Below are 48,562 nucleotides of genomic sequence, written 5' to 3' on the forward strand. Positions count from 1 at the left end.
TTTTCCATTCCGCGGGTGATCCTCACCGTGATGGCGGCGGCGGAAAAGCTGGACGCCACGCTGGAGGAAGCCGCGCGCGCGCTGGGCGCCGCGCCTTGGCAGATCCAGCGCGACGTGGTGCTGCCGGCGCTGGCCCCGGCGCTGCTGGCCGCCGGCGCGATGTGCTTCGCCACCTCGATGGGCGCCTTCGGCACCGCCTTCACGCTGGCTACCGACATCAACGTGATGCCGATGGCGATCTACAGCGAGTTCACCCTCAACGCCAATCTGGCGACCGCCGCCGCCTTGAGCGTGGTGCTGGGCGCGGCCACCTGGGCGGCGCTGGCGCTGGCGCACGCCTTCGGCGGCGACGGCGCGGCGGCCGCGGCCTGATCGGGGGCATCCATCATGAAAAAACTGCTGATTTCGCTGCAGGCAGGCGTCACCGTGCTGATGAGCCTGTTCCTGTTGGTGCCCATCGCCATGTCCATCGTCGCCGGCGTCACCGACAACTATTTCCGGGGCTGGCGCGGCGGACTCACCCTGCGCTGGGTGGCGCAGGTGTGGGAGCTGTACCGGGACGCCATCTTCCTGTCGCTGGGCATCGCGCTGGCCACCCTGGCCATCGTGCTGGCGATAGGGGTGCCGGCCGGCTACGCGCTCACCCGTTCGCCCAGGCGCCTGGCCAGGCTACTGGAGAGCTTGCTGGTGTTGCCGGTGGCGGTGCCGGGGCTGGCTTCGGCGCTGGCCCTGCTGGTGGTGTACGGCGGCTTCACGGCCTTTCGCAACAGCTGGCTGTTCATCGTGGCGGGCCACGTGGTGTTCACGCTGCCCTTCATGGTGCGTGCGGTGGCCGCCATCTGCCTGAGCCAGAACCTGAAGACGCTGGAGGAGGGGGCTGCCAGCCTGGGCGCCACCTTCCGCCAGCGCTTCCTCACCGTGGTGCTGCCCAATATCCGCCCCGGCGTCATCGCCGGCGCGCTCACAGTGGTGACGCTGTCCATAGGCGAATTCAACCTCACCTGGATGCTGCACACCCCCGCCACCAAAACGCTGCCGGTGGGGCTCGCCGACGCCTACGCCTCGATGCGGCTGGAGGTGGGCAGCGCCTATACCCTGATCTTCTTCATCATGATCGTGCCGCTCTTGGTGCTGATGCAGCGCTGCGGCGCGGACGCAAGGAAATCCGCATGAAACTGGATTCGCTGGAAATCACGCTGGAAAACTGCGCCAAGAGCTATGCCAAGGGCCAGCGGGCGCTGGAGCCGGTCAACCTCAAGATCGCCGCCGGCGAAACGCTGGTGCTGCTGGGGCCTTCCGGCTGCGGCAAGACCACCACGCTGCGGCTGATCGCCGGGCTGGAGCAGCCCGACGCCGGCGGTCGCGTACTGTTTGGCGCCGACGACGTCACCTGGCTGCCGATAGAATCGCGCCAGGTGGGCATGGTGTTCCAGAGCTACGCGCTGTTCCCCAATATGAGCGTGCGCGAGAACATAGGCTACGGCCTGCGCATCCGCAAGACCGCCAAGGACGCGGTCAAGCGCCGGGTGGACGAATTGCTGGAGCTGACCCGGCTGGGCGAGTTCGCCGACCGCGCCATCGGCCAATTGTCCGGCGGCCAGCGCCAGCGGGTGGCCCTGGCCCGCGCGCTGGCGCCGCAGCCGCGGGCGCTGCTGCTGGACGAGCCGCTGACCGCGCTGGATGCCCAGCTGCGCGAATCGCTGCGCGGCGAGATGGACGGCCTGCTGCGCGGCCTGGGCGTCACCACCGTCTATGTGACGCACGACCAGGCCGAGGCGATGGCGCTGGGCGACCGCATCGTGGTGATGAGCGCCGGCCGTATCGAGCAGACAGGCACGCCGCGGGAAATCTACTACCAGCCGGCCAATGCCGCGGTGGCCGGCTTCATCGGCACCATGAACCGGCTGGACGGCAGTTGGCGCGAGGGCGCGCTGCATTGCGCCGGCGGCCGTCTGCCGGCGGCGGCGGGCGCGGCGCCGGCGAGCGAGCTGTGGTTCCGCCCGGAGGACGCGCGAGTGGTGGCGGCGGACGAGGCCGGGCTGCGCGGCGTGGTGGCGCAGGCGGTGTTCCTGGGCGAGCGCACCCGGCTAACCGTCACCGGCGTGTGCTCCAGCCCGCTGCTGATAGACGTGGCCGGCCGCCGCGCGCCGCGCGCAGGAGACGCCGTAGGCATCCGGCTGCTTCCTGAAGCGTGGCACGCCAATCCCGCGGTCCGGCAGGAGGCGCAATGATTCTGTGCCAGATTTCCGATTTGCACATCAAGCGCGATCGCAAGTTCGCCTATGGCAAGGTGGACACCGCCGGCGCGCTGCAGCGCTGCGTCGAACGCATCAACGCGCTGGAGCCCAGGCCGGATTGGGTGGTGGCCACCGGCGACCTGGTGGACAGCGGCGCGCTGGAAGAATACCAGGCGCTGCGCCCGCTGCTGGACCGGCTGGCCATGCCCTATGCGCTGCTGGCAGGCAACCACGACCGCCGCGACACCTTGCGCCAGGTATTCGCCGATCATGATTACCTGCATGGCCACACCGAGTTCATCCAGTACGCGCTGGACGTGGGCGAGGTGAGGCTGATCGCGCTGGACACGCTGCAGCCGGGCAGCAGCGGCGGCATGCTGTGCCGGGCGCGGCTGGATTGGCTGGACGCGCTGCTGGCCGCCAGCGCCGGCCGGCCGGTGGTGCTGGCGATGCACCATCCGCCGTTCCAGACCGGCATCGCCCACATGGACGCGATAGGCCTGGACCCTGACGCCGCGGCCGAGCTGGCGCGCCGGGTGGCGGCCTGGCCCAATGTCGAGCGGATCGTGTGCGGCCACTTGCACCGGCCCATCCAGGCGCGTTTCGCCGGCACGCTGGCTTGCACCAGCCCGGCGCCGGCCCACCAGGTGGCGCTGGACCTGCGCGCCGACGGCCCGTCCGCTTATGTGCTGGAACCGGGCGGCTTCATGCTGCATCTGTGGCGGCCGGGCCAGGGCCTGGTTTCGCACCAGTCCTGTATCGATCTGGCGCAAGGGCCATACCCGTTTTTCGACGCAAGCGGAAGTTTACTCGATTGAATCAACGGCCGGGGCCGGCGGATGTCGTCCTGGCGGTTCAGTTCGGCTCAGGAGAAGGCATTGGCCCTGTTTAGCGCGGCGTTCAGGTCTGAATGATTCAAAACCTGATAGGCCAGGCCTATGGCGATCAGATCAATCAGGTATTCCCGGTTGAAAATGGGCGAGCCTTCCCATTCCGAGTTTTTCTCCCCCAGAATGATCGGCCGGGTAATGATGACCGAGTCGCCTTGAATGCGATCCACGGCGAAGTCGTCGTCTTCTATTTTTCTGACAAGGTTTCTAAGTTCCATTGCTTGCACCTCAAGCCTGTAGAAGCGCTGAATTTCCCATGGTGTTGTTCTTGTTGAGATGGTTTGAAAAAGGGTTGTTCCATGCGGGCTAATTTAAGATGAATAGGCCATGAATTTGGAAACATGCAGGAAGATACCGTATTCGACCGGAGAGAATAAGTACAGAATTCTGTAGTAAATTTAATGAGGTGGGAATAAAAGATAGCCATCGAAGATGGCTATCGTTTCAATCATGTCGATATGCTTTATCGCTTAATTCATGCCTGCGTCTGTCTGATGGTGAAATGTTTGATTGAGCATCACTGCGCAGTAGCCAGAATTGGCCGCAGCGCTTTGTTTTTTTCCAGATGCAAACCATACAGGAATATCACCACGAAGCTTGCCAGCGGCAGTGTGTACGCATAAGCAATATTATGCCGGTCGGCGATATATCCCATCAGATAGGGATAAACTGCTCCGCCGCTGACCGCCATGGTCAAAATGGAGCCGGCCTGCTTGGTTTTGGCGCCGGCATCCTTGATAGCCAGGGAAAATATCGTCGGATACATGATGGACATGAAGAAGAACAGCCCCATCAGTGCGATGATGGAGATCTTGCCAGCGGAAAAGATAACGATAATCGACAGGACAATATTGGCGAGCGCATAGCCGGCCAGCAAGCGCTGCGACGGCAGGTGGGCGATGGCGTAGGTGCCGACGAACCGACCTGCCATGAACAGCATCATGGCGACGGAAAGCAGCCACGCGCCATCCTTGGTGGACAATCCGGTGTGATTTTCAGTGGCGTAGTTGATGAAGAACGCGCCGATGCCGACCTGTGCCGCCACATAAAAAAATTGCGCAAGCACCCCGCCTACGAACCTGCCGTTTCCCAGAAGGGACGCTGTTTTTTCCGACTCGTTCTCTGCAGATTTTACCGCCTCGGGCATTTCGGTCCGGGCGATGAAGGCGGCAAGCAGGACGACGAAGACCGAAATCCATATATAGACTTGCATGACCGTATCGTGCTGCGATTGCGCGCTGGCATGGCCGCCTATCCTGAAGAATAGCGCGCCGCCGATCAGCGGGCCGACTATGGTGCCGAGTCCGCAAAACGATTGGGCTAGGTTCAATCTTTTTTCAGACTGATGCTGACTACCCAGCTGGGTGATGTAAGGATTGGCGGTCGCTTCGAGAAAACCTAGTCCGCATGCCAGAATGAACAGCGCGGAAATGAAATAGTTGAAGCTGCCTTCTCTTAGCGAGGGGATGAACAGCAGCGCGCCGGCTGCGAACAAACTCAATCCTGCGATCAATCCCTTTTTATAGCCATACCGGTTGTTGAAAACCGCCGCGGGAAGCGCGATGACGAAGTAGGCGGAGAAATAGGATAGCTGCAGTAGCCCGGACTGCGCTTTATTGATGTTCATCGACTCCTGAAAGTGCTTGTTCAAAACATCAAGCAATCCGTAAGACATGCCCCAGAGGAAAAATGTGCAGGTGACCAGGAAGATGGTTTTTTGAGAATCAGTTCTTGACTTGATGAGCGGCTCATGGGTTGCAATCCGTATGGGTTTAGATTTTGAACAGGCTGGACTTGGCGGTAAAGTCGCTGGATGCCCATGCGGATTCAAATTTTTCCAGGCTGTCATCGATATCGGCGTTGGAAGAGAAAAGACTATTGTATGTTTCAGATGGCAGGGTGATCGCGCCTATGCCAAGCTGCGCGCAGCGGACGCATTGCTCCACCGATTTGATGGCGGCGGCCATGATGGTGGTTGTGTAGTTGTATTTATCCAGTATCTCTTGCGATTCCCGCAGAATAGAGAAGGCATTGCCGGTTGATTGCTCAATCCGGTTTACATATGGCGCGGCGTAGCTGGCGCCTACCATGCCTGCCAGCATGATTTGCCTGGATTCAAAGATGGTTGTCGCCAGCGTGGCGATGCCTTCCTTTTCCAGTATCGATATGGTTTTGAAGCCATCATGTATCGCCGGTATCTTGATGACCATCCGGGGACTGATGCTTGCCAGATTGCGCGCCTGGACCAGCATTCCCGGCAGTTCGCAGCTGGTGACCTGGGCTGCCACCAAGCCATCTTGGATTTCCAGCAGCGTTGAGATGACATGTTCGATGTTCATGTCGGCGGAGGCGAGTATCGCCGGATTGGTGGTCACGCCTGCCAAAATGCCGAGTTCTTGCGCATTTTTGATGACGTCAAAGTCTATCGTATCTAGCCAGATTTTCATTTTTCAACCCCTGTCTGCTATTAAAAATGGATATATGTTTTTTGAGCTGAGCTTGCCCATTACAAATCCAAGTTGACACAATGTGCGGCAATTCAGCCTATCCTTGATGTTCTTGATGTGCTTGTTCACGGCGTCGCTGGAAATCCCCAGGTTACTTGAGGCCTCCGAACAAGAGCTGCCGCCGGTCAGCTCCTTCATTAGTTCCACCTCTTTTTTAGTCAGGTAGGCATTATTGTATTCTTCGCCCAGATAGATTCTGGAAACATCACGCCGATTGATCAGTTTGTAAAAGTCAGCGCCGACAATTTCATTATTGACTTCACCTTCCTGAGTGAGAGTCAGGCTTTTCTTGAAGTCCGGTACGTAGATTCTATTTTTGCCCGCATCGTTTATCATGTCCTGCATTTTATATTTGAACAGAGAGATAAACTGATGCAGCAGGGCCATTTTCCCCATGATGTGATTATTGTCTACGCTATTGTCGTTGATGGAGCCAAAGTGGAAGAAGTCGGTGTATTCCATGTGTTTTTCGATCATGGTGATGCCGTTGTCGATTCCAAATTGGCTGGCGGCTGAATATATGGGTTCGCGATTGAGCCAGTTCCAGAATACATGGCCATCCGAGAAGCTGAGTGGGTTGTTCTCGAAGATGGCATGTTGATACATTTCGTTTCGCCAATAGTGTTTTATCCAGTCCGCGGAATTGGTTAAGACCACTCTGGAATTGTCTTTGTAGTGCCGGTCAAACGTGAAGTAATTTATCTTTAAGCTTTTTAGTGGCTTGGTAAATTCAATAATGTGATTGGTGGAGGTGAATGAGGGGTTGGTGGCATAGAAAATATCGCTTTGAAAATTTATGTTTTCCATAAGAATCCCGTTTGGCCTATGGGTGGGGGGCTGTTTCTTTGGATTGACGAATTTCTCTGCTTCCGGGGCTGAGTCATTGGCGAAGCAGCAAAGAGCGTTCGATTCTGTTCCGATATGCGCATCTCGCAATTATTGTTCCAATGAGTACAGTCTTTATTTAAAGTTTATTTGAATTTATCCTGCTGGGATTTGTTTAAGTTTCAGCGGTGGGATATTAACATTAAAATGATTTTCGCATGAATGAGGTGTTTGCCGCCGGAGAGCGGCAGGCGCAAGGCCGGGGAGTGGGCGAGTTGTCAGCGGTTGCCGCCGGAGGAGGGGAATCAGGCTGGAGACTGTTGTGGCTGGCTATGGCTGGGACCGCGCGGACGCGGCCCCGCGACATGGCTCAGGCGCTGGCGCTCACCACATTGCCGGTGGACGAGGAGCCGCCCGGCACCGTGTTTTCCAACGCTTGCAGGAAGCCGCGCAGCGTGGCGTTGCCGCTGCTGGAGCCCCCCAGCGCCGGCACCAGGCTCTGAAAGCTCTGCTGCAGCGCCGCCATCAGGTTCTGCATGAAGGCGGCCAGCGCCTGTTGCGGATCCTGGCTGGACGAAGTGGATAAGGCGGAATCGTCCGCGCTGTCCGACGACGAGGCGGTGGACGCGGACGACGAGGACGTATCGGAAGACGAGCCGACGCCGATCTGTTCCAGCGGCTGGCCGATCGCGCTCATCAGGCCGCCGCCGGGCGGCGGACCAGGGGGAGGCGGAGGCATGCCGACGCCGTCGGCGCTGCCCGACAGGCTGGTGCTATTGAGCTGGCTGAGCTGGGAGATCCAGCTGTTCGAGTTGGAAACGCTGCTGATGGATATATTGTGCTCCTCATGCATTGGAACGAATGGCCGGTCCGGGTGGCCGGCGCTCCTGCGCGGCGCCCGCGTTGAGGCGGGCGGAAATCGCTGACCGCTTCTGAGCAAGAAATCGGCCTGAAGCGGCATGGATTGAGGTTAATTTCGGTAAATTCTGGTAAATCTGCGTTAAGAAAAGGTTGAAAATGGCGTTGTCGGCGCGGCGGCGGCCGGCGGCAAATTCTGCTTGGGCTTGTCGGCTGTTAAGCCGCGTTAAGACCCTTGTAAGGCAATGGCTTGGCGCGCTGCGGCAAGCTTTGCCGCCAGCCGGTGCCTGCGCCAGCGACAGTTCGAACAGCTTGTCCTCCTGCGCCTCGGTCAGTTTGACGCCACACCGCGGACGGCAGCCGGGTGGAGATTGCCGCGGGCTTGGACAGCGGCTTGCTGCGCGTCACCGTCGCCGACCGCGGCCCCGGCGTGTTCGACTGCGACCTCGCCGCCATTTTCGATCCCTTCTTCCGCAGCGGCTCGCGCCCGGCCTCCGCCGGCTACGGCCTGGTGCTGGCCATCGCCCGCCGCGTCGTCCAGGCCCATGGCGGCAGCGTGGTGGCGGCCAACCGCGCCGGCGGCGGGCTGGCGGTCGCCATCGAGCTGCCCGTTGCCCGCTAGTTCTGGGTTGTCGTCATGCGGCCAGCGCCGCCGGCGGGAATGCCACGCAGACGCAGAGGCCGGCGCATGCGGCTGGATCGGCCCAGTCCAGGCGGACGTCGGCGCCGATCCGGTCGGCGATCGCCTTGATGATGGAAAGCCCCAGGCTGGAGCCCAGCTGATCGGTGCCCAGCGCGCGGTAGAACGGGTCGAAGACGCGGTCTCTTTCCTCTGGCGGGATGCCGGGGCCGGAGTCGACGATGCGCAGCATGGCCCCGCCGCCGGACAGCACCACTTCCAGATCCACCCGGCCGCCGTGCGGGGTGTAGCGGATGGCGTTGTCGACCAGATTTTTCACCATGGCGAGCAAGTCCAGCTCGCTGGGGGCGATTTGCGCGTCTTGCTCCCCTTCCACGCCGATGTCGATGCGCTTGGCCTCCGCCAGCGGCAACAGGTCTTCCAGCACCTGCCGGTACACCTGTTGGGCGGACACCGGAGCGTGCGCCAGCTTGGGTGCCGCCTGAACGCGCGCCAGCGCAAGCAATTGGTCCAGTAGAACGCGGCCGCGCTCGATGCCGCGTCGCAGCGCCTCCAGCCTTTGCCACGCCGGGAGCGGCATGTCGGTTTGCGCCATCCGCTCGGCCTGCAGCGACAGCGCCGTCAGCGGCGAGCGCAGCTCGTGGGCGGCATCGGCGACAAAGCGGCGCTGGTTTTCCACCATTTGCGCCACTCGCTCCAGCAGACGGTTGATCGCCACCACGAAGGGGCGGATTTCGGCCGGAAGCTCGGCGGTCTCTACCGGGTGCAGCTCCAGCTCGCCGCGGCGGTCTATCTCGCCGGAGAGAACGGCGATGGGTTGAAAAATCTTGCGCACCAGGCGGGAAACCGCCAACAGCAGCATGGGAACCAGCACCAGAAAGGGCATCACCGTGCGCAGCGCGCTGTCGCGCGCGATCTGGTCGCGCAGGCCGGTTTCCTGAGCGACGGCGATCCGCTCCTTGCCCACCGTGGTCTTGAGCAGCACCCGGAACGACTCGCCGTTGATCTGCAGGGTGTGCAGCCCATCGGGCAGAGAGGTCGGCAGCGGCAGCAGCGTGCCGGCGTCGCTGTCGGCCTTGGCCTTGCCGCTATCGGACAGATATTGGATGACGACGCGCGACTCCTCGTTGCAGTTCTCCAGCCGGCGATTCGCCTGGTGCGCCAGCGGGATGTGCTGCTGGTTGAACAGCGCCGCCACCTGGCGCAACACATCGTCCTGCAGCGCGTTTGCCTCGTTGTAGGCGGCGGTGAAGGAAAACGCGCCGGCGGCCAGCGCAAGCAGCAGGATCAGGGTGGCGAGGGAGAGCGACAGCCTGAACTGCACCGACTCCCTCAACTGTTTTTGGATACTGTCCATCCCACTCCCCTGATGTTCTTGATGACGGCGTTGCCCAGCTTGCGGCGTAGCGAGTGGATCAGAAACTCGACGGCGTTGCTTTCCACCTCTTCGCCCCAGCCGTAGATGCGGGCTTCCAGCTCGCTGCGCGACAGGATGGCGCCGGGCCGGAGCAGCAGGGCCTGCAGCAGGGAGAATTCCCGGTTGGAGAGCTGGATCGGTCCGCCGACGACGACGGTGGCTTCGCGGGTGGCGGGGTCCAGCGACACTGTGCCGTTGCCGAGCCGGGAGGACGCGCTTCCCGCCTTGCGCCGCAGCACCGCGCGCATGCGCGCCAGCAGTTCGGCCATGGCGAAGGGCTTGAGCAGGTAGTCGTCGGCGCCGCCGTCCAGGCCGCGCAGCCTGTCGTCCAGGCTGTCGCGGGCGCTGATGATCAGCAGCGGCACCGGGTTGGCGCGGGCGCGGATGCCGGCCAGCACTTCCAGGCCGTCTTTACCCGGCAGGCCGAGGTCCAGCAGCACCAGATCATAGCCGTGGGATTCCAGCGCGGCCTGCGCGCGCGGTCCGGTCCGCACCCAGTCCGCCGCGTAGCTGGCGTCCTTGAGCGCGGCGTGGATAGCTTCCCCTATCATCGGATCGTCTTCTACCAGCAATACGCGCATAGTCCCTCGGAGATTCGCAAGCGCCTGCCGCTGTTTTTAGCTGGCTCCGCCGCCTGTTGGCAAGTTTGCCGGCAATTTCGGAGCCGCCATCAGGCCACGCCGCGTCTGCCGCGTTTTGCGGCGAGTTGAGGCCGAGAGCGGGGCGCAAGGCTTCAGGCCGCCGTCGCATCTCCAAGAAAAGCGCACACATGGCAAAACCGGGGCTGGATAAAGAGCAAGCGGCCGGCGCAAGGTTGAAACTTGCGCCGGCCATATCGAGCAAGGCCGGGCTAGCGGACGCCGCGCCGCGCCTCCTCCGCGGCCAGCTTGCGTTGCGCCTGGCGGTCGCCGTTGTTGGCTTCCTTGGCCGTTTGCGCGGCGGTTTCCGTCGCCTCCTGCAAGGCTCTGGCCGCGCCGCTGATGGTGACTTTGTCCTGGACCGCGCCTGGCGGGGCATTCTGCAACTGGACCTTGGCGGGGTCGGCGGCCGGCGCTGGCGTGGCGGCCTCGGCTGTTGCGGTTTGAGATGGCGGGACCGGGGCCTGCGTGGCAATAGGTGTGATCGACATGATGGTGTCTCCCGAAGGAATCGCGCAAAGCGCGGGATGTTGGGCGGCTGCAAATTCCACCTGGTCCGCGCCGACATCGGCAGATCGCGCAAGTTTCGGCGCGGGCCATGGTCCCAAGTTAGCAGGGCAGACTTAGCTGAAGCTTAGCGGCGCCCCCACGTTGTGGATGCGATGCGGGTTGCGGCGGTGCATAAACACCCCCGCGCAGCCTGCCGCGCAAGGAAGAGACTACGCGGCAAGGCTAGGAACCCTTCGAGATGCGGCGCTGCCGGCAACTGGCGCAATAAAGCCGCGTTGCGGCCATGCTATGCTGTGGCGTTTGCGGCGGCGTAGCCGCAGCCCGCGGCCGTGCCCGCGCAGTTGGCACTCGTGTTCTGGATACACCGCATGAGCAAGAGCATCATTTCCGATATGGACGGCGTGATCTATCGGGGCAAGCAGTTGATCCCCGGCGCGCGCGAATTCATCAACCGCCTGGTGGAAAACCGCACGCCCTTCCTGTTTCTCACCAATAATGCGGAGCAGACCCCGCTGGATCTGCGGCTGAAACTGGAAGGCTTGGGCATCAGCGGCCTCACCGAAGACAATTTCATTACCAGTGCCATGGCGACGGCGATGTTCCTGAAGAGCCAGACCCGCAAAGAGATGCCTACCGCCTACGTGGTGGGCGGGGCGGGGCTGATCAACGAGCTGTACAAGGTGGGCTTTTCCATATCCGAATCCCATCCCGACTACGTGGTGGTGGCCAAATCGCAAACCTTCAGCTTCGAGCAGATCAAGAAGGCGGTGCGCTTCATCGATCAGGGCGCCAAGTTCATCGGCACCAATCCGGACATGATCGACCCGATAGAGGGCGGCGGCTACGAGCCGGCGGCCGGCACCCTGCTGGCCGCCATCGAGGCCGCCACCGGCAAGAAGCCTTACATCGTCGGCAAGCCCAACTCGCTGATGATGATGCTGGCCACCCGCAAGCTGGGGGTGCATCCGGAAGAGGCGGTGATGATAGGCGACCGCATGGACACCGACATCGTCGGCGGCCTGGAGGCCGGCATGAGCACCGCGCTGGTGTTGTCCGGCGTGTCCACCCGCGCCTCGATGGAGCAATTCCCCTATCAGCCGGACTATGTGTTCGACAGCGTGGCGGATATCGATCCCGAAGCCTTGTAAGCTAAATAGGAGGCCGGGAGGGGCAGTGGCCTGTCGGCTCTCCGCTTCTGCGCCTCTCCCCTCCAGGCAATCGGCCTTTACGGCGCTTTCACATTCAGCGGTTCGCTCTCGGCGTATTTGGCCATGACCTGGAAAATATCGGGCAAGACCTCGAAGAACGCGTTGACTAGCCGGGGGGCGAAATGCTTTCCCGCGTCGGCGCGGATGTGCTCCAGCGCGCGCGCGGTTTCCCAGGCCGGCTTGTAGGGGCGCCTGGTGGTGAGCGCGTCGAAGACGTCGGCGATGGCCACGATGCGCGCCCAGCGCGAGATATCCTCGTCCCGCAGGCGCCTGGGGTAGCCGGAGCCGTCCCACTTTTCGTGATGGGAGTAGGCAATGGTGTGCGCCGCGCGCAGCAGCTCGTTTTGCTGATCTCCTATGATCACCGCGCCGATGTAGGGGTGTTTGCGGATCACCTGCCATTCCCGCTCGTCCAGCGGGCCGGGCTTGAGCAGGATATGGTCGGGAATGCCGATCTTGCCGACATCGTGCATCGGCGCCGCCTGCAGCAGCAGTTCCGCTTCGTCGGTCGACAGCCCGGCGCCCAAGGCCATCAGATGGCTGTAGTGGCTCATGCGCAGCACATGCAGGCCGGTTTCGTTGTCGCGGTATTCTGCCGCCCGTCCCAGACGGCGGATGATTTCCAGCCGGGTTTCGTTCAACTCCAGCGTGCGTTCCTGCACCAGGCTTTCCAGATGCCGCTTCTGATCCTGCAGTGCGAGGTGGGTCTTGACGCGCGCCAGCACCACCGGCGGGCTGACCGGCTTGGCGATGTAGTCGACCGCTCCCAGTTCGAAACCCAGGGTTTCGTCCTGGATTTCATCCTTGGCGGTCACGAAGATCACTGGAATCCTGGCGGTTCGGGGGGCGGCCTTCAGTTGGCGGCAAACGGTGAAGCCGTCCATGTCAGGCATCATCACGTCCAGCAGGATCAGGTCCGGCGGGGCTTGCGCCGCGGCGATGCGCAAGGCTTTCTCGCCATTGCGGGCGACTTTGACCTGATACTCGGCGTCGAGAATGCCCACCAGGATATCTATGTTTTCCCGAATGTCGTCGACGACCAGGATGGCCGCTTTGCTGCTTGTCATTTCAATGCCCAGCCCTGAGTAAATGCTTTGCGCGGCATGGTTCCTGCCATGCCGCCTGCTCAATCCGGCGCCAGCGCCACGCCCACCTCCCGGCAGGCCATCTGCAAGGATTGCAACGCGGCCTCAAACTCGTAGTCCAGCACGGCCTTGTGCAGCGCGCTCCAGGCCTCGGAAGGCGGCGGCGAGCCGATTTTCGGCTGCAGGGCTTCCAGGCAGGCAATGGCCTGGCTGTCGTCGGCGGCCAGCAGGCGCGCCAGCTGTTGCAGCTCCGGCGCCAGCGCTGGCCAATCGGCTTCTGCGCCGGGCGCCGGGTCTTGCGGGGCAGCTTGCAGAAAATGCCTCAAACTGCCAAGCAGGGCTTCCAACAAGGCGAAGGCCCGGTGTTGAGTTTGCGGATCGGGTTGCCGGTTTTGCTTTGCGCTGGTTTCCAGGCCGGCCGCCGCATTCGCCAATGCCTCGTTGCCTATGCTGGCCGACAGGCTTTTCAGCGTGTGGGCCAGGCGCCCGGCCAAGGCGTAGTCTTGCGCCGAGAACGCGGTCTTGAGGTCGTGAGCCGCCGTGGCGTTGCTGTCCAGATACCGGCCAAGCACTTTGAGGTATAGCGAAAGATTCTCGCCGGTGCGCCGCAGTCCCAGTTCGGCGTCCAGGTTCTCTATATCGGGCAACCGCGCGGTTGAAGGCTCGCTTGGCGGCAACCGCATGCCGGCGATGGCGGAGGGGGAGGCCTCCACTCCCGCCAGCCAGCGCAACAACAGGCGGTACAGCTCATCCACATCCACCGGCTTGGCGATGTGATCGTTCATGCCGGCGGCCAGGCAGCGCTCGCGGTCGCCGCTCATGGCGTTGGCGGTCATGGCGATGATGGGGAGCGCGGCGAATGCCGGCTGCGCGCGAATCCGGCGCGTGGCCTCCAGGCCATCCATCACCGGCATTTGCAGGTCCATCAATATCAGCTCCACCGGGGGGCCGGACGCCAACTGTTGCAGCGCCTCCTGGCCATGATTGGCTATCTCCACCATGATGCCCGCCTGGGAGAGGAGAGCGGTGGCCACTTCCTGATTGATCTCGTTGTCCTCGACCAATAACACGCGTCGCCCGGTCAGCCGGCGCAGGTCCGATGGGGCGGCTTTCTCCACGCTCGTCCGCTGCACCCTGGATTTGCCGAACACCTCCAGGATCACGTCGCACAGCGTCGAGGCGTTGACCGGCTTGTGCAGAAAGTGGCGCACGCCTACCGCCTGGGCAAGACGGGTTTCCTCTTCGCGGGCAAAGGCAGACAGCATGATCACCGCCGGCATCGGATTGGCGCGGCGTTGCAGTTGCCGCATGACTTCCAGGCCATTCATGTCCGGCATTTTCCAATCGAGCAGGATCAGGTCGAAGGCCTCGCGCTCCAGCATTGCCAGCGCCTGCGCGCCGGATTCGGCGGCGCGGGCCTGGTAGGTGAAGGTGGACAGGATATGTTGCAGAATTTCCCGCGCGCTGGGGTTGTCGTCCACCACCAGCACGTTGAGTCCGCTCAGGTCCTGCACCAGCTCGCGCAACTCCGCCGCGCGCTGTTCCGGCCAGGAGAAGCGGGCGGTGAAGCTGAAAGCGGCGCCGGCGCCGGGGGAACTGGCAACGCTGATTTCTCCATCCATCAATTCTACCAGCCGCTTGCTGATGGCCAGGCCAAGGCCGGTGCCGCCGTATTGGCGGGTGATGGAGCTGTCGGCCTGGCTGAACGCCTGGAACAGCTTGGCGCATTGCTCTGGGCTCAGGCCTATGCCGCTGTCCCGCACCTCAAACCGCAGCAGGCAGCCTTGCGCCGATTCCGACACCTGTGTGGCCGCGATCACCACGGTGCCGTTACGGGTGAACTTGACGGCGTTGCCGATCAGATTGATCAGCACCTGTCCCAGCCGCAGCGGATCGCCGCGCAAATGCATAGGGATATCGGCGCCGATGTCGAACAGCAGCTCGACGCCGTTCTCTTCCGCCTTGAGTTCGAACAGGTCGGACATCGATTCGATCACCCGATCCAGGTAGAAATCCACCTGTTCGATCTGCAGCTTGCCGGCTTCTATTTTCGAGAAATCGAGGATGTCGTCGATGATGCGCAGCAATGCCTTGGCGGAGTTGTGTATCTTTTCCAGGTAATTGCTTTGCCGCGGCGTCAGTTCGGTCTGCAGCAGCAGTTGGCTCAGGCCTATCACCGCGTTCATCGGGGTGCGGACCTCGTGGCTCATATTGGCGAGGAAGTCCGACTTTGCCTTGCTGGCTTCCTCGGCGGCGGTCTTGGCGGTGCGCAGCGCGGCTTCGGTGTCCTTGAGGTCGGTAATGTCCAGAAAGGACACGACGATTTCCTTGAGCGTTCCATCCGCGGCGCGGACCGCCATGCTGTCGGCCGATCCCCAGCAATGCGAGCCGCGCGCGGTCCGCAAGCGGATTTCGCGGCTTTTTTCGGGGTTGCCGCCGGCAAGGTGCAGGGCCAGCAGTTCTGCTATGGCGGCCTGATCCTGCGCCGCCACCCACTGCTGGATGTCGCTGCCTACCAACTGCTCGGCGCTGCGGCCCAGATAGCCGCACAGCCGGTCATTGACCATCACGATGCGGCCGATGGCGGTGAGGCTGCAAAAACCGACCCCGGAGTTGTGGAATACCGCGCGGAAATAGTGCTCGCGCTCCGCCAGGCTTTCGGCTTGCTGCCGGGTTGCAGCTCGTTGAGCGCGCTCCGCTCGGCTTCGGTCAGCGCCGCCGGCGTTTCCAGCTCCAGGCACGCTATGGTTTCGCCATCGCTGATCATGGGCAGGGTGTAGCGATGCAACTGGCCGTCGTCGGCCTGGCCGGATGCCTCGCAGAGGCTCGCCACCCGCAGCAGCTGCGCGGCGCCGTCATCGCGGAAGTCGAAATGCAACTTGCGCGCGGCCAGCATCTCCGCCACGGTATGCAGCAGGCACAAGCCCATCTCCTCGATGCTCCTGGCCTGCTGCATGGCGAGGTTCAGGGTGATCCGCCGCTGGGAACGGGTCAGGATCGCGGCCAGGGACAAGGTCACCTGGTTGAAGGCGGCGGCGATGTCTTGCAGCTCGTCGCGGGTGGATAGCTCCACCCGGCCGTCCAGCTCGCCGCTGGCGATGCGTCCGGCCATGGCGGAGAAGTCGGAAATGTTGGATATCATCGCGTAGTACGCGCTGCAGAACAGATAGGCTAGCAGCAGCAGGATCAATAGCGCGCCGGCCAGCGTCAGCCACAGCTGCTGGCGGCTATGCCGTATCCGCTGCTCGAGTATGTTTCTCGCCGTAGGCAGGATGATGCTGAACAACTGCTGGTAGCCGACATCGATCAGGCGGGTGGTGCGGTCGAAGAAATGTTCCGGCGTGGTGGCGAAGCGGCGGTCCAGCACATCGCGGAGCAAGGCGTCGTGCAATACCCGTATGCCGGCGTTGGTCTGATCGAGGGCGTTTTGCATCTCCGCGGCGATGGCGGGATTGAAACGGGCCGCGGTGGCGATATTGTTCTGCAGGTGGCGGCGGGCTTCCGCCACCACGGCCAAGCGGGCTTGTATTTCTCCTGTCTGTTGCGGAGTCAGGCTGCGCGCAGATAGCGCGCCGGTTCCCATGCCGCGCAACTGGGCAAGCTGTTCCAGCAGATCGGGGTATTTGTTTACCGCCGTTTCCAGCAGATAGTAGCTATCCACCACCGGGTCCAGCGTCATCGCATATTCATCGGCCAAGGTCACGCTGTAGCGCTGCAGCTGGTCGATCAGGCGGCTGTGCCGGTTGAAGTCCTCCGCGGGGGGCAGGCGTCCGCATTGCGGCTTCAAATCGCGCCAGGCGTCCTGCAGCCGCTGCCACGGCGCCGGATTGTCGCCGCTGTTCCGCAATTGCCGGTTGACGGCCGCCAGCGCCATGTCGACCTGGAGTGCGCTCTGCCGCAGGCGTTGCCTCAGCGCGATGCTGCCGCCGTTGCTGCCGCCGTTGCTGCCGGCGCACAGGCCGCGATGCAACTGGATTTGCTGCAGCGCCCGCTGCGCCGAGGCGAACAGCTCGGTTCCGGCGATCTCCCGCTGCTCGATGGTGATCTGGCGGTTCAGGATCGCGTAGATGCCGAACAGCGCCGCAGCCACCGCCAGCGCGGCAACCAGGCCGATCAGGGCAAATTTCTGCGGGTAGCGCAAGCGGTTCATTAGCCTGACGGCAGGCACAAACAGTCTGTTCATGGCGAAAACCCTGTTGCCGAGGTTGTCACGTATCAATTTGGGACGCCGGACCGGCGCGGCTCTTGGCGGGCGGATGGCTGGCGGGATGCCGGAAAGGCGGAACGGTCAGGCCAGCGATAGTTTCATCTTGGATGGGGGGCGGCGCAGATGCAAAGCGCGATGGCCGGATTGGCCTCCTGGGGCTTGCCGGGATGCAAGGTTGTTGAAAAGCCATCCTTTCAGGGGCAGGCTTTTTTCAGTTGCCTGCGGGGGCGATCATGGCGTCGCCGTGCCCGTCAGCACGCGCACTCGCAGCCAGCGCATCAAACGTCGTCTTGCACGAAGGGTTATGGCGCAGGCCCTCATGTATGGCGATCCAGGTATCAAGCTGGAGAGCGAATTGATCCGGCAGAACCCGGATGAGCGGTCTGGCCGCGCGCCTTGCGATGGGCGCCTGACAAATGCCAATGCCGGCGCCGAAACGGATCAGGGCGAGTTGCGCCAGGTCGCTATCGGTTCGGATCGCGAAGCGCTCGCGGTCGAATCCCCGTACGGATTTGGCCGCGCCGCGAATGAATGGGGTGGCGTGATCGAAACCGATCAGCGCATGTTCGGCGAGTTGGCCGGTGCTGTCTGGCGTGCCGCGCTTGTCGAGGTACTCGGGCGTCGCATGCAAACCGAGTTCAATCCGGCCGATATGCCGCGCGATGAGTTGCTCTTGCTCCGGACGCGCCATGCGCACCGCAATATCGGCTTCGCGCCGCAGCAAGTCTTGCATCCGATTGCTCAGCGCCAGCTCGACCTTTAGTCCCGGGTGCTGATCGCGCAAGGCTGCAATGATCGGCGGCAGCACCTCCACGCCAATGACCTCGCTGGCGGTCACGCGCACGACGCCGGTGATGCCGTCTCCCTGCTTGGCTGCAGTCCGCGCCAGCGTCGCCGCGACGCTTTCCATCTCCTCCGCGTGCAGGCGTAACGCATGTGCGGCATCGGTTGGCATCAGCCCTGTTCGGGTGCGCGTAAACAACACCAGTCCCAGCCCTATCCGCCGACAAAAAAAGGCCGGATACGGGTTGAGCTGGAATGCCGCCTGCGGTCGCTCGCCAAGCAGGGCGGCCGGGCGCTGATTGTGCGGGCGGGGGATTTCTTCGGTCCACAGGCCGGGAACAACTGGTTTGCCCAGGGCTTGATCAAGCCGCGCCAAGCCGTGGACAGGATCCGTTACCCAGGGAGAAAGTCCATAGACCATCAATGGTCCTACATCCCCGATGTGGCGCGGGGGATGGTTGCGCTGATTGAAACACGGGACGCATCGCAGCCTTTTGAGACCTTTCACATGGCAGGACATTGGGATCGCGACGGTCGGCAGATGGTGCTGGCGATATGCCGCGTTGCGGCGCGGCATGGCGGCGCGGCGCCTGAAGTTTCGGCTTTCCCGTGGTGGTTGCTGAAATTAGCCTCCCCTTTCAACACCACGTTCAAGGAACTGCAGGAGATGCGCTATCTGTGGCGGCAGCCCATCCGGATGGAAAGCGCCAAATTGAGGGCGCGTCTTGGCCATGAGCCGCTGCCCCCCTGGGACGAGGCGGTTGAGGCCACCTTGCTCGGACAGCCCTGCTGTGGCGCCTAACGTCTCTTCCTTGCCGCGAGAATGGCAGGCGGCCAGCCCTTATGCCGGCGACTGACGCCGGGCAAAATATCCATGGCGAAAAAAAACCGGCGATCGCCGGTTTTTTTAATCGCTGCCGGTTTACTGGGGCAGGATGTTCGAGGCCTGTTTGCCTTTGGGGCCTGACACCACGTCAAAGCTCACCCGCTGGCCTTCCTTCAGCGACTTGAAGCCGCTGGAGTTGATTGCGGAGAAGTGAGCGAACAAGTCTTCGCCGCCTTCATCCGGAGTGATGAAGCCAAACCCTTTTGCGTCGTTGAACCACTTAACGGTACCGGTTGCCATTGCGTATCCATCCTATCCATGTAACGGGCGAGTGCCCAGCGAGCATCATATTCGGCGTTGGTGCGGAGCTCAAACCTTCTAGGCCCGGAATTCACTGATCGTTAGGACAGCGATTACGTTTTAGCAGCGCGAAGCGTCGCCAGTCATGCCTTTTGGAACGGTCTTTCCCATTTGTGCAAGCGGCTTAAAATCCAGTCAGATCATGGGTTTAAATCAGATGCGGCAGGAAAGTATTCCCGGTGTCGCATTTTGTGGATTAAGCGCAAGCGCCTTGGGCGCATCTGGTGAAAACGGAATCAGATGCTATCCCTATGTGCATATCAATAATATGACAATCCATGTTAAGAGCAATGGTCGAGCGCCGTTATGGTGTTTATACGTAGAAGCCGGCGCCAGATGAAAACCTCCGCTTATAGTTCGCAATTTCCGGGGATTCCAATGCGCTCCGCCGGCCGAAACTTATCGCGGGAGTGCCTTGATGAAAAACTGCAAATCCCGCAAGACCAGATCCATGGCGTTTGCCGTGGCTTGCGACTTGGGATGCGGCCTAATCCTTGCTGTTTGGTCAAAACGGTTATTTGATGGGCGAATGAAAAATGGCCGCTTGCCGACCGTAATCATTCCCGTGCGGCAAAGCGCATGGCGCCGTACTTTAATTTGACATTGTCATATGCGCGCAATCGAACAGACGATTTGATTGGGCGCCTATTAAGTTTGCCCATGATCGGATGGACTCCTGCGGGTAGCCATCTATTCGCGCAGACCTGCAAGGCCTGATCAGAGCAAGGAGCAATTCATGCGCAGATACCATATTGAATGCGTGCGCAACGCGGCCGGGTATTTTGTCGGCTGGTCGGTCCAAACTGGCCAGCCATCGCCGTTATGCCGGATTTATCCCCTTTACGAGATGGCGGAAACCGAGGCGTTGAGGATGGAGACTGAAACCAGTCAGCAAGAGGCTCGCACGGAGAGGCGTTCTAACGCCGCCGACCAGCCGTCCCTTTCCCTATAAGCAGGAGGTGCCGCCATGCGGGACACCACGTTTTTAGGCGCATCCACTGCCGATGCGGAAGCTGCCCGGCTTGACGCCGACCTGTCGCCGCAGCAACTGGCTCTGCTGCATCAGCAACTGCTCCAGGCGCGCGATGCGTTGTTGCGTTCGCGGCAGGAAACGGAAAACCATCTGCGGGAGTTCCTCGGAGATTCGGATGGCAGCGCCAGCGACCGCGTCCAGCACGAGGAAGGGTATTTGCTGAATTTAACCGTGCGTCGCCGGGAAGAATGGCAGTTGCAGCGGCTGAACGAGGCATTGCAACGCATCCGCAACGGCTGTTACGGCAGATGCGAGGAAACCGGCGAGCCTATCGGCATGGAGCGCCTATTGGCCTGTCCCACCGCAACGCTGTCCCGCGCCGCGCAGGAACAGCAGGAAAACCGGCAAAGGCAGTTGGGCGGTTAAATTCCTCCTGGCTGAGGGGCAGCAAGCGCCGATGCCTTGCCCGCGGTCCGCCGCATGAGCAAGCTCTTTGCTTCCATCCATGGCTATCGAGAACGATGAGGCGGTTGGTTGAGCGGCCGATCAGGCCTGCAAGCCGACATCGCTTTGGCTATCTCCTTTGCGGCGGCGGCAGGTCATATCCAAGGCGTCCGGGTCCGGCGGCGGCCGCGAGAACAAGGTCAGCGCGCACATGATGTTGTGTGCGCCAGCGTACAGATGGGTGGCGGCAAAAGCGCCGATGCTGGGAAACAGGGATACCGTCTACCCCGGGCCACAGGAAAGGAACGCGGCATGAACGCCATTACCTTATTCATCGTCACCATCATCATCGCGCTGGGCATACTGGCCAATTTAGCCGGTTATCTGGCGCTGGCCATCGTCTGCTGGTGCCTTGCGGCCATCGTGTACCAAGCCTTGCGCATGGCCAACACCTGGCAAAAATGCGTGGTGCTGCGCGCAGGCAAGCTGCGCGGCGTGCGCGGGCCGGGGCTGTTCCTGATCATCCCGGTGATAGACAGCGTGGTGGCGACCATCGATGAGAGAATCCAGACCACCGCCTTCAATGCCGAGCAGGCGCTGACGCGCGATACCGTGCCGGTGAATGTCGACGCCATCATCTTCTGGCACGTGCATGACGCGCAGAAGGCGGCGTTGGCCATCACCGATTACCGCCAGGCGATAGACCGGGTGGCGCAGACCTCGCTGCGCGAAATGATAGGCTCGTCGATGCTGGGCGTGCTGTTGAGCGATCGCCAGAGCACCGACCAGGCGCTGTGCCAGAAGATAGGCGCCAAAACCGCCGAATGGGGCATCACGGTGCGTTCGGTGGAAATCCGCGATGTCGCCATCCCGGAAGCGCTGCAGGATTCGATGTCGCGCCAGGCGCAGGCCGAGCGGGAAAAGCAGGCCCGCATCATTCTGGGTTCGGCCGAGGCCGAGATCGCCCACAAGTTCGTCGAAGCCGCCAATGTCTATGCCAGGCATCCGGCGGCGCTGCAGCTCCGGGCGATGAACATCATCTATGAAACCACCAAGGAGCGAGGCACCACCATCCTGATTCCCAGCTCCATGGTGGACAGCATGAATCCGCTGGCCGCCGTTGCGGCCAGAAGCCGGTCGGCCAACCGGTCGCAGCCGGCGGCAAAGGCCAACCACGCCCAAGGCGCGGCGGCGCCCACGCAGATATGAGGCGGCGGCGCGCGGCAGGCCGTGATCGGCTGCGTCTGCCGGCGGGCAAGCGTTGCCAGTCGCCGCATGATGCGGCGAAGGAGGAATGTCCATGCTACAAGGCCTGCTGAATCTGCCATGGTGGGGAAACGCGCTGGCGGCGCTTGGATTGACCCACATCACCATCGCCGCCGTCACCATCTTCCTGCACCGGCATCAAGCCCACAGGTCATTGCAGCTGCATCCGCTGGCCAGCCACTTCTTCCGTTTCTGGCTATGGCTGACCACCGGCATGGTGACCCGGGAGTGGACCGCGATCCATCGCAAGCACCATGCGACAACCGATACTGCGGCCGATCCGCACAGTCCGCGCCGCTTTGGCGTCTGGACGGTGCTGTTGGAGGGAGCCGAGCTGTACCGGCGGGAAAGCCGTAACGCCCTCACGCTCGGCAAATATGGCGCAGGCACGCCGGATGACTGGCTGGAGCGCCGCGTGTACGCGCGCCACTCGCAGCTGGGCGTCGGCCTGATGCTGCTGGCCGATCTGCTGCTGTTCGGCCCGATCGGGCTGAGCATATGGGCAGTGCAGATGTTGTGGATTCCGGTGTTTGCCGCCGGGGTGGTGAATGGTGCCGGGCATTATTGGGGCTATCGCCGCTTCGCCACCGATGACTATTCGAGAAACATCGTTCCCTGGGGCGTGCTGATAGGAGGAGAAGAGCTGCACAATAATCACCACGCCTATGCCGCATCGGCCAAATTGTCCATCCAGTGGTGGGAATTTGATATCGGCTGGATGTATATCCGCCTGTTGGAAGGCTGCCGCCTGGCCTCGGTGCGCAAGGCGGCGCCCGCATCGCTGGCAAGCGCTGCCATTCCAGAGGCGATGCGGTCGCACTGGAGGCCGCGATGATTACCGTTAATTGGGCGGTTTCGCTTGGGCCGGCCTCATTTGCGAGAAGAGATAACGATGGTGAATGAATAATGATCGTCCTGCGGCAGGGAATGCGGATTGCGCCGTAAGGATGATTTCGTCATTGAGGGGTGAAACCTGTCCATGAAGCGCGGCATGTCAAGGCATGCCGGCTTGCAGGAGGGTATATGCCGGAATCGTTTCCTGTTGCGCCAGACGCTTCCCCTGGGGAAGACGATGGTTTTTTGGTCCGCGCGCCAGGCTTGGACCTGCCCAAGGGCGGCGGCGCGATGCGCGGCATCGGCGAGACGTTCGCGACCAATCCGGTGAGCGGCACCGGCACGCTGACCTTGCCCCTTCCGATCTCCCCCGGCCGCGGCGGCGTCAGTCCGCAATTGTCGCTATCTTATGATTCCGGCGGCGGCAACGGCCCCTTCGGCATCGGCTGGCAATTGTCCTTGCCGATGATTTCCCGCCGCACCGACAAAGGCCTGCCGCGCTACCTCGACGCGGAGGATTCGGACAGTTTCCTGCTGTCCGGAGCGGAGGACCTAGTGCCGACGCTGCCGCCGCAAGGCGGGCTGGACGAGGCCATCCGCGATGGCTACCGGATCCGGCGCTACCGGCCACGCATCGAGGGCCTGTTCTCGCGGATAGAGCGCTGGACGCGGTTGAGCGACGGCGATGTCCACTGGCGCAGCATCAGCCGCGACAATGTGATGACCTGGTACGGCATCGACGCGCACAGCCGGATCGCCGATCCGGCCGATCCGCGGCGCATCTTCAGCTGGTTGATCTGCCATAGCGTGGATGGCAAGGGCAACGCCATGGTTTACCGCTATGCGGCGGAAAACGCCGACAACGTCGATCCGGCGCAGGCCAATGAGCGTAATCGCGCGCGCGGCGCCAACCGCTATCTCAAGTCGGTCCGCTATGGCAACCGCCAGCCGCTGATGCTGGACCCCGGCGCGCCGGATTTTCGCGCCGCGCGGTTGACGCTGGACGCGTTTGCCGCCGCCGACTGGATGTTCGAAGTGCTGTTCGACTACGGCGAAGAGCGCTATCAGGAGCAGGGCCAGCCGGACGGCGACTGCCACGCCGCGCTGCAGCCCGGCGCGGACGCCGGCCGGGGGTGGCCGGCGCGGGCCGATCCATTCTCGGTTTACCGCGCAGGCTTTGAAGTGCGCAGCTACCGGCTGTGCCGCCGGGTGTTGATGCTGCATCATTTCGCCGAAGAACTGGCCACGCCCGACTATCTGGCGCGCAGCGCCGACTTCCGTTACCGAGAGACGCCGCGCGGCTCCTTCCTCATCGGCGCGACGCAGTCCGGTTTCGCCATCAGACCCGGCGGCGCCTATCTGAAACGCTCGCTGCCGGAACTGGAGCTGGATTATTCCCGCAGTCCGCTGGACGATGCGCGGCAGGAGGTGTTGCCGGTGCGGGCGGTGGACGCCGCTAGCCTGGACCATCTGCCGGCCGGCGTCGACCCGTCGCGCTATCGCTGGGTGGATCTGGACGGCGAAGGCATCGCCGGAGTGCTGACCGAGCAGGGCGGCGGCTGGTTCTACAAGCCCAATCTGGGCGATGGCCGGCTGGGGGCCGCGCGCCTGGTGTCGCCGCGGCCGTCGCTGGCCAGGCTGAACGCCGGACGCCAGCAGTTGCTGGATTTGTACCGCGACGGCAATCTGGAGCTGGTGGAATTCGATGCGCCGCAGCCAGGCTTCTATCCCAGAACTCGCGCAGCGGGCTGGGAGCCGTACCGCACGTTTCCCTCCTTGCCCGACCTGGACTGGCGCGACGCCAACTTGCGCTTCATCGACCTGACCGGCGACGGCCATCCCGACATTCTGATCACCCGCGACGTCGCGTTGAACCTGTGGCACCCGTCGCTGGGGCCGGACGGCTTCGGCGCGGAGTTGCGCGAGCACCCGCCATGGGACGAGGAGCGCGGCCCACGGGTGGTGTTTGCCGATGGCAGCCAGTCGGTGTTCCTGGCCGATATGAGCGGCGACGGGCTGACGGACCTGGTGCGCATCCGCAATGGCGAAGTCTGTTACTGGCCCAATATCGGCTACGGCCGTTTCGGCGCCAAGGTAGAAATGGACCAGGCACCGTGGTTCGACGACAGCGCCGGCTTCGATCAGCGGCGCATCTTGCTGGCCGACACCGAGGGTTACGGCGCCACCGACATCCTGTATCGCGGCCGCGAGGGTGTCAGCGTCTATCTGAACCAGCACGGCAACAGCCTGTCGGCGCCCCGTCTGCTGACGCAGATGCCGCCCTGCGATAGCGCCAGCTCGGTGACGGTGGCGGATTTCCTGGGGAAGGGCACCGCCTGCCTGCTGTGGTCGTCGCCGCTGCCGGCGCACAGCCGCCGCCCCTTGTGGTATTTGGACCTGATGGACGGGGTCAAGCCGCATCTGCTGGTGTCGGTGCGCAACAATCTGGGCGCGGAAACTCGGGTGGAATACACGGCGTCCACGGAATTCTATCTGGCGGACCAAGCCGCCGGCGCGCCATGGCTGACCCGGCTGCCGTTTCCGGTGCAGGTGGTGTCCCGGGTGGAAACCCGCGACCTGATCAGCGGCAACCGCTTTGTCAGTCGCTACAGCTACCATCACGGCTATTACGACGGATTGGAGCGCGAATTCCGCGGCTTCGCCCGTGTGGACCAGTGCGACACCGAGGCCTATGCGGCAGGCGGGGCGGAAGGGCCGCCCGCTAATTTCAATCCCGCCTTCCTGTCGCCGCCGGTGCTGATCCGGACCTGGTACCACACCGGCGCGCAGGATCCTGGCGGGCGGGTGTCGCGCCAGCTGGAGCGCGAGTTCTACCGCGAACCGGGTTTGTCGCCGGCGGAGGAGGCCGGCATCCTGTTGGACGATACCGTGCTGCCGCCCGGCCTGTCGCCGCAGGACATTCGCGAAGCCATCCGCTCGCTGAAGGGCGCCAGGCTGCGGCAGGAGGTCTATGCGCAGGACGGTCTGCCGGAATCGGCGCGGCCGTATTCGGTGGCCGAATCCAACTTCACCATCGTGCCGGTGCAGCCGCGCGGCCCCAACCGCTACGCGGTGTTCTTCACCCATGCGCGCGAGGCGCTGGAGTTCCATTACGAGCGCAAGCTGTTCGCGGTGCGGGGCGGCGAGACAGTCGAGCCGGCCGCGGCCGGCTGCGCCGCCGGCGTCCGCTGGCTGGCCGACCCCCGTGTTTCTCATGCGATGACCTTGCAGGTGGACGGCTACGGCAATATCCGGCAATCGCTGGCGCTGGCCTACGGCCGCCGTTTCCGCGACGGCAGCGCCCATCTGAGCGAAACCGACCGCGCCCGCCAGCGGCAGCTGCAGGCGACCCTGGTCAATGCCGACTACACCCATGCGCTGGACGAGGCTGACGCCTACCGCGCGCCCTTGCCGGCTTCTTCGCTCAGCTATGAGTTGATTCACCTGGCGGAGGCCTGCGCCGCCGGCCCTGTCCGGCCGGAGGTCGCCGGACTGCTGCGCTTCGATACGGTACGCCAGTTGCTGTCCCGGCCTGACAACGGCGCAGTCGAGCTGCCGTACGAGGATGTCTTCGCCGCTGGCGCGGTGCTGCCGGTGCTGTACCGGCGTCTGGTCAACAGCATCCGCACCCTTTACCGCAGCAATGACCTCAGCCGGCTGCTGCCGTGGCGGTGTCTGGAGTCGCTGGCGCTGCCCGGCGAGAGCTACAAGCTGGCGTTCACTGCCGGATTGCTGGCCAGCGTTTATGAGTCCGGCGGCGCGCAGCGCCTGCCGGATCCCGGCCAGGTATTGGCTGGGGCTGGCGCCGACCTCGGCGGCTATGTCGAGCTGGACGGGCCGGGCCGCTGGTGGATGCCGTCAGGCCGCAGCTTCTATCATCCGGAGCCGGCCGCCACGCCGGCCCGGGAACTGGCGGAGGCGCTGGCGCACTTCTTCCTGCCGCGCCGCTTGCGCAACGCTTTCGGCGCCGACGCCTTCATCGACTATCAGTACGATCTGCTGCCGCTGCGCACCCGCGACGCGCTCGGCAACGCCGTCAGCGTCGCATACGATTACCGCGTGCTCAAGCCGCGCCTGATGGTGGACCCCAACGGCAACCGCAGCTTCGCCGCCTTCGATGCGCTGGGCCAGACGGTGGCGACCGCGTTGCGCGGCAAGGAAGGGGAGAGGCTGGGCGATACGCTGGACGGCTTCGGCGCGCGCGACGCCGACCCGCCGCTGGCGCGGCTGCAGGCTTTCGCCGCCACCCCGCGCGCCGAGGCTGTCGCCATGCTCAAGGGGGCCACCACGCGGTTTGTCTACGATTTGCACCGCTACCGCCGCTGCGGCGAGCCGCCTTTCGCCGCCACGCTGGCGCGGGAAACCCATGTCAGCGATCTGCAACCGGGGCTGGCGCTGAAAATCCAGGTGGTGTTCGCCTACTCCGACGGCTTCGGCCGGGAAATCCAGTCCAAGATTCCGGCTGAGGGCGGAGACGCGCCGTTGCGCGAGCCCATGCGTCTGCTGCCGGACGGCGATGCGGTGCCGGCCGCGCTGCTGCTGGACGGCGAAGGCCAGCCCTTGCTCGGGCCGGCGCGTGTGCGCTGGGTGGGCAAGGGCCGCACCGTATTCAACAACAAGGGCAAGCCGGTCAAGCAGTACCAGTCCTTTTTCAGCAGCACCCATTTGTTCGAGCCGGAGCGGCAGCTGCGCGAGACCGGCTTCGCCTCGATTCTGCTTTACGATCCGCCTGGCCGGCTGGTGGCCACGCTACATCCCGACCACAGCTACGAGAAAGCGGTGTTCGACCCCTGGTCGCTGCAGAAATGGGACGCGAACGACACGGTCACCCGGCTGGATCCGCGCGCCGACCCGGATGTCGGCGGCTACTTCAGGTTGCTGCCGGAAACCGACTATCTGCCCAGCTGGTATGCGCAGCGCAGCGATGGCCGGCTGGGCGAGGACGAGCGCAACGCGGCAAGGCGGGCGGCTGCCCACGCCGACACCCCCGAACTGAGCTATATGGACGCTCTGGGACGCACCGTGCTCGCCATCGCCGACAACGGCGCCATGGGCAAATACCCGACGCGCACCGTGCTGGATATCGAGGGCAACCAGCGCTCGGTGCGCGATGCGCTGGGCCGGACGGTGATCCGCTACGACTACGACATGCTGGGCCACCGCATCCATCAGGCCAGCATGGATGCCGGCGAGCGCTGGATGCTGCACGATGCCGGCGACAAACCCATCCGCGCCTGGGACAGCCGTGGCCATGCCTTCCGCATCGCCTACGATCCGCTGCGGCGTCCCCTGCGGCATTACGTGTCCGGCAGCGGCCCGGCGGCGGATGCGCGCACGCTGGCGGGGGAGGCGTTGTTCGAGCAGACGGAATACGGCGAAGGCCAGCCCGACGCCGCCGCGCGCAATCTGCTCACCCGGGTCTACCGGCAATACGATGCGGCGGGCATCGTCACCAGCGAGCGCTACGATTTCAAGGGAAACGTGCCGGACACCGCGCGCCAGCTGCTGCTGGACGACCAGGCCTTGCCGGATTGGAGCCGCGGCGGCGAAGTCTTCCGCAGCCGCACGGTATTCGATGCCTTCAACCGTCCTGTCCAGATGCTGGCGCCGCATGGCGAACAGGCGGGGGACGTGTTCAATGTCATCCGTCCGGATTACAACGAAGCCAACCTGCTCAGCCGGATCGATACCTGGCTGTCGCTGCCGACGGCGCCGGCCGGCCTGCTGGAGCCGCAGTCGGCCAGCGAGCGTCTGGTCGCCCATATCGAGTACGACGCCCAGGGCCAGCGCACGCGAATCGCGCTGGGCAACGGCGCGGAGACCGATTACGCCTACGACCCCGTCACCCTGCGCTTGCTGCGGCTGAGCACCAGCAAGGGCGGCGCGCGCTTCCAGGACCTGGCCTACGTCTACGATGCGGTGGGCAATATCACCCGCATCAGCGACCGTGCGCAGCAAACGCTGTATTTCGACGGCGGCGCGGCGCAGCCGGGACACGACTATGTCTACGATCCCATCTACCGGCTGATCGCCGCCGACGGGCGGGAGTTTTTCCTGGCCAATCACGGCCCGCAGCCTTCCAGCGCAAGCGACCGGCCGCGGGTCGGCCAGAGCTGGCCGGGGAATCCCCAGGCTGTCCGCGGTTGGAGCGAGGAATACCTGTACGACGCAGTGGGCAATATCCTGCAACTGCTGCATCGCCATGGCAGCCTGGCGGGCAGTCCGGGCGAGCCGCTGTGGGCGCGCGACTACCATTACGCGCAGCGCAGCCAGCTGGAGCCGGAGAAAACCGGCAATCGCCTCAGCCACAGCAGAGTAGGGCAGGACGAGGAACGCTACGGCTACGACATCCATGGCAATGCCGTCCATCTGCCGCAACTGTCGGCGCTGGAGTGGGACTTCAAGGATCAATTGCGTCGTTCGGCGCGGCAGCGGGTGGCGGATGGCGAAGACGGGCGGCAGGCTGAAACCACCTGCTATGTCTACGACGCCGGCGGCGACAGGGTGCGCAAGGTGACCCGGCGCCAGAACGGCAGCCGGCTGAGCGAGCGGATCTATCTGGGCGGCTTCGAAATCTATCGCGAGTACGACGCCGACGGCCAGCGGATATTGCTGCAGCGGGAAACCCTGCACCTGATGGCCGGCAAGCAGCGGCTGGCGCTGGTGGAGGCCAAGACGCTCTCGAGCCGGCCCAATCCGTCTCCGGCGCGGCTGATCCGCTACCAGTTCACCGACCACCTCGGCTCCAGCAGCCTGGAGCTGGACGATAGCGCGCGGATCATCGGCTACGAGGAGTACTACCCCTACGGCAGCACCGCCTATCAGGCGGCCAACCGGCAAATCCGGGCGGCGGCCAAACGCTACCGCTACACCGGGATGGAGCGGGACGAAGAAAGCGGACTCAACTACAACCGCGCCCGCTACTACCTGCCGTGGCTGGGGCGCTGGCTGAGCTGCGACCCGGTGGGTCTGCAGGGCGGCATCAATCTGTACGCCTACGCTGCCGGCAACCCGGTGGCCCACACCGACTCGCGCGGCACCGCCTGCGACCCGACCGTCGCCACCTGCATGGATTTCGAAGGCCAGGAGATCAACTTCACCGCCGGCAATTTCCGCGAGGTGCCGTTTGCGCTGCATGTCGACGAAATCGACGCGGTGCGCGGCAATCTGGCTGGCGGCGTCGCCGGGTCGCCGTCCGACCCCGCCAACAAGCAGATGCTGGATCGCAATACCAACAGCCTGAGCAAGAGCAATTTCATCATGGCCGCGCCGCCGCCCAACCGCCCCAGCGTGTCCATCGCCACCGACCCGGACGAAGCGGCCAACCGCTTTCTCACCGGCCGGCTGTCGGAGATCGATGAAATCAAGGCATTGGCCGACGACGCCACCAGCAACACCGCGCCGGGGGTGCGCACCAACGCCGGCCTGCGCTACCGGATGGCCAGAGACCCGGTTGTCAGGGGATTCGTCGCCTCGTTGGGGATAGATCCGGACAACTTGACGGTGCAGACGCCGTCAGGCGTGGCGCAGCGTCCGACCGGCAGTTCGGTCAACTTCACGCCGCGCGATGCGGATGTCAATCCGCAAACCGGGCAGGTGGTGCCGGGGCCCAATACGGCGGCGGCGATGCTCCGGAGGACTGCCGCCCAGGTGGCGGCGGCCGAGGCGGAGCTTGAGGGCGGCAGCTCTGTGGCGCCGCCGTTGATGACGCCGTCCGCGCCGCCTGCCGGCAGCACGCTGGGGCGGCTTGGCAACGCGGCGGCGGATACCGGGGTAAGGGTGTTGCCCGGCGCCGGCGAGGGGGTGATCGTGACAGAAGCGCTGGGCTATTCGGCCTTGCGCATGGGTTTGACCCGGGTGGGGGCGGCAGCGCTCTCCGGCGTCGAGGCCGGCGCGCCGCCTGCCTTGGCCGGCGCCGTGATCGGCGTTCCCGCCGGCAATGCCTTTGAAGGCGCGGCGCGCGATGCCGGCCTGGGCAGCACCGCCTCGGTCGGAGTGGGAACCGTGGGCGCGGTGGCGTACGGCGCGATGGCCGGGGCAGCGGTGGTGCTGGCGCTGGCCACCGCGCCGGTTTCGGTGCCGGTGCTGGCCGGCGCGGCCATCGTCGGCGGCTTGTCGGCGGGCTTCGCCTACTTGATGTCGCATATGTGACGGGGGATGGCCGCGGCGCGCCCGGCTTTGCCGCCGGGCGCGCCGCCGGATTCATGATTCGCGGCTTGCAAGGAGTCACAACGCCATGTCTGCACTCATCGTCATTCGCCTGACACCCGCCGCGCCCGTTGACGCCGGCACTTTCGCCACGTATCTCGACGGTTTGCAGATCCAGGCATTCGATCTGACCTTCGGCAGCGTTCCACAGGGCGTGTCGGCGGGGCCGGCGGCGCGTTTCATCGCGCCGACTTCCAGCCCGATCGCGCCGCTGCCGGCGCCGCCGGAATATGCGGCGCCGCCGACCTACGACCCGGCCACCGGCATCGTCCAGCATATTGAAGTCGAAATCGGTCCGGTGTACGCCGCAGCCGCGGTCGCCACCGCGGTGATCCCGGTGAGCGCATCCACGGCGCTGGAAAACCTGCGCGTCGTGATGACGCGCGGCGGCATCGGTCTGCCGGTGAGCGAGGCGTTCTACAATGTGCAGATGGATGCCGGCACGCCGACGCCGGACCAGTTTCAGGGTTTGGCCGTCACCAGCTGCTATCTCACGCTGCCAGCCGTTTCCAGCAATGGCATCGCGATCGGCCTGCCTGCCGATGGCTCGCCGCCAGCCTTCGACACCCTGGTCGGCGCCATCGCCGCAGTGCTGGGCATGGATCCCGGCGGAGCCATGCCGGCGTTGGCCAGCCTGACGCCGGAGCAATGCGGCCATATCGCCCATGAAATCGCCTGGAGCGCGCCCGGCCCCTTGCCCGGCCCGCCGGATGCCCTGGAAAACCTGTACACCAATCCCCCGATTCCGGTCTGCTGACCGATCCTGAAGAACAGAAACTATTGCAATTCCAGGGGGCGCTATCGTCGTATTACGCGCCCAAGGACGCCAACGCCCAGTTGTTGACCACTTTCGTCTACGCGGCGGCGGCGGCGTTCGCCTGCCAGCAGCTGTCGTTGCAGGCCAGCCAGGCGCTGTTCGAGCTGCCGGTGGATGCCGGCGTCAGCAGCGGCGGACCGCTGGGCTCCACCGAAGTGCTGCTGCTCAACCCCGCGGGCGGCGTCTTACCGGTGAGTTTCGGCGTGCCGGCGGCGTATTTCTATGCCTTGTCCGCCAATATGCCGCCGCAGGTCAGCGTTCCACAGCGCTTTACGATGGCGACCGGCGAGCAGGCGGCGCGGCTGTTGTCGCAACTGGCCCAGGCGGTGAGCGACGGCACTGTCACCGATCACGAGCAAATCAACGGCGCCGGGGCGCAGATCAATCCGGCTCAGGCGGCGCGCCGTCTGAACGCGTTGGGCGTGGAGGGCAGCAACTCGCGGCCGCGGTGCCCGGTGGACGCGGATATCGCCACCGTGCTTGACGACTGGCTGGCCTACGGCCTGGACTGGCCGGACGCCGCCGCCCATCCGATCAACGAGTTCTGGATCACGGCCAGCCCTGCCGGCGGCGAGGCAGTCAGCCATCCGGTTGAATATCTGGATTTCGTGTTGGCGGCGTTGACGCAAGGCTATGTGCCGCCAGGGGGTGCGCAGTCATTGACGCAACTGGTGCTGGCGGGGTTGAGAATCACCCCGGCCGGCGGCGCGCTGCCCGCTACCGTGGCGCAGCTGGCCGAGGCGCAAAGCACCGATTGGCGGACTTTCTTCATCTCCAGTCCCGGCTGGCCCGGCAACCAGTGGTTGCCGCCGTTTACCGGCGGAGGCAGCGCCGAAGCCCGGCTGGCGGCCTTCATCATCTATATCCAGCAGTTTTTCTCCGCCGCGCCGCCGGCGCAGCCTACCAGCTACGCCGCGGCCAATCCGGCCGCGCCGCCGCTGCTGGCCGCGCCATACACCGACTGGATAGGCCAGGCGCTGTCTGCCTATCCGTCCGGTCCCATCGTTCTTGGCAACGGTTTTGATCCCGTATTGATGGCGGCGGCGATAGGGCAACTGCTGCGGGATGATGACGATGCCCAGGCCTGGCTGCTGCAGGCCTTGACCGCGCTGGACGCGCTGGCGGCGCTGGTCAAGCCGCTGGGACTCGACCCCGGACTGGGGTTTTCCGTGATGGAGGCCCTGTATGCCCGCGGCCTCACCGCCGCTGCCGACATCCTGCCGCTGTCGCCGGCCGAATTCGAAACCTCGCTGATCGGTAGCGTGGCCTATGACTATGCGGCGGCCATTTTCAGCAATGTCGGCGGCAATGCCAACCCGCCGCCGGCGCCGGGGCCGTTTGCGCCGGTCAATCCCGGCAATCTGGTCAATTGCCTGCCGGCGCCTTGCCGTTCGCCGCTGGGCCGGATCGAATATCTGCACGAACTGCTGCAATTGTCGCCCAGCGCGACTTGCGCCAATCCTCAAGCTGCGCCGGCCAAGGGCCAGACCACCCTGGCCGACGCGCTGGCCGGCCGGCGCGGGCCGTTGGCGCAATTATTGGCCAGTTGCGCCAATCTGGATATACCCTTGCCCTTGATCGACATCGTCAATGAAAACCTGGAGAGCCTGGTCGCCACCGTTCCGGCCCAGTCGCAGGGCGTGGTGTACAACACCGCCGGCGACCAGCTGGACGACTATCCGCTGTGCGCAACCCAGTGCTGCCCGCCTGCTCACGCCGAGGGCGATCCGGCCTGCCATGACCCGGCCACCCTTTACGCAGCGTTGCCCGCGTACTCCAGTCCGGCGACGCCGGTCGCGGCACCGGCGGCCTATGCCGCGCTGGCGAACGACTTTTCCGCGCCGGACCTGCCGTACTCGCAGCCGTTGGACGTCAACCGCTCCTACCTGCGCCACCTGGGCACCTCGCGCTTTGCCGCCATGCGCCGCTTCTGTCGCGACATCACCGAGTTTGTCCACGACAGCGCGCTGGCGCCGCCCGTGTTCCAGGCGCACTTGTGGCGCTACCCGCTGAGCCTGGATCTGGCCCTGGAATATCTGTGCCTGGCGCCGGGCGATCTGCCCGGCGGGCAGGGCGAGGACCGCGGCAGCGATGGCTGGCGATGGTATGGCTTCAGCGCCGCGACCAGCAACAAGGTGCCGTGGACGCGCGCGTTGTCGCAGCCGGGGGCGTTCCTGTCCCGAACCGGCCTGAGTTGGTGCCAGTTGGTGGAGCTGCAGCAATGCGGGGTGGCGCCGTTCAGTTTCAGCGCGAGCAAGGACGGCAAGCTGCCCGAGTGCGAACCCTGCTATCCCAACCAGTACGCGCTGGTTTTCGGCAGCGCCGTCGCCGCCCAGGCCGGGCTGGGCTTGCTGGGCGTGTTCATCCGGTTATGGCGCAAATTGCAGTGCTGCGGCACTACCCGCCTGAGCATGAATGACCTGGCCGACATCTACGCGGTACTGTCGCCGATCGCCAGTTGGGCGGACTTTGTGCGCCAGTTGGCCGCCATCCTGCTGTTGCACGAGGCCTTCCACGTCGAGCTGCGCGACCGCGGCGACGACGGAGCCGGCAGCGGCGCCGACCGGCTGCACATCCTGGCGCTGTGGTCGGGACCCGGCGCGCGCAAGTGGGACTGGGCCGTGCGGCAGCTGCTGCATGGCGTGGGTCCGGCGGCGAGGCGCCATCACGCCTGCGGCGAGCGGCTGCCGCAGTTCATCAAGCTGCTGGCGCGCAATCTGGACCCGTTGTCGCGGCTGGCCGGCTTCGATCCCGCCGGCGCCGGCCTGGAGTGGCACGCCCGTCCCGCCGCCACGCTGCGGTTTGCCGAGGTGCTGGGCAAGTTGTACGCCTCGTCGTTCGAGGTCGGCGAGCTGCTGTATCTATTCACTGCCGACAGCCAACTGGATGGCGGCGAAGCTTTTCCGCTGCAGACCGCCAACGAAGCGCTGGATCAGCCGTTTGGCTTGCCGGACGACGAGGCGGAGGCATCGCTATGGCGGCTGCGGCGCGCCTTGCTGGCAGCGGAGGCGGCTGCGGACGCCGCCGCGCATTGGAGCTGGAGCCGCATGAGCGCCAGCTTGCGCGAGGATTTCGCTTATCAGCCGCTGGCCGGGGTCGATCCGTGGCTGGCGCTGGGCCAGCATTTCTTCCCGGATATGCTGGGCGCGGCAGCCGGGCAGCGACAGTTCCGCGCCGCGCTGGCCAGCACCAATCCCCTGATGTGGAACACGCCGCTGGACGGGCCGTTCCAGTACGATGCCGCTACGCACGAGCTGTGGGCGCAGCTGCCGCTGCGCGACGAGGCGGTCATCGCCAAGCTTGCCAGCCTGAGCCCGCTGGCCATGCCTCAGGAGCGGCAGGCGGTGGAGAACGTCTATTTCCTGCCGCGGCTGGCGCTGGCGCCGTTCGCTTTTTTGTTCGACGACTACGCCGCCGCCGAGCGCGCGCTGATTGAAACCGCCGACGAGGCCGAGCGCTGGGTATTCTTCCAGCGCCAGTTCGCCCTGGCGCATGTCCGTTGCCGCTGCATCGCCGAGCATCTGGCGCGCCATGTCGGTTGTGCGGCCGGCATCGAGCATGCTTGCCCCGAGGCGGCGTGGATGGTGATCCGCAATCTGTACGGCGATGAGAACGCTGGCCTGGCGCCCTGGGAGAGCGATGCCGGCGCCGAGCCGCCGGTCGCCTGGAAACCCAGGCCCAACGGTTGCGGCTTTGCCGCGCTGCTGGGCCTGGCCGGCACCGGCCTGCTGGGCGAGTACGCCAGCGGCGGCGACGCGGCGATATGGCGCGAGCTGCGCGGGCCGCTGAGCGCGTTCGACGCGGCGCGCAACCGCCGCAACAGCCCGCAGCCGCTGTTGATTCCGGCGCTGGACGCCACTCTGTCGACGCGTCAGCTGCAGCAGCTGACGCTACGCAACGGTTTTGCGCTGGCGGACGGCAGCGGCAGCCTGTTGGGCGGAGTGCAGGGGTTCACAGTGCGCTGGAGCGGCGTACTGCTGATCGAGGAGGCCGGCGATTACCGCTTCTTGGCCGGCGCGCCCACCGCTGAAGGCGAAGCGCCGGATTTCGAGCGGGCCGAGGCTTGCCGTTGGCGCGTCACCCTGCAGCGCGGCCAGCGCAGCTGGCAGGTGTTGAACCACCAGTGTGAAGACCAGCAGGAGCATGCCCGGTCCGAGCTGGGCCTGCAGCGCGGCGCTTACCAGCTGAGCATAGAATTCATCCAGCCGGCGCCGGAGCTGGACGATTGCGGCTGCGCGGCCGAACCGTTCCACACCGGCTTCCAGCTCAAGTACCGCGGGCCGGACAGCTGCGATTGTTGGGTCGCCTTGCCGCTGTGCCGGCTGTATCAGCAGCAGAAGACCGCGCCGCTCAGCCACGGCATCCGGCTGCCGGAGGACAGCGCGCTGGGCAGATATCTGGACGCGCGTTACAGCAGCTCGCTGCGCGACATCCGCCGCACCTATCAGCGCGCGTTCAAGGCCATGCTGTTCGCCAGCCGCTTTGGGCTGTCGGCCGAGCCTGCCAGCGACGACGGGCAGTCCGAACTGGGTTTCATGCTGGCCAATCCAGCCAATTTCGCCGGTCGGTCCTATTACCTGTCCGCTGGCGGCTATGCCAGCCATGAGGCCGGCTTCGACTTCAACTTTCTGCCCTTGTTGGACAACTACCTGCCGCCGGCGGCCAGTGTGGACGACCGGGTGGCGCCTTCGCCGCAGAGGGTGCAGGCGCTGTTCGACTGGTGGGAGCGGATATTCGACTACGCGCGGATGCGCGACGCCACCCGCGCCGCGCGCGCGCGGCCGGCGTGGCTGCTGTTCCACGATGCGCAGCAGCAGCAGCCGGCGGATCCGGCCTATCTCACCCGCCACATCGGCGTCGATCTGGACTATGCGGAGGCGATGCTGCGGCGTTTCGACCAGAGCGCGGGCGCGGTCTACAGCATAGACAGCGCCGATTTGCAGGACGACCGCTGGGCGGTGCGGGTATGGCATGCCGACGGCTGGATGCGCGAACTGCTGCATGACTTCGCCGCGCAAGACCCCGGCGCGGCGCGGCCCTGCCTATGGGCTTGCAACGATCCGGGCAGCGCGCTGGCCGGCCAGACCGACAGCGGCAATGCCAATCTGGCGGGCTTCGCGCAGCGCGGCGAGTTCGCCAACGGCAAGCCGCAGCGCTATCTGGCGCTGCGCCGGCTCAACGATTGCCTGCGCGAGCGCGCCCGCGCCGCGCTGCTGTCCTATCTGGTCAACAATAACCGCGTGCCGCTGCCATGGAGCGGCTTCGCCACCGCGCCGGACGATCTGTCGGCCTTGCTGCTGCTGGATGTGGACAGCGGCGTCTGCGAAAGCGCCAGCCGTATCGAAGAGGCCATCAGCGCCGCGCAGAACTTCATCCGCCGCGCCCGGCTGGGGCTGGAGGCGGGCTGGCCGGTGAGCGGCGAGTTCGCCCGCTTGTGGGACCGGCAGTTTGCCAGCTTCCAGACCTGGCGGCGCTGCAAGGAGCGCAGGATATATCGGGAAAACTGGATGGAATGGTCGGAGCAGGCGAGGGCCGGCGAGGTGGAGGCCTATCGCTTGCTGAGCAGCGAACTGCGCCGCAGCACGCTGTCCGTCGCGGTTCCCGGCGGGCTGGAGTGGTGGCCGGATCAGGCCCCGCCCAGTCATGATGGGCTGACGGTTTTGCAGAGGCGCGAGCCCTCCGGGCTGCACCGGTTTCCGCCGCGCCAAGGATTGGGGCTGCAGGGTTTGCCGGACCGCGATGGCCGGCTTTCCTGGCTTGCGCCTTTGGCTGGCGCCCCGCCCGGCCAGGGCGGCGATACCCGCAACCCCGCTGGCGTGGCCGCGGTGGCGGGCAACGCTGCGCTGGCGGTGGCGGCCAGCCAGGCGGCGGGTCCCGCCTTGCCATTCTGGCTGGAGGCCGCAGTGAAGATGGGCCGGCGTTTCTACCGGATAGCGGCCGGCGGCGAGCCGATGGCCGGCCACGCTTTCGCGCCGCAAGCGGACGCGCCGGCCGACGGCTGCTGCCGGTGCTGCGGCGAGACGCATCCGCCGCTGAGCGACGAATACTATTTCTGGCTGGAGCCGGCGGAGGCATTCAACGAGCCCGCGCCGACAGCCGGGGCGGACGTGGAGCCGCACAACTTCCAGTATGGCTTTCAGGATGATCTGTACGCCGCGGCGCAGCAGGAGGCCACCTTGTGGCAAAGCCCGGCGCAGCTGCCGCAGCTCTTGGCCTGGCCGGCGGCGCCGGTGGTGGCGCTGGCCTGGACCCGTTTGCACAACGGCCAGTTCCTGCCGCCGCGGCGCTCCGGGCAAGGCGTGCCGGTGAGCGATGCGGCCGGCGCCGATTTTGTGTTCCTGGGCCGCCATGACGACTCGCTGACCTTCTCGGTCAGCGGCGCGCTGCCGCCGCCTCCCGGCTACAACGATCCCAGCGCCCCCGGCTTCCGCTACGATCTTGCCAGCGACAGCGCGGCGGTTCTGCCGCTGGTCGCCGCGGCCGCATCCAGCGGCATCGCCTATCCGGGCGGGCTGCCGGCGTATCCGTTCTTCTTGTACGCGGACCGTGGCGCGCCGCTGTTTCCCGGCAGCCTGTACGCGCCGGCGCTGGCGGTGGCCTGCGTGCTGCGCGAGCATTGCCGGTTCGAGTCGGCGGTAAAATGGCTGCAGCTGGCTTTCGATCCGTTGCATCGGGATAACACCTGGATGCGTTGCAAGCAGACTGCGGAGCCGCTCGACGAAGCCGACGACAGCGTCCATGTCGGGGCGACGGACAACGGCCAGGGATGCTGCAACAGCGCCGGCATCAACGACACGGTGGCACGCAATCGCTCCATCCTGCTGCAGTTGCTGGATACGCTGCTGCAGTGGGCGGATGCGCTGCTGCGCAAGGCCACGCCTGAGGCCTTCCAGCAGGCGCGGCTGCTGATGGACACCGCCGCCGGCATACTCGGGCCATTGCCGCTGACAGCGGAGAAGGCGGCGTTGGCCGATGGCATGACGGTGGGCGATTTCGCGGCGGATTTCCCGCCGCTCAATCCCAGATTGCTGGCGTTGTACGACAGGGTGGCGGACCGGCGGGCGCGAATCCATCGCTGCGAAAACAGCCGCCGCTTGCGCAATGGCAGGGAGGATCGCGACGTGAGGTACTTTGGCGAGCCCGGCCTCGGCGATGGTTGCTGCCCGGCGCTGACGCCGTGCCCGGAGCCCTGGGGCAACTGCCAGATCTTCAGCCCTTACCGTTTCGAGTTTCTGCTGGGCAAGGCGCAGCAGTTCGCCGCCAAGGCGCGCGAGCTGGGCGGCGCGCTCTTGTCGGCCTACGAAAAGGGCGATGCCGAATATCTGGCCGCGCTGCACGCCCGCTTCGAGAACGAGCTGTCGGAGTTGACGCTGAGCGTGCGGCAAGACCAGTGGCGCGACGCCGACTGGCAGATCGAGGCGCTGCAGAAGACCAAGTCCGCCAGCCAGGCCAATCTGCTGTATTACACCAATCTGCTGAATAATGGCCTGATCCCCGACGAGCTGCAATACCAGGACCTGACCAGCAGCGCGATGGTCACCCGCGCGGCCGGCAACACCATCGAGGCGATAGGGGAGGCGATCAAGCTGATTCCCGACGTGTTCGTCGGCACTTCCGACTACGTGCAGCTGCCGGTGGGCACCAAACTGGCGGGGATGTTCGAGTCCATCGCCCGCATCATCAATGTGGTGGCTGACATCGAAAGCGCCACCGCCGGTCTGGACCTGACCAATGCCGGCTGGGAGCGGCGCGCCGACGAATGGCTGCACCAGACTCAGGTGCTGCCGATAGAAATCCAGCAGATCGAACGCCAGATCCTGGGCGCGCAGCGGCGGCGCGACCAGGCGTTGCGCGAGCTGAATGTCCAGCAGCGGCAGATCGAACAGGGCCGGGAGGCGCTGGACTTCCTGCGCGACAAGTTCAGTTCCGACGCGCTGTACCTCTACCTGCAGAAAGAAACCACCGGCCTGTACTGGCAGGCCTACGAGCTGGCGCTGCAGGCGGCGCATCAGGCGCAGCGCGCTTTTCATCTGGAGCGCGGCGACGACTGGCGCCGTTTCATTCCCACCGAGGGCTGGGACTCGCTGCGGGAAGGGCTGTTGGCGGGAGATCGGCTGGATCTGGCGCTGGCGCGGATGGAGAAGACCTATCGCGACGAGAACCTGCGCGAATACGAGTTGACCAAGCATTTTTCGCTGCGGCTGCATTTCCCGCTGGCCTACCTGCGATTGCGCGCCACCGGCCATTGCGAGATCGAACTGCCCGAATGGATGTTCGACGCCGACTATCCTGGCATGTATATGCGCCGCATCCGCAACGTCAGCCTGACTTTGCCCTGCGTCGCCGGACCGTACACCGGTGTGCATTGCCGACTCACTCTGCTGAGCAGCGTCACCCGCGTCGATCCCAGCGCCCGGCCGCCGGCGCACCATTGCTGCGGCGACGTCCACGACGGCTGCGACTACGAGGCCTGCTGCTGCGACGATCCGCGGCTGTTGCGCCAGTATGCAGCGCGCGAGGCGATAGCCACTTCCGGCGGCCAGAACGACAGCGGGTTGTTCGAGCTGAACTTCCGCGACGAACGCTATCTGCCGTTCGAGTTCCACGGCGCGGTCAGCCGTTGGCGGCTGGAGCTGCCGCCGGAGAATAATCTGTTCGACTTCAATACCCTCAGCGACCTGATCCTGCATTTGAACTACACCGCGCGCGAAGGCGGCGAGGCGCTGCATTGCGAGGCGCAACGCTGCGCCAGGCGGCACCTGCCGGGCGACGGCTGGAGCCTGCTGGAAATCCGCCACGAGTTTCCTTCGGCCTGGGCGCGCTTCCAGCAGGATGTATGCGGGAAGGAAGGGAGGGATCTGGACATCGAGCTGCAGCGGCGCCAGTTTCCGTATCTGCCTGGCGGGCCGGACATCGTCATCGGCGAGTTTGCGCTGCTGTTCGAGACCCGCGGCTGCGATCCGCGGGCGGAGTACTGCGTGCAGGCCGCCTGGTTGCGGCCGGCTTGCGACGGCGACGAGACGGCGTGCCGCGACATCCGCTGCTTCGCCAGCGCCGAGTGGCCCTGCCTGTACCACGGTCTGCAGGCGTTGCCGCGGCGCTGCCTGGGTGAGGCTGACGGGCAGCCGTTGCGGCTGTGCTTCCGGGTGCGGGAGACGGTGGTCGCGCGGATGTTCCTGCTGTGCCGCTACCGGGCGCAGCAGCCCGCCGAGCATTGCCGGCAGCCTGATCCGCAGCCATGCGCCGATCCGCATTGCCTGTGCTGCGGCGGCATTGGGAAGGAGGCAGGCCAGCGCGCGGCTGACCGCCACTGAAAGCCGGAGCGTGGCGGTTTGTGCGCCCGTTCTCTTGACGGTTGCTCATCGATCCGGAGCCGTCGATGAAGTCGCGGCCGCCATGATTCATTGGCCGGGTGACGCGTTGCCGCGAAATCTGTCCAAAGAAACGGTTTGGTTGGATGGCGCACCGACATGTCCCGGCGCTTCCGGCACCGTATTGGCACCGACGTCTTGCAATGTCGCGGGAGGCCGGACTCATCGGAGCATGATCATGGACCAACTCAATCAACAGGATACCGACAGCGACCTTTCCAGAAAGGCCGAACAGGATAAGAAGCCCTTTTCCGGCCAATCCTCCCCGGAGGGCGAAACGACGCCGCATCCTCAGGAGCATCGCTATTTCGACCCGGTGGTGTGCGATCCGGCCGATGAGCCGATAGAGCATGATTTGAAGGCCTACGGGGCCTCCAACGACGATCAGTCGGAAATTGACTGAGTCGGCAGTCTGAGCGGATGTCCGGCCCCGCGACAGGCCGCGCGCCTGGCCGGGACATGGCGGCGCGATGGCCGGAAGCGCCAGATTTCAATGGTACTGCAAGGCGGAGGCTGATCGTTTCGCCGATGCTAAACGATCATGGCCCCGCGCACGACCCGGCTGTCAATCCGGCTGAGTCGCGCCACCGTGGAGAAGCACATGAAACTCTCTTCCAGAAATCTTGTTTTGACCGCCGCCATTCCCTTGGCCCTGATCGCCGGATGCGGCGAGGCGATCGCCAATCCCCGTTCCCAAGAAGTCATCGACGCGCGGCAAGAGGCCCAGATCGCGACGACTTATGCCTTGAATCCCTATCTGCGCTACAACAATCTCAAGGTGACCGTGTCGCAAGGCACCGCCACCTTGTCCGGCAGCGTGGAGGATGATGTCAACCGGGATTTGGCCAAGGAGATCGCGCTTGGCGTCAGCGGTGTGGGCAAGGTGGATAACAATATCGTGATCCAGAGCAATCAGGATCCGCAAACATCGGCCTATGCCGGAGAAGCGATCGACGACAGCACCATCACCGCCTCCATCAAGTCCAAGCTGTTCTGGAGCCAGCGCACGGAACGGCTGCCGATCACGGTCAAGGCCGACCGGGGCCATGTGGTTCTGCGCGGAACGGTTGACAGCCAGGCGTCCAGGAATTTTGCCGGCCGTCTGGCCCTGAGCACGCGCGGCGTGGTGTCGGTGGAGAATCAGCTGCAGATCAATGGCAAGCTGCCGGTAGCCGCCACCTATGGCGCGCAGGAGGGGGTCAAGGCCGAATTGTCCGATAGCTGGATCACGACAAAGGTCAAGTCTACTTTCCTGTATTCCAGTAATGTTTCCGGCTCCAATATCGCGGTCAGCACGCTGCACGGGGTGGTGACCTTGAGAGGCATGGTGGACACCGGCGCGGAGCGGGCGTTGGCCATCGAACTGGCGCAGAACGTGCGCGGAGTGAAAACAGTCAAAGCGGCCAACTTGGCCTTCAGCGCGCCGGCGCAATAGCCTGGCGCGCGTGTTGGTCGCGCATCGTGCGGACATGGGCGGCTGGCCGCCGCCGCGCCGGTCCTGGCGTTGCGCGATGCCGAACGATCCTGATGATGGCGCGCGTTCCTACGCACCGACCCGGCCAGGGCTTCGCGTCCTGGCCGTTGCGATGTCGACCGTTGTCGGGACGTCCGCCGGGAGAATGCCATGTTTGAAACCATCATTGTGTTGCTGCTGGTTCTGTGGGCGTTGGGCTTGTTGACCGCCTTTACGATGGGCGGACTGATCCATATCCTTTTGCTGCTGGCTGTGGTGGCGATACTGGTGCGTTTTATCCAGGGGCGGCCGCTGTAGCCATGGCAAGGCCGCGCGCGACGGGACGGGCCATATTGCATGGAAGCTTGCCGAGGCTGGCCAAGGTGGCCCGATTTGAGCAAGGCCATGCTTGGAGTCTGCCGCCATGAAGTTCCATGACTTTTACGAAACGCTGGGCGTCCCGCGCGATGCCCCGCAGGAAGAGGTCAAGCGAGCCTATCGCAAGCTGGCGCGCAAATTCCATCCCGATGTCAGCAAAGTGCCGGAGGCGGAGGCGCGCTTCAAGGAGCTCGGCGAAGCTTACGCGGTGTTGAAGGACCCGGAGAAGCGGACGGCCTACGATTTGATGGGCAGCGGGTTGAAGGCCGGACAGGATTTTCAGCCGCCGCCTGGCTGGGATGCCGGCTTTGAATTCAGCGGGGACGGTTTCCGTCCGGAGACCGGCGCCGATCAGGATGATTTTTTCGAGGCCCTGTTTGGCAGGCGCACGCGCGGCGCGGCGCGCAGCCACGCTCATGGCGCCGGGCAGGATCACCACGCCAAGGTGTTGATCGATCTGGAGGACGCTTACCGCGGCTGCGAGCGCAGCGTGGCGTTGCGCATGCCGATGCAGGATGCTCAAGGGCATGTCGTTCTACAGGCGCGCACGCTGATGGTGGCCATTCCCAAGGGCATACGCGCGGGCCAGCATCTGCGTCTGGCGGGACAGGGCGGTCCGGGCGCGGGCGGCGGTCAGCCGGGAGACCTGTATCTGGAGATTGAATTCAGGCCTCATCCGCTATTTCGCGTTGACGGCCGGGATGTATTTCTGGAGCTGCCATTGGCGCCATGGGAGGCGGCTCTGGGCGCTACGGTGGAGGCGCCGACGCCCGATGGCCCGGTCCAGCTCAAGGTTCCGCCGGGCTCGGCGGCGGGCAGGCAGTTGCGGATGAAAGGCCGCGGGATTCCTGGGGCGACGCCTGGCGATTTATACGTGGCGCTGAAAATCTCCTTGCCGCCGGTTGCCAACGAGCGGGACCGCGCAGCCTATCTGGCGATGGCGGATGCCTTCGACTTCAATCCGCGCGGCGCGCAGAAAGGATAAGCCATCATGGATCATGACGGGACGGCACCGATTCAGGGCTTTGTGGTGGAAGAACAACTGGAGCTGACGCTTGTTGAACTATGCCAGGCCTGTCATGCGGACGAGGCGTTCGTAGTCCGCTGGGTATGGGAAGGGGTATTGGAACCGTCGGGAGACACTCCGCAGAACTGGCGCTTTCGCGGCGATGCGCTGCGGCGCGCGCGGATGGCTTGGCGTTTGTCGCGTGACCTGGAGATCGACTCGGCAGGCGTGGCGCTGGCGCTGGATCTGCTCGATGAGCTGGCGGCCCTGCGGGCCCGCCTGGAGCGCGCCGGGGGCGACCATGGTCCGGCGGCGCGCTAGCTGGGCATCAGCATTCGCGCCACTGCGGCGCCCATTACCACGGTTGCGATCCAGGCCAGGATGATCAGATACCTGCCTGCGGTGAAGGCGCCCATCACCGATTTTTTGGAAACCAGCATGATGATCACCACCATCAGCGGCACCGCCACCACGCCGTTGATCACCGCGCTCCAGAACAACGCCCGCATCGGGCTGATCGGCGAGTACTGGATGCCCAAACCCAGCAGCATGCTGACGGCGATAATGCTGTAAAAGCCGCGAGCATCGCGCACTTTGCGCTCCAGTCCTTCCTTCCAGCCCATCACTTCGGACACCGCGTACGCGCCTGAACCAGCCAGGACGGGAACGCCGATCAGGCCTACGCCGAGAATGCCAAGCGCAAACAGCAGGTAGGCGGAATCGCCAGCCAGCGGCCGCAGCGCGCTGGCGGCCTGGCTTGCGGTATCGATATGGGCGATGCCCGCCGTGTGCAGCGTGACGGCCGTCGCCAACATGATGAAGTAGGCGGTGAGGTCGGAGTAGAGCATGCCACTCCAGGTATCCCAGCGGATGCGGCGCAATTCCGGCGCTGCGGACCGTTGGTCGCGGACCAGCGCGATGCTGCCCTTGACGGCGAGCATGTCTTCGACCTCTTCCGACGCCTGCCAGAAAAACAGGTAGGGGCTGATGGTGGTGCCGAACACCGCTACCACCACCGCCGCGGCATTGGCGTCGGGAGTGAACCGTGGCCAGACTGTGCGCAACGCAACCTCTTCCCACGGCACGTGGACGGTGAACAGAACAGCGGTATAGGCCAGCAGCGAGAGGGTAAGCCACTTGAGGAAGAACACGTAGCGGTGATAGGGAATAAACATCTGTTGCAGCAGGATGCCGAATACGAAGCAGGCGGTCATCAGGTGGCGGTTGAGGCCGGTGATCAGTTCGGAGACCTCTCCCATCGCGGCGACGTCGGCGGCGATGTTGAGAATATTGGCGATCAGCAACAGCAATACCACCGTCCGCAGCACCGCAGGTGGGAAGGCATCCTTGATATTGGCCGCGAGCCCCTTGCCGGTGACGCGGCCGATGTCGGCGCACATCGATTGCACGGCGGCCATCAAGGGGAAGGCCAGCGGCATGGTCCAGAGCATGTTGAGGCCGAATTGCGCGCCGGCCTGGGAGTAGGTGGCGATGCCGCTTGGATCGTCGTCCGCTACGCCGGTGATCAGCCCCGGACCGATCCGCGCCAGCGGATGCGCCTTGATCCGGCGCCAGAGCCGCCGCCAGGGTCTTGCCAGCGCCGCTTTCCTGGCTGTCATGGGCATCTCCCGCTCAATTGGCAGCGAGTATCGCAATCTTGGCCGAAAGACCCGGCGCCGCCTATGGACGCCGCGCCTCTCATCAGCAAGTCATTTCATGCGGCATGGCTGGGGGATGGCGGCGACCCTCGCTTCCGGGCTGCTTGCGCTCGTCCAGGAGGGCCGCAAAGGACGGCATGACGCCCTTTATTTCTTGAGGTCTTCTTGCAACTTGCCCACATTGGCCTGGGTCTCGCCAAGGATTTTCTCCTGGCGTCCCCTTTCTTCCAGCTCCTTGTTGCGCACCACCTTCCCGGTGGCTTCCTTGACGGTGCCGGCGACTTCCTTGAGCTTTCCCTTTACCTGATTCTTGTTCATGCTTTTCTCCCGTTGATTGAGCGCGATTGCATGCCCGCGCGCCGAGGGCGCGTTCCTGCAATACGCTAGGACAGTAAGCCGTAATCGGGAAAGGGTATGTGCGACAACGCACAGTTACCGGAGAAAAGAGAAAAGGCGCTGACGCATGTGTGCCGCGATCAGCCAAGCTCCAGCCTGCAGCATGATCAAGCCACGGCCAAGGCCAATGGAATCCCATCGGGAGGGCTTGTTCCATGGCGAAGCCGCTTTCAGCGGGATTGGCATCCTGATCATTTGTTTTTGTTTTTCGCAATATAGGGCAGCAGACGGTCGGTTTCCTTTTTCACCACGGCATAGCATTCGCAGCTCATCTGCTCCAGCCTGGGGCGGTCGAGCACTGTGATATGGCCGCGGTTGTACGCGATCACGCCCAGCTTCTGCAATTTTCCTGCAGCTTCGGTCACGCCTTCCCGGCGAACTCCCAGCATGTTGGCGATCAACTCCTGCGTCATGGTCAGATGGTTGCTGGGCAAGCGGTCCAGCGACAGCAGCAGCCAGCGGCACAATTGCTGGTCAATGGTGTGGTGCCGATTGCAAACCGCCGTTTGGGCCATCTGCGTGATCAGGGCCTGGGTGTAGCGCAGCATCAGCTGCAGCAGCTCGGTGTGTCGATTGACTTCTTCCTTGAAGCGCGGGCCGGACAGGCGATAAGCATGCCCGCAGCTCTGCACGATAGCGCGGCTGGGGGTGCTTTCCCCGCCCATGAACAGCGCCATGCCGACCATGCCCTCGTTGCCCACCACCGCTATTTCCGCCGAGGCGCCGCTTTCCATCACGTACAGCAGGGATACGATGGCATCTGTCGGGAAGTAGACATTGCGCAGGGTGTCGCCCGATTCGTAGATCACCTTGCCAAGCGGCAAGGGCACTTTTTCCATATGCGGGTTCAGCCGGACGAGAGCGTCGCTGGGCAAGGCCGCCAGAATATGGTTCTGCTGCAATGATGCGCGTTCTGGCACGGTGATTTCCATACGGACTCCTTGTGCCGGACTGCATTGGAGCGGCACTGAATATGAGCATCATCTCGGAAGGCTACTGGACATCCAGCCGACTCAGCCGATGGCAGGTTTGTGTCGCCACGCACAGACATGGTTGCGGCTTTGCGTTCAATCTGCCAATGGGCAGAAATGGTTTTGCCAAACCGCAGCTGGAGATAATGTCATGTTTGAAATAATCATCATTTTTCTATTGCTCCTATGGACAGTTGGTATGCTGACCGCTTTCACTATGGGAGGACTTATCCATATCCTTTTGGCGGTGGCGCTGGCCATTTTGCTGGTGCGCTTGATTCAACGCCGCCCAATTTGATTCGGCGGCGGAAAATCAGATTGGCCGGCTTGCGGCAAAGTGATCAAGCTAATCATCAAGGCCAGCGGATAGATCGCCATGGTAACGCGGTAATTCCATGCTGTTTTTCCATAAAGCAGCCAACCAAACCCAAGCAGGGCTGCCGTCGCTAGGCATGCCGGAGTTTTGTCGGTGGTCCGGAGTATTTCCGGCATTACTTGCCGCGCCGGCCTGATCAATGGAGCCGGCGCCTTAATTTCCTGAATCCGTTTGAGCGCAAGCATGGCGGCTCATGGCCGTGAGCTGGGACTGCAGTGCGTGGACGACGCCGATCTTTGCTGAACAATTGATCCCAAAAAGCGGTGGTTACTCCATAGTATCCCGATGGCTCGGCTTGCTGGTGATGCAGCGCATGCCAGAGTTTCCGGCGCCGCCACCAGTTGTTTTTCGCATGCCAGTGATGAATTGCATGATGCGTAATCGAATATGCCAGATATCCTGCCATGATTCCGACAGTCAAAGCGCCCGCGCGCCACGCTCCGGCCACCGCCATGGCTGGAAGAAATATCAGCATGACGATCAATGTCAGGCTTATGATGGTTGGCGTGAAGATCAATGCCTGGGGCCGAGTATGGTGCGCCGCATGCCAGCCTTTGAATGGCTGGAAACCATGGAGGACAAAGCGATGCAACAAGTATTCGATCAGGCTCCAGCTAATCAGGCCCATTAAGGGCAGGGCTATCATTTCCAGCCCCGGCACATGCGTCCAGGCGGTGGAAAGCGTCAGCAGCAATAAGGCCAGCAATATGCCATAAATGACATGGTCGGCCATGTAGGCCGCTTTGCCGTGCTCCAGCGCGAAGATTCCCATTCTCTTCCTTTCCAGTCTGGCCCCTAGCTTCATCGCAAGTCTGTATTTCAGTCATTGCGGAACTTTAGCGGTGTTATGTGGAAATTGTCTGTACGGCACCGAACAGAATGAAAATATTTCAACAGCTTGTGGTGAATTTATTGTGCGATGCAAAATATGATTGAATGTATTTCAGCTTGCTCGTTTTTTCAATCATTTTCGTTTTTAAATTTTTGTATTTTTTGGAAAAATCATTTTTTTGAAAATGATTGGCCGTAGCGTCAGGGATGGGCGGGGCGCGGTACGCACATGGAAATCCAGACCATTTTCGCCCGCGCGGTATCAGGCGGATTTTAATTTTTGTACGCTAGAAAACAGTCGTGATCGGCGATGTTCGGTAATTTGGATATTCCGTATGCGGTGCTAATGGAGCGTCATCTTGCCTATCATCGAGAATCATCTGCTCAGATTGCTGCCCATTGATGACCGGAACCGTTTTTTGTCCCGATGCCAGCAGGTGGAGCTGGTTCCGGCGGAAACCCTTTGTCAGCACGATAGCATCGCGAAGCATGTTTACTTTCCGCAGCGCGGCCTGATTTCTCTGATCGCCCAGGACAGGGACCATCATCAGCTTGAAGTCGGGATGATTGGAGCCGAAGGGGCGTTGGG

The 48,562-nt window shown here is 64.0% G+C and carries 35 protein-coding genes and 2 pseudogenes; 20 read left to right on the top strand and 17 right to left on the bottom strand.

Annotated elements, in window-relative coordinates:
• From BI344_RS13200 to BI344_RS13215, 4 genes are all read left to right on the top strand, one after another.
• On the top strand, positions 1 to 372 hold a 372-nt coding region (locus tag BI344_RS13200), incomplete at its 5' end, for an ABC transporter permease subunit (protein WP_139167016.1).
• A 15-nt stretch (positions 373 to 387) separates the two neighbouring features.
• A complete protein-coding gene (locus BI344_RS13205; RefSeq protein ID WP_071113365.1) occupies positions 388 to 1,173 on the top strand; it encodes an ABC transporter permease in 786 nt (261 codons plus the stop codon).
• On the top strand, positions 1,170 to 2,231 hold the full coding sequence (locus BI344_RS13210) for an ABC transporter ATP-binding protein (RefSeq protein ID WP_071113366.1): 1,062 nt from the start codon (positions 1,170 to 1,172) through the stop codon (positions 2,229 to 2,231). The genes BI344_RS13205 and BI344_RS13210 overlap by 4 nt, the downstream gene beginning before the upstream one ends.
• Positions 2,228 to 3,055: a phosphodiesterase gene (locus BI344_RS13215; protein WP_071113367.1), complete on the top strand. Its 828-nt coding sequence runs from the start codon at positions 2,228 to 2,230 to the stop codon at positions 3,053 to 3,055. Before BI344_RS13210 ends, BI344_RS13215 begins: the two co-directional genes overlap by 4 nt.
• A 47-nt stretch (positions 3,056 to 3,102) precedes the next feature.
• Here BI344_RS13215 and BI344_RS13220 read toward each other — a convergent pair whose 3' ends face one another.
• The 5 genes from BI344_RS13220 to BI344_RS13240 form a co-directional block, all read right to left on the bottom strand.
• Positions 3,103 to 3,345, bottom strand: a complete 243-nt coding sequence (locus BI344_RS13220) for a hypothetical protein (RefSeq protein WP_071113368.1) — start codon at positions 3,343 to 3,345, stop codon at positions 3,103 to 3,105.
• Positions 3,346 to 3,644: 299 nt separating this feature from the next.
• A complete protein-coding gene (locus tag BI344_RS13225; RefSeq protein ID WP_083370204.1) occupies positions 3,645 to 4,976 on the bottom strand; it encodes a sugar MFS transporter in 1,332 nt (443 codons plus the stop codon).
• Complete coding sequence (locus tag BI344_RS13230; RefSeq protein WP_071113369.1) at positions 4,900 to 5,574, bottom strand: transaldolase family protein; 675 nt, start codon at positions 5,572 to 5,574, stop codon at positions 4,900 to 4,902. Before BI344_RS13230 ends, BI344_RS13225 begins: the two co-directional genes overlap by 77 nt.
• Positions 5,575 to 5,577: 3 nt before the next feature.
• The gene (locus BI344_RS13235) at positions 5,578 to 6,570 is read right to left on the bottom strand and encodes a helix-turn-helix transcriptional regulator (protein ID WP_139167017.1); all 993 of its coding nucleotides are present in this window, start codon (positions 6,568 to 6,570) and stop codon (positions 5,578 to 5,580) included.
• Positions 6,571 to 6,829: 259 nt separating this feature from the next.
• A complete protein-coding gene (locus BI344_RS13240) occupies positions 6,830 to 7,312 on the bottom strand; it encodes a hypothetical protein (RefSeq protein WP_071113371.1) in 483 nt (160 codons plus the stop codon).
• Positions 7,313 to 7,669: 357 nt separating this feature from the next.
• Between BI344_RS13240 and BI344_RS13245 the strand changes: the two are divergent.
• Positions 7,670 to 7,939: pseudogene (locus tag BI344_RS13245) on the top strand (sensor histidine kinase); the annotation flags it as partial.
• A 13-nt stretch (positions 7,940 to 7,952) separates the two neighbouring features.
• On the opposite strand, the gene BI344_RS13250 reads toward BI344_RS13245, so the two are convergent.
• From BI344_RS13250 to BI344_RS13260, 3 genes are all read right to left on the bottom strand, one after another.
• Positions 7,953 to 9,314 carry an ATP-binding protein gene (locus BI344_RS13250; protein ID WP_071113373.1) on the bottom strand — a complete coding sequence of 454 codons (1,362 nt, stop codon included), beginning with the start codon at positions 9,312 to 9,314 and terminating at the stop codon, positions 7,953 to 7,955.
• Complete coding sequence (locus BI344_RS13255; RefSeq protein WP_071113374.1) at positions 9,290 to 9,955, bottom strand: response regulator; 666 nt, start codon at positions 9,953 to 9,955, stop codon at positions 9,290 to 9,292. The genes BI344_RS13250 and BI344_RS13255 overlap by 25 nt, the downstream gene beginning before the upstream one ends.
• A 269-nt stretch (positions 9,956 to 10,224) precedes the next feature.
• Positions 10,225 to 10,503 (bottom strand): hypothetical protein, encoded by a 279-nt coding sequence (locus BI344_RS13260; protein ID WP_071113375.1) that lies wholly within the window; start codon positions 10,501 to 10,503, stop codon positions 10,225 to 10,227.
• A gap of 387 nt (positions 10,504 to 10,890) precedes the next feature.
• Between BI344_RS13260 and BI344_RS13265 the strand changes: the two genes are divergently transcribed.
• Positions 10,891 to 11,670 (top strand): HAD-IIA family hydrolase, encoded by a 780-nt coding sequence (locus BI344_RS13265; RefSeq protein WP_071113376.1) that lies wholly within the window; start codon positions 10,891 to 10,893, stop codon positions 11,668 to 11,670.
• Positions 11,671 to 11,747: 77 nt separating this feature from the next.
• On the opposite strand, the gene BI344_RS13270 is transcribed toward BI344_RS13265, so the two are convergent.
• The 4 genes from BI344_RS13270 to BI344_RS13285 all read right to left on the bottom strand — a co-directional run bounded on the left by BI344_RS13270 (position 11,748) and on the right by BI344_RS13285 (position 17,977).
• Positions 11,748 to 12,797 (bottom strand): HD-GYP domain-containing protein, encoded by a 1,050-nt coding sequence (locus BI344_RS13270; protein WP_071113377.1) that lies wholly within the window; start codon positions 12,795 to 12,797, stop codon positions 11,748 to 11,750.
• A 59-nt stretch (positions 12,798 to 12,856) separates the two neighbouring features.
• Positions 12,857 to 15,469 carry a response regulator gene (locus BI344_RS13275; RefSeq protein WP_241499351.1) on the bottom strand — a complete coding sequence of 871 codons (2,613 nt, stop codon included), beginning with the start codon at positions 15,467 to 15,469 and terminating at the stop codon, positions 12,857 to 12,859.
• Entirely contained in the window at positions 15,382 to 16,998 is a 1,617-nt protein-coding gene (locus BI344_RS25340; RefSeq protein ID WP_083370207.1) for a HAMP domain-containing protein, read from the bottom strand. The genes BI344_RS13275 and BI344_RS25340 overlap by 88 nt, the downstream gene beginning before the upstream one ends.
• A 235-nt stretch (positions 16,999 to 17,233) precedes the next feature.
• A complete protein-coding gene (locus BI344_RS13285) occupies positions 17,234 to 17,977 on the bottom strand; it encodes a LysR substrate-binding domain-containing protein (protein WP_083370211.1) in 744 nt (247 codons plus the stop codon).
• Here BI344_RS13285 and BI344_RS13290 point away from each other — a divergent pair.
• On the top strand, positions 17,957 to 18,607 hold the full coding sequence (locus BI344_RS13290; protein ID WP_071113381.1) for a Rossmann-fold NAD(P)-binding domain-containing protein: 651 nt from the start codon (positions 17,957 to 17,959) through the stop codon (positions 18,605 to 18,607). The two genes, BI344_RS13285 and BI344_RS13290, sit on opposite strands and share 21 nt — an antisense overlap.
• A 120-nt stretch (positions 18,608 to 18,727) precedes the next feature.
• Here BI344_RS13290 and BI344_RS13295 read toward each other — a convergent pair whose 3' ends face one another.
• Positions 18,728 to 18,931 carry a cold-shock protein gene (locus BI344_RS13295; protein ID WP_071113382.1) on the bottom strand — a complete coding sequence of 68 codons (204 nt, stop codon included), beginning with the start codon at positions 18,929 to 18,931 and terminating at the stop codon, positions 18,728 to 18,730.
• Between the two features lie 1,027 nt (positions 18,932 to 19,958).
• Here BI344_RS13295 and BI344_RS13305 point away from each other — a divergent pair.
• The 11 genes from BI344_RS13305 to BI344_RS13350 all read left to right on the top strand — a co-directional run bounded on the left by BI344_RS13305 (position 19,959) and on the right by BI344_RS13350 (position 44,062).
• Positions 19,959 to 20,390: a TraR/DksA family transcriptional regulator gene (locus tag BI344_RS13305; protein ID WP_071113384.1), complete on the top strand. Its 432-nt coding sequence runs from the start codon at positions 19,959 to 19,961 to the stop codon at positions 20,388 to 20,390.
• A 330-nt stretch (positions 20,391 to 20,720) separates the two neighbouring features.
• On the top strand, positions 20,721 to 21,617 hold the full coding sequence (locus BI344_RS13310) for a slipin family protein (RefSeq protein ID WP_071113385.1): 897 nt from the start codon (positions 20,721 to 20,723) through the stop codon (positions 21,615 to 21,617).
• Positions 21,618 to 21,708: 91 nt separating this feature from the next.
• Positions 21,709 to 22,509 (top strand): DesA family fatty acid desaturase, encoded by an 801-nt coding sequence (locus BI344_RS13315; protein WP_083338988.1) that lies wholly within the window; start codon positions 21,709 to 21,711, stop codon positions 22,507 to 22,509.
• 188 nt (positions 22,510 to 22,697) lie between these two features.
• Entirely contained in the window at positions 22,698 to 30,659 is a 7,962-nt protein-coding gene (locus tag BI344_RS13320; RefSeq protein ID WP_083370209.1) for a SpvB/TcaC N-terminal domain-containing protein, read from the top strand.
• An 85-nt stretch (positions 30,660 to 30,744) separates the two neighbouring features.
• The gene (locus BI344_RS13325) at positions 30,745 to 31,473 is read left to right on the top strand and encodes a hypothetical protein (RefSeq protein WP_071113387.1); all 729 of its coding nucleotides are present in this window, start codon (positions 30,745 to 30,747) and stop codon (positions 31,471 to 31,473) included.
• 23 nt (positions 31,474 to 31,496) lie between these two features.
• The gene (locus BI344_RS13330) at positions 31,497 to 40,847 is read left to right on the top strand and encodes a Tc toxin subunit A-related protein (protein WP_071113388.1); all 9,351 of its coding nucleotides are present in this window, start codon (positions 31,497 to 31,499) and stop codon (positions 40,845 to 40,847) included.
• A gap of 235 nt (positions 40,848 to 41,082) precedes the next feature.
• On the top strand, positions 41,083 to 41,307 hold the full coding sequence (locus BI344_RS13335; protein WP_139167019.1) for a hypothetical protein: 225 nt from the start codon (positions 41,083 to 41,085) through the stop codon (positions 41,305 to 41,307).
• Positions 41,308 to 41,505: 198 nt separating this feature from the next.
• On the top strand, positions 41,506 to 42,339 hold the full coding sequence (locus tag BI344_RS13340) for a BON domain-containing protein (protein WP_071113390.1): 834 nt from the start codon (positions 41,506 to 41,508) through the stop codon (positions 42,337 to 42,339).
• Positions 42,340 to 42,528: 189 nt separating this feature from the next.
• Entirely contained in the window at positions 42,529 to 42,675 is a 147-nt protein-coding gene (locus tag BI344_RS24010; RefSeq protein WP_139167020.1) for a lmo0937 family membrane protein, read from the top strand.
• Between the two features lie 106 nt (positions 42,676 to 42,781).
• Positions 42,782 to 43,720: a DnaJ C-terminal domain-containing protein gene (locus BI344_RS13345; protein WP_071113391.1), complete on the top strand. Its 939-nt coding sequence runs from the start codon at positions 42,782 to 42,784 to the stop codon at positions 43,718 to 43,720.
• A 6-nt stretch (positions 43,721 to 43,726) separates the two neighbouring features.
• Positions 43,727 to 44,062 carry a chaperone modulator CbpM gene (locus tag BI344_RS13350; protein WP_071113392.1) on the top strand — a complete coding sequence of 112 codons (336 nt, stop codon included), beginning with the start codon at positions 43,727 to 43,729 and terminating at the stop codon, positions 44,060 to 44,062.
• On the opposite strand, the gene BI344_RS13355 is transcribed toward BI344_RS13350, so the two are convergent.
• From BI344_RS13355 to BI344_RS13365, 3 genes are all read right to left on the bottom strand, one after another.
• Complete coding sequence (locus BI344_RS13355) at positions 44,059 to 45,360, bottom strand: NRAMP family divalent metal transporter (RefSeq protein ID WP_071113393.1); 1,302 nt, start codon at positions 45,358 to 45,360, stop codon at positions 44,059 to 44,061. The genes BI344_RS13350 and BI344_RS13355 overlap by 4 nt on opposite strands.
• 186 nt (positions 45,361 to 45,546) lie before the next feature.
• Positions 45,547 to 45,717: a CsbD family protein gene (locus BI344_RS13360; protein WP_071113394.1), complete on the bottom strand. Its 171-nt coding sequence runs from the start codon at positions 45,715 to 45,717 to the stop codon at positions 45,547 to 45,549.
• 269 nt (positions 45,718 to 45,986) lie between these two features.
• A complete protein-coding gene (locus tag BI344_RS13365; RefSeq protein WP_071113395.1) occupies positions 45,987 to 46,727 on the bottom strand; it encodes a Crp/Fnr family transcriptional regulator in 741 nt (246 codons plus the stop codon).
• Between the two features lie 190 nt (positions 46,728 to 46,917).
• On the opposite strand from BI344_RS13365, the gene BI344_RS24015 reads away from it, so the two are divergent.
• Entirely contained in the window at positions 46,918 to 47,064 is a 147-nt protein-coding gene (locus tag BI344_RS24015; RefSeq protein WP_139167021.1) for a lmo0937 family membrane protein, read from the top strand.
• Between the two features lie 214 nt (positions 47,065 to 47,278).
• Here BI344_RS24015 and BI344_RS13370 read toward each other — a convergent pair whose 3' ends face one another.
• Positions 47,279 to 47,914: a sterol desaturase family protein gene (locus BI344_RS13370; protein WP_071113396.1), complete on the bottom strand. Its 636-nt coding sequence runs from the start codon at positions 47,912 to 47,914 to the stop codon at positions 47,279 to 47,281.
• 418 nt (positions 47,915 to 48,332) lie between these two features.
• Here BI344_RS13370 and BI344_RS24905 point away from each other — a divergent pair.
• Positions 48,333 to 48,562 (top strand): annotated as a pseudogene (locus BI344_RS24905) (Crp/Fnr family transcriptional regulator); the annotation flags it as partial.

Source organism: Chromobacterium sphagni, from assembly GCF_001855555.1.
Taxonomy (GTDB): Bacteria; Pseudomonadota; Gammaproteobacteria; order Burkholderiales; family Chromobacteriaceae; genus Chromobacterium; species Chromobacterium sphagni.

Excerpts from the sequence above, each read along its gene's own strand:
- BI344_RS13355 (WP_071113393.1), bottom strand. The coding sequence starts at position 45,360 with ATGACAGCCAGGAAAGCGGCGCTGGCAAGACCCTGGCGGCGGCTCTGG.
- BI344_RS24010 (WP_139167020.1), top strand. The coding sequence starts at position 42,529 with ATGTTTGAAACCATCATTGTGTTGCTGCTGGTTCTGTGGGCGTTGGGC.
- BI344_RS13295 (WP_071113382.1), bottom strand. The coding sequence starts at position 18,931 with ATGGCAACCGGTACCGTTAAGTGGTTCAACGACGCAAAAGGGTTTGGC.
- BI344_RS13285 (WP_083370211.1), bottom strand. The coding sequence starts at position 17,977 with ATGCCAACCGATGCCGCACATGCGTTACGCCTGCACGCGGAGGAGATG.
- BI344_RS13365 (WP_071113395.1), bottom strand. The coding sequence starts at position 46,727 with ATGGAAATCACCGTGCCAGAACGCGCATCATTGCAGCAGAACCATATT.
- BI344_RS13255 (WP_071113374.1), bottom strand. The coding sequence starts at position 9,955 with ATGCGCGTATTGCTGGTAGAAGACGATCCGATGATAGGGGAAGCTATC.
- BI344_RS13290 (WP_071113381.1), top strand. The coding sequence starts at position 17,957 with ATGTGCGGCATCGGTTGGCATCAGCCCTGTTCGGGTGCGCGTAAACAA.
- BI344_RS13260 (WP_071113375.1), bottom strand. The coding sequence starts at position 10,503 with ATGTCGATCACACCTATTGCCACGCAGGCCCCGGTCCCGCCATCTCAA.
- BI344_RS13350 (WP_071113392.1), top strand. The coding sequence starts at position 43,727 with ATGGATCATGACGGGACGGCACCGATTCAGGGCTTTGTGGTGGAAGAA.
- BI344_RS13240 (WP_071113371.1), bottom strand. The coding sequence starts at position 7,312 with ATGCATGAGGAGCACAATATATCCATCAGCAGCGTTTCCAACTCGAAC.
- BI344_RS13215 (WP_071113367.1), top strand. The coding sequence starts at position 2,228 with ATGATTCTGTGCCAGATTTCCGATTTGCACATCAAGCGCGATCGCAAG.
- BI344_RS25340 (WP_083370207.1), bottom strand. The coding sequence starts at position 16,998 with ATGAACAGACTGTTTGTGCCTGCCGTCAGGCTAATGAACCGCTTGCGC.
- BI344_RS13325 (WP_071113387.1), top strand. The coding sequence starts at position 30,745 with ATGTCTGCACTCATCGTCATTCGCCTGACACCCGCCGCGCCCGTTGAC.
- BI344_RS13270 (WP_071113377.1), bottom strand. The coding sequence starts at position 12,797 with ATGACAAGCAGCAAAGCGGCCATCCTGGTCGTCGACGACATTCGGGAA.
- BI344_RS13250 (WP_071113373.1), bottom strand. The coding sequence starts at position 9,314 with ATGGACAGTATCCAAAAACAGTTGAGGGAGTCGGTGCAGTTCAGGCTG.
- BI344_RS13345 (WP_071113391.1), top strand. The coding sequence starts at position 42,782 with ATGAAGTTCCATGACTTTTACGAAACGCTGGGCGTCCCGCGCGATGCC.
- BI344_RS13220 (WP_071113368.1), bottom strand. The coding sequence starts at position 3,345 with ATGGAACTTAGAAACCTTGTCAGAAAAATAGAAGACGACGACTTCGCC.
- BI344_RS13335 (WP_139167019.1), top strand. The coding sequence starts at position 41,083 with ATGGACCAACTCAATCAACAGGATACCGACAGCGACCTTTCCAGAAAG.
- BI344_RS13210 (WP_071113366.1), top strand. The coding sequence starts at position 1,170 with ATGAAACTGGATTCGCTGGAAATCACGCTGGAAAACTGCGCCAAGAGC.
- BI344_RS13310 (WP_071113385.1), top strand. The coding sequence starts at position 20,721 with ATGAACGCCATTACCTTATTCATCGTCACCATCATCATCGCGCTGGGC.
- BI344_RS13370 (WP_071113396.1), bottom strand. The coding sequence starts at position 47,914 with ATGGGAATCTTCGCGCTGGAGCACGGCAAAGCGGCCTACATGGCCGAC.
- BI344_RS13360 (WP_071113394.1), bottom strand. The coding sequence starts at position 45,717 with ATGAACAAGAATCAGGTAAAGGGAAAGCTCAAGGAAGTCGCCGGCACC.
- BI344_RS13265 (WP_071113376.1), top strand. The coding sequence starts at position 10,891 with ATGAGCAAGAGCATCATTTCCGATATGGACGGCGTGATCTATCGGGGC.
- BI344_RS13225 (WP_083370204.1), bottom strand. The coding sequence starts at position 4,976 with ATGACAGCCTGGAAAAATTTGAATCCGCATGGGCATCCAGCGACTTTA.
- BI344_RS13305 (WP_071113384.1), top strand. The coding sequence starts at position 19,959 with ATGCGGGACACCACGTTTTTAGGCGCATCCACTGCCGATGCGGAAGCT.
- BI344_RS13230 (WP_071113369.1), bottom strand. The coding sequence starts at position 5,574 with ATGAAAATCTGGCTAGATACGATAGACTTTGACGTCATCAAAAATGCG.
- BI344_RS24015 (WP_139167021.1), top strand. The coding sequence starts at position 46,918 with ATGTTTGAAATAATCATCATTTTTCTATTGCTCCTATGGACAGTTGGT.
- BI344_RS13205 (WP_071113365.1), top strand. The coding sequence starts at position 388 with ATGAAAAAACTGCTGATTTCGCTGCAGGCAGGCGTCACCGTGCTGATG.
- BI344_RS13315 (WP_083338988.1), top strand. The coding sequence starts at position 21,709 with ATGCTACAAGGCCTGCTGAATCTGCCATGGTGGGGAAACGCGCTGGCG.
- BI344_RS13320 (WP_083370209.1), top strand. The coding sequence starts at position 22,698 with ATGCCGGAATCGTTTCCTGTTGCGCCAGACGCTTCCCCTGGGGAAGAC.
- BI344_RS13340 (WP_071113390.1), top strand. The coding sequence starts at position 41,506 with ATGAAACTCTCTTCCAGAAATCTTGTTTTGACCGCCGCCATTCCCTTG.